A 57,671-nucleotide genomic window follows, 5' to 3' on the forward strand; every position below is an offset into this window, starting at 1 on the left:
AGCAGATCGCCCGCCATATGGCGGCGCAGGTCGCCGTCGGTAATTACGCCGATCAGCGAGCCTCCTTCGTCGACAATACCGACGACGCCAAATCCCTTCGACGACATCTCGATGACGGCTTCGCTCATCGGGCGGCCGACGACGAGCAGCGGCACCTGTTCCGCCACATGCGCCAGTTCATGCACCAGGCGCAGCTGTGCGCCGAGCTTACCGCCGGGGTGGAATGTCTTGAAGTCTTCAGCCGAGAAACCGCGACGCTCCAGAAGCGCGATCGCCAAAGCATCTCCGACCGCAAGCTGCAGCATCGCCGAGGTCGTAGGGGCGAGCCCGTGCGGGCAGGCTTCCGGCACCTTCGGCAGCACCAGGGCAACATCGGAGTTGCGAGCAAGGATGCTGTCGCGATTGGCGCAGATCGAGACAACCGACACCTTGAAGCGCTTGGCATAGGTGAGCATGTTGCCAAGCTCGGCCGTCTCTCCCGACCAGGAAAGCAGAATCAGTACGTCCTGCGACGTGACCATACCAAGGTCGCCATGGCTCGCCTCGGTCGGGTGGACGAAATAGGCGGACGTGCCGGTGGATGCCATGGTCGCTGCGATCTTGCGGCCGATGTGCCCACTCTTGCCGACGCCCGACACGACGACCCGGCCCTCGCTGTCGCCGATCAATTCGACCGCGTCCACAAGGCTGCGCGCAAAGACTTCATCCGTCGTCAGGTGATCGGCAAGAGCCTTGATCCCATTGGTTGCAGTCGTCAGCGTCCTGCCGATCGAATCCAGTATCGCGGAACGGGATTGCCCATCCGCCTTTACTTCTCTCAAGCCCATCGTTGACCCTGGTCCCCCGCGACGAATTTGTCCGTAAGCCCGCTATTTCATCGAGAATTGGAGCATATAGAAGGCAGATAAGCGCTTTTTCTTGGCAAACCAAGTCTATTTGCGACTGTTTGCACTGAAACTGATTGTGTTTGGCCGTCAGCCCGCGCGTTTTTCTTCGATAACCTCGAGCGGCAGTTCACCATCGCCCGCAAATTCCGCGAGCGTCATCGAATCGAGGATGGCGGCGATCGCGTCACGAACCGTCGTCATCGATATCCGTACACGACAGGTCTCGGGGTCGCTGCAATCTTCGCAGACCTCATAGGCCGTGCGGCTGGCGCAACGGATCGGTGCCAGGGGACCGTCAAGTGTCCGGATGACGTGGCCGATGCGAATCTCCGATGCCGGACGGGAAAGCGAATAGCCGCCACCCGGTCCTTTCTTGGAACGGAGCATGCCGGCGTTGCGCAATTCGAGCAGAATCGTGTCGAGGAATTTCTTCGGTATGTTGTTGCGCTGAGCGATTTCATTGATGAACGCCGTCTCGCCAGGTTCGAGGCGCGCCAGATCGACGAGGGCCTTGAGGCCGTATTTTCCCTTCTTCGTCAGCATTCCCAGAAATTCTCCTCCCGGTTCCCTGAAACGCCGGGACCGTTGGCAACAACACACTCCTGTTTTGGCATAGCACAAGAAGCGCGTCGCCAATACACAATTTTGGTCGACAATTCGGGAGGATGAACTTCAAGTTTGATTGGATTTATTGCCTCATTGCGGCGGAGGCTGCAGCGCCGCGTGTCTCATCGGACGCGCAAGGGACGCTGTAGCACTTTGAGTTGCTGAATGTTTTCATCCTTAAATCGAGTACGATTTAAGGAACATGCAGTCGATCACGCCGCCGCAATGCCAACCTGATGGTTTCTGGCACCCTGGCCGGCGAGCAGGCGGCCGATCGCCGCTCGCGCTTCATCGGCCGAGCGGAAACGCTGCGCGTCCAAGTCCCAGACATGATACTTCACGGCCAAGAACTTCAGCCGGTCCTCGTCAGGGACAACAACGCCGACGGCTTCGCCGCCATATTCGATAACTTGCTTGCTCATGTAATAACGCTCCTCCACGCCTCGCGGCGCGGGTCATTCGATTCTCGGCAAAGATGAAATTTGGGAAGTTCAGACGGTCACATTCGGCGAAGTGCGCGAAGGTAACGTTTCACTGTTGCACGACAATAGGAACGCGAGCCGCAGAAAGCGGCGGTCGAGACGATTCCGGACATGTCACTCTCCTTTGGCTGGGGCCCGGCGCATCGCGCCGAGTCGGTTCATGAACAATGTGAGGCGGACTCCGCCCGCGTCACGGTTTCAAACTAGAATAATCTACCAAATTAGTCAATTTCAAAAACCGAGAGGAGAAAAATAATTCTCTACGCTCCCGCTTTGAATCATCATGGCGACAATTCTATTTCAGTCGTCCCCGCTGAGGACTCTGACGCTATCTAGGTAGCGACGAATCGATCTGCAAGGGACGATTGGTATAAAGACAGCACTTTCGGACGAAAAAGGGGCAGCCGCGGCCGCCCCTTTTGCTTTTGTCATTTGTGATCGGATCAGGCCGTCGGCGTTCCCGGCTGTTGCGCCGCGGAGCGGCCCGCCTCGCGATCTTTCCACCAGCGGCTCAGGAACAGCAGTATCGGACCACCGATGTAGATCGAGGAGGTCGTGGCGACGAAAACGCCGAAGATCATCGGCCAAGCGAAGCTGCGCACCGTTTCGCCACCCCAGATCGCCATCGGCACCAGCGAAAGGGCCGTTGCCATCGACGTGAAGATGCATCGTGCAATCACCTGGTTGATGCTCATGTCGATGAGATCGGAGAAGGGCATCGACTTGTACTTGCGCAGGTTTTCACGCATGCGGTCGTAGACAACCACCTTGTCGTTCACCGAATAGCCGATCATCGTCAGCAGCGCGGCAATCGCCGTCAGGTTGAAATCCACGCCGGTCAGGGCAAAGAAGCCCACCGTCTTGGTGATGTCGAGCAAGAGCACCGCGATCGCGCCGACGGCAAAGTGCCATTCGAAGCGGAACCAGATGTAGAGCAGGATCGCCACCATCGCGAGGCCGACGGCGAGGAAGCCGGAGCGCTGCAGCTCGCCGCTGACGGTCGGGCCGACGACTTCGGTCCGCTCCAGGGCCGCCCCCGGAACGGCGGTCGTCACGGCATCCTTGATGCGGTTCAGCGCAGCGGTCTGCTCCTGTTCGCCGCCCGGCTGGCGCTGGACGCGGATCAGCACCGATTGACCGTTGCCGAAGTCCTGCAACGCCACCTCGCCGAGATTGAGCGCTTCGAGCCCGTGACGCAGCGTGGCCAGATCGATCTTGTCCTTCGAGACCGCTTCTACCTGGATACCACCGACGAAATCGATGCCGTAGTTCAGGCCCGGCGTGAAGAACAGGACGACCGAGCTGATCGACAGGAAGGCGGAGAAGCCGATCGCCTGGAAGCGGCGCTTCATGAAGGAGATGGTCGGCAGGTGCGGAACCCCGCCGAAGAGCGACGGGATCTCCAGCTTCTTCATCTTGCGACGGATGACGACCTCGCGCATCAGCAGACGTACCACGGTGACCGAAGTGAACATCGAGATGACGATGCCGAGCATCATGGTGACCGCAAAGCCGCGGACCGGACCGCTGCCGAGCCAGAACAGAAGCACCGTGCCGGAGAGCGTGGTGACGTTCGAGTCAAGGATCGTGGCATAGGCCTTGTTGAAGCCGACATCCAGCGCCTTCATCGCACCGGCGCCCCCTTCCGTCTCTTCCCGGATGCGCGCGTTGATAAGGATGTTGGCGTCGACGGCCATGCCGATGCCGAGGATGATGCCCGCGATGCCGGGCAAGGTGAGCGTCGAACCGATCAGGCCGAGAACACCGATCGTCATGATCGTGTGCAGCACCAGGCCGACATTGGCGATCATGCCCCAGGCGCCGTAGAGCACGACCATGAGCGTCACGACGAGACCGAAGCCGGCAAGGCCGGTGTAGAGGCCCATGCGGATCGAATCGCTACCGAGGTTCGGGCCGACCGATCGCTCTTCGATGATCGTCAGCGGCGCCGGCAGAGCGCCAGAGCGCAGCAGCGCCGAAAGAACCGTCGCCGACTCGGCGGTGAAGTTGCCGCTGATCTGACCGCGGCCGCCGAGAATCGGCTCGTTGATGACCGGGGCCGTCAGCACCTTGCCGTCGAGGACGATCGCAAAAGGCCGCCCGACGTTTTCGCGGGTGATCTCGGCGAACTGACGGGCGCCGAGCGAGTCGAAGCTGAAATCGACCACCGGCTGGTTGGTGCGCTGGTCGAAGCCGACCTTGGCATCGTCAAGGCGCTCCCCGGAGATGGCGACGCGGCTTTCGACCGGATATTTGTTGTTGTCATTGGCGCCGGGAAGGATGTCGACGCCGCGTGGCGGCGGCTGCGTGACATCCACGGCCTGGTCGAGCATGTGGAAGCTCATCTGCGCCGTGGAGCCGAGGAGTTCGCGCAGACGGGTCGGATCCTGCAGTCCGGGCAACTGCACGAGGATGCGGTTCGAACCGATGCGCTGGATCAGCGGTTCGGCAACGCCGACCTGGTCGACGCGGTTGCGGATGATCTCCAGGCTCTGCTCGACCGCCTTGGTCATGCGGTCGGCAAGCCCCGCCTCGGTGATCGCAAGCGTCACCACGTCGGCGTTTGTCGTCACCTCGACCTCAGGAGTCGCGCCACCGAAGCCGATCGTGCTGACGGGGGTCGCCAGTTCCTGCAGCTTCGGCAGCACCTTTTCCCGATCGGCCGCGTCCGCGATGCTGACCGTCACGGCGTTGCCGCTGATGCGCGCCGACGAGGCGGAAACGCGTTCGCCGCGAAGAACCCGGCGGGTATCATCAAGAAGCGTATTGAGCCGCGCCTTCTGCAGGCCGGCCCCGTCGACCTCGAGAACGAGGTGCGAGCCACCCCTCAAATCAAGGCCGAGAGTCACCGGCTTGAAGGGCAGGATCGATGTGAATTGCTCTCTCATGGCCTGCGGCAGAACGCTCGGCACCGCCGCGAGGCATCCGAATATTATGATCGCGACATAGGCGAGGACCGCCCATCTGGATGTACGCATGTGGAAATTCCATGAATGCCAGAACGCGCTCAACCAGCGGCGTCCGGGCCAGGTTTTCATCAAAACTCAAGCGAAGCTGGAGATTGCCGGCTCCGCCAGACACTGAAGGATACTTTATGCCTGCGGTGGAGCGCGAATGCGTTCGCCGAAAAGCGCCACTCCTGCCGTGACGTCCGCCCGCGCAGACGACGACGGTCGAGCGCTTTCGAGGGCAGGCAAGCTGGCGAGGGCAAGGGGAAGAACCGGCGGGAGATCGCCTCCGGCCGTCGATTTTCCATCCGCCCGCTCGCCGACGAAACGGAGATCGGGCAAGGTAACGGCCCTGGAGCCCTGCCGCACTGTCGGGCGGTCGGAAGAACCGGTGTCCGGCCCAGCGACGTTGCCGGTCGACGCGCCTGCGGCGCGGCTGGAAACACTCTGCCCGACGGCAATGACCTGCATGGCAAAGGAGGCACAGAACAACCACAGCACGGCGAAGAGCCGGCTGGCCTGCATGCTCTTGCTGCCACCACCCAACAGGTCCATCGAGGACACTATCCCTTTTTCTCGACCGGGACACCGGCGAGACGAAATTCAGCCCGACTGCTTCAGCCTAGCGAAAGAACATGGCCGGATTCGAGCGTGCGCGCCCTTAACACCATTCCGGGGCGGAAAAGTCAAATCCGGCTCGGTTCGTCGCCTTGTCAGGCGGTGACGCCGACGGTCTTTGACTGGTGGATTTCAATCAGCGAAGGACCTGACCGCGCAGCGGCCTCAGAGAGCGCGCGCGGCAGATCGCGGACATCGGCCAGCCGCTCCGCCGGGACGCCATAGGCCCCGGCGGTCATGAGAAAGTCCGGAGCAGAGGGCTTCACGCCTTCCGGGGTGATACCGGAGCCGACCATGTAGGACTCGATTTCCTGATAGCCGTCATTGTTCCAGACGAGGAAGATCACCCTCGCCGCGGCATCGACCGCCGAGCCGATCTCGGCCAGCGAAAACTGGAAGCCGCCGTCGCCGACGAGGCAGACGACAGGCTTGCCGCGATCCGCCACGGCCGCGCCGACCGCCGCCGGTGGTGCATAACCCAGCGCCCCGTAACCGGTCGCCGAATTGAACCAACTCCGTTGCCGCGGCGCATCGCAATAGAGGTTGCCGGCGTAGACGGCCTGCGTGGAATCCCCGACGATCGTGCAATCCGAAAGCACCCGATAGATCATGTCGATCACGGCCACTTCCGCACACATCTTGGCGGACAATTCCTTCAGCGCCGCCTTGCGAGCCATTTCCGCACGCTCCGCGCCGTCCTTTACACCCACATGGCCGGGCAGAAAGCCCAGGATGCCCGCCGTCGCCATCTTCGCGCCCGACAGAATGGAAAGTGCTGCCTGCGGCCCGCGGGCAAGCTGCGCGGCATCGATGTCGGTGCGGATCAGATTGCGGAGTTCTGGAAAGCCGCCATCGGCGTAGAGATCGTAGTCCGTTTGACCCATCTCCGTGCCAAGCGCCAGGACCAGATCCGCCGCGCGCAGCAGGGCGCGCACGGCCTTGAGGCTCGGGCTCGCCGGCACCCGTAAGGGGTGGCCCGCAAGCATGCCGCGCGCGTTGACGGTCGTGACCACCGGCGCGCCGATCTGCTCGGCGAGTTGCCTGACTACCGCTTCCGCCGTCAGCGCACCGCCCCCGCAGAGAATCACCGGACGCGCGGCGTCGGCGCACAGGATCGCTGCCTTCTGCAAGGTTTCACTATCGGAGCGCGGGCGGGTTGCCGCGGCAGGCATCGCCGGCTTGCTCTCGATCCGCAGAGCCATAACGTCGGTCGGAATCTCGATGTGCACCGGCCCGGGCCGGCCGGAAAGCAAAACCGCAAAGGCCCGGTCCACCACAAGCGGCAAATCGGTGGGGTTGAGCAGCGTGTGGGAATAAAGCGCCAGCGTCTTCATCATCCCGTGCTGGTCGGGCAATTCATGCAGCAGGCCGCGGCCGTGGCCGAGCGAATCGCGACGGTTGACGCCGGAAATGACCAGCATCGGGATCGAATCCTGGCGAGCCTGGGCCATCGCCGTAATCGTGTTGGTAAGGCCAGGGCCGGTGATGACCAGCGCCACACCAGGCTTGCCGCTGACGCGGGCATAGCCGTCGGCCATGAAGCCCGCGCCCTGCTCATGCCTCGGCGTGACATGGCGGATCTTCGATGAGGCAAGGCCGCGATAGAGCTCGACCGTGTGTACGCCGGGAATGCCAAAAACGACTTCGACGCCGTTTGCCTCGAGGAGATCGACAAGGACCTCGCCTACGGTTTTCATTTCAGCGGTCATGCGCGGCGCTCCCTGCGGGCGGTCAGGCGCTCCGCCAGGGAGCTGATGCGCTGGCATGCTTCGTCGATATCGACATCGGGCACGGTGAGGCTCACGCGCAGGAAATTCTGCGCTTCCTCGCCGAAGGAAGAGCCCGGCATCACCGCCACGCCTTCCTCTTCGAGCAGCGCCCATGCGAAGGCCTCGCCAGAGAAACCCGTACCAGAGACGTCGATCAGCGTGAACATGCCCGCTTCCGGCGGCAGGACAAAGACGCCCGGCGCATCGGCAAGGCCGTCAACGATGCGCCGGGCGCGCCGCTTGTAGGCTTCACGCATCTTTTTCGCCGTGTCGATCTCGTGCGTCAGCGCATAAGCCGTCATGTCGGCGATGAAGGGCTGCACGCCGAAAAGCATGGTTTCGGAGATCGGCAGCAGACGATTGGTGAATTCGACAGGACCGACCGCCCAGCCGCTTCGGAAGCCGGGTGCGGCATGCGACTTGGAAATCGACGAGACGACCACGGTGCGCTCGGCAAGATCAGGATTGTCGAAGGGCGACGCGAACGCGGCATCGAAGACCAGTTCCTCATAGACTTCGTCGCAGACGATCCAGAGGTCGTGGCGACGGGCGACTTCGCCGATCGCGGCAATCTCGGCGGCGGTCAGCACCGCACCGGTCGGATTGTGCGGTGTGTTGAGGAGCAGCACGCGGCATTCCGGCGTGATGGCCTTTTCCAGGTCCTCCGCCCGCATATGGAAACCGAACTCGGGTTTCAGTGGGACGAGGACATAGTGGGCGCCGGTGGACCGGATGACGCCTTCATAGGTCGCATAGAGCGGATCGCCGACGAGCACGGCGTCGCCGGTCTCGACGAGGCCCAGCATGACGGCAAAGAGCGCCGTCTGCGTGCCCGGAAAGCACAGAACGTTTTCCGCGGTCACATCGGCCCGGCGCCGCCGGTATTTCTCCGCAAGAGCAGCGACGACGGACGGTTCGCCGCGCCCGTTCGAGTAGCGGTACCGCCCTGCATTCATGGCACGCTGGCATTCGTCAAGCAGTGAGCGGTCGGGCGGCAGATCCGGCTCACCGATCGTCAGCTCGATGATATCGGCCCCTTCCGCCTTCAGCTGGCGCGCGCGGATGTGCAGCGTCCATTTGCCGGAACCGAGATCGGCGAGACGTGAGGTGATCGACGCGTAGCGCAAATGTTTGCTCCGTTTTTCGAATTTCGATTTAATTTTCGATCGGCAGGCCGAGCACGGCCTCGACCGACGCCATGGCGATGCTGACCAGCTCGCCGTCGCGAAAGAGGTCGCCGGCCAGGCAGCCTTCGACCCAGAGCCCGTCTACCAGGCCGTTGATCGCAATCGCATAGCGGCGGCACGCTTCCTCGCTTGCGGGCCGACCCTTGGCGGCGAGGAACTCGCTCAGCAGTTCCTGCAAGGTGTTGCGGAAGGCGAGATATCCTTCGCGGTGAATCTCGGCGAGGATCGGATCGACCCGCACCTGGCTGATGAAGGCTGCCCAGAGCGAGACGCTGCGGCTATCGGCAACCGGCTCCGTGAAGTTGACCGCGATAAACTCTCTCAACCGCGTCGCAGGATCGCCTTCGACGTTCTGTGCCTTCTCTGTGAGAGAAGCGATGACGGCACGGTAGGCCTCCGCGACCATCTGGTCCTTGGATTCAAAATAATGGCGGACGAGCCCCGCGGTGACGCCGGCCCGGATCGCGATCTGCCGGACCGTCGCGCCTTTCAAACCGAATTCAGCGATACAATCGAGCGTCGCCTCGATCAGTTCCTGTCGCCGCTCGCCCTCGGGGGCGCGATGAAATGTGCGACGCGTCACTGCAGCCTCCGATACGCAGCGCCGCAAAACCAGATCGTCATTGTCAGCGAACCGGATAGGCTCATGCGTTGCTCCTGCGGTGATGCTCGTTCAGACAGCACGGCCAAAAAAACCGTGATGAAGTTATTATACGCTTGAATAATATCGGCACAAGTGCAACATTCCCCTCAATGAAACAGCGTGACAAGCCGAAGATGCTGCACGAGAGAACGACCAGGGGAACTGTTTTCATGCCTTCACGGAACGCTCTTCGAGCCACGGGAGTGGCGCGTCGATGACGAGTACGGCCCAGGCAATCGCAGTCACTGACCTGCACAAGCGTTTCGGGCCATTGGAAGTGCTGAAAGGTGTGTCGCTTACGGCTCGACAGGGCGACGTCATCGCGATCATCGGCGGCAGCGGCTCGGGCAAGTCCACCCTCCTTCGCTGCATCAACATGCTGGAATTGCCGTCGGCCGGACGCGTCAGCGTTCACGGTGAGGAAATCCGGATGAAGCCCGATGGTCATGGCGGGCTGATGCCCGCCGATCGCAAGCAAGTGCAGCGCATCCGCACCCAGCTCGGCATGGTCTTCCAGAGCTTCAACCTCTGGCAACACATGACCATTCTTCAAAACGTCATCGAAGTGCCGGTGCATGTGCTCGGCAAATCCAAGGCCGAGGCGATCGAGACAGCCGAAACATTGCTGCGCAGGGTCGGACTTTACGAGAAGCGCGACGCCTATCCGGCCTTCCTTTCCGGCGGCCAGCAGCAACGCGCAGCGATCGCCCGTGCGCTGGCGATCCAGCCGCTGGTGATGCTCCTCGACGAACCGACCTCGGCCCTCGATCCGGAGCTTGTCGGCGAAGTCCTCTCCGTCATCGGCGATCTCGCGCACGAGAAGCGCACGATGATCCTCGTCACGCACGAGATGAAGTTCGCCCGCGACGTCGCCAACCACATCGTCTTCCTGCACAACGGCGTCATCGAAGAACAGGGGCCGCCCGAGGCAATCTTCGGCGCGCCGAGATCCGAGAGGCTCAAGAGGTTCATCAGCTCCATTCACTGAATTCCGCAATGCTCAACAACCAAAAAAGGGAACAGCATGAAGAAGACATTGAAACTCCTGGCGGTAGCGGCCGCATTGTCGATCACCGGCGCCGTCGCGGCGCAGGCGGAAACGGTCAAGGTCGGCTTTGCCGCCGAGCCCTACCCGCCCTTTACCTCGCCTGACGCCAACGGCAATTGGGAAGGCTGGGAAGTCGAGTTCATGAAGGCGATCTGCGCCGAGGCGAAACTCGACTGCGTGATCACGCCGGTCGCGTGGGACGGCATCATCCCGGCGCTGACCTCCAAGAAGATCGACATGATCATCGGTTCGATGTCGATCACGGAAGAGCGCCTGAAGACGATCGATTTCTCCGACAAATACTACAACACGCCGACCGGCATCATCGGCACCAAGGGCGAGGACATCAAGCCGACGCCGGAAGGCCTTTCGGGCAAGACGCTCGGCGTGCAGGTTTCGACCGTGCATCAGGCCTATGCGACCAAGCATTTCGCCCCGGCCGGCGTGGAGGTCAAGGAATACCAGACGCAGGACGAGGCAAACCAGGATCTGGCCGCCGGCCGTGTCGACGCGGTGCAGGCGGATGCGATCGCACTCGACGCCTTCCTGAAGAGCGACCAGGGCAATGAATGCTGCGACTACAAGGGTGATGTCGCCCAGGATCTCGCCGTCCTCGGCCCGGGGGTCGGTGTCGGCCTGCGCAAAGGCGAAGCCGAGCTCAAGGAAAAGATCAACGCGGCGATCAAGGCGATCCGCGCGAACGGCACCTACGATACCTTCTCGAAGAAGTATTTCGACTTCGACATCTATGGCGGCTAAGCGTCTCGGCCGGCAGTCCCGCTGCTGCCGGCCGACGCTTTATAGCGCTGCGCACCCATTCGGAGCGCATGGTCGCTGTAACACCTTGATTGGCTGCATCTCTCCGGCTCGGCTCCGAGCTGGGGGCTATGCAGAAGGAGCATGAAGTCGCCATGGCTGCGGATTCCATCATCAACTGGAGCCTGCTTTCGCTCTCGGCGCCCGGCTGGGGCGGCGTATTGCTGCAAGGCTTTCTCCATTCGATTCAGATCGCGGTCGGCGGCTACGCGCTTGGCCTCCTGCTCGGCGTCGGCGGTGCCTTCGGCAAGCTCTATGGCGGGCCGGTAACGCGCGATCTTCTCGAATGCTACACCACCATCGTCCGGGCGGTGCCTGAGCTCGTTCTCATTCTCCTCCTCTACTATGCCGGGACCGACCTCTTGAACCAGCTTCTCGGCGCCGTCGGCTTCGAGGCGGTGGACATCAGCGGCCTGATGGCCGGCATCTTCGTCATTGGCGTCGTTCAGGGGGCGTATTCGACCGAAGTGTTGCGCGGGGCGATCAAGGCCGTACCCGCCGGCCAGATCGAGGCGGCGCGCGCCTATGGCATGTCGCCCGGAAAGGTCCTGCGGCGTGTCACCCTGCCTGCCATGCTGCCCTATGCCATCCCCGGCCTTGCCAATCTCTGGCTGATCGCCACGAAGGACACCGCCCTGCTCGCCGTCGTCGGCTTCAGCGAGCTGACGCTGGCAACCCGCCAGGCGGCCGGCGCAACCAAGGCCTATCTGCTTTTCTTCTGCGCGGCCGGCGCGCTCTATCTCGCGCTGACGCTCGTTTCCAACGTCTTCATCGGCGCGTTGGAAAGGCATGCCAGGCGCGGTTTCGTGGAGCAGCGATGACCAACGAAACAACCCACGCGCTCGATCACGCTGATTTTGGATTGAATCAATCCAAAATCACAAATGTGATCGATTCTAATAAGTTGGAGCGGGATGCGGGCGGAAAACCGCTTCACACTTTTCCTCATCCCGCTCTGGGCTTCACCCCCGAGGACCTGCCGAAGGGCGAGAGCTTCCTCAAACCGCATCGTATCGTGCTCATCCTCTTCGCCGCCGCACTCATAGTCGCCGTCGCAATCCTCATGCGCTGGGATTGGCTGCCGCGCTACCTGCCGAGGCTCGGCTCCGGCATCCTTGTCAGCATGGTGATGCTGTTCGCCACCTCGATTCTCGGTTTCCTGTTTGCCGTGCCGCTGGGTCTCGTCCAGGTCACCGGCCCCTGGTATCTCAAGGGCCTTGCCCGGATCTTCTGTACGGTCATCCGCGGGACGCCGCTGCTCCTGCAACTGTGGCTGCTCTATTACGGGCTCGGCTCGCTGTTTCCGCAATTCCCGGCGATTCGCCACTCGTTTCTCTGGCCGTATCTGCGCGAAGCCTGGCCGTATGGCGTCGCCGCACTCACCATCTCCTTCGCCGCCTACGAGGGCGAAGTGATGCGCGGCGCCTTTGCCGGCGTGCCCGCGGGCGAGCTGGAGGCGGCGCGAGCCTATGGCATGAGCCGCTGGACGATATTCCGGCGGATCTGGCTGCCGCGTGCGATTCACCGCGCGCTTCCGACACTCAACGGCGAAACCGTATTGCAGCTCAAGTCGACGCCGCTGGTCGCGACGATCACCGTCGTCGATGTCTACGCGGTCATCTCGAAGGTACGGCAGGAAACCTATCTCACCTACGAACCGCTGCTGCTGCTTGCTCTGATCTATCTGTGCCTTACGGGCATTCTGGTGATCGCCTTCCGCTATTTCGAAAACCGCATACCGACTCGTGGTGCCTGACATGAAGCTCTCCGCCGCCATCGACAACGCCCTGCCGGAACTGGTGGCGATCCGCCGCGACCTGCATGCGCATCCGGAATTGGGTCTCGAGGAGACGCGGACCTCGGCGTTCATTGCGCGGCACCTCGATGCGCTTGGCTACACGGTAACGACTGGACTTGCGAAGACCGGCGTGGTCGGCACGCTGAGGAACGGCACCGGGGGGCGCTCGATCGGCATCCGCGCGGATATCGATGCCTTGCCGATCCACGAGGAGACCGGTCTCGACTATGCCAGCACGACGCCGGGGTTGATGCACGCCTGCGGGCATGACGGCCATACGGCGATGCTGCTCGGCGCCGCCCGCGCGCTTGCCGAACGGAGGAATTTCGACGGCACGATCCATCTCATCTTCCAGCCGGCCGAGGAGAACTTCGGCGGTGCGAAGATCATGATCGACGAGGGCCTGTTCGAGAAATTCCCCTGCGACGCCGTGTTCGCGCTCCACAACGAACCGAACCTTCCCTTCGGCCAGTTCGCCCTGCGCGAAGGCCCGATCATGGCAGCGGTGGACGAGGCGCGGATCACCGTCCATGGCCGTGGCGGTCACGGCGCCGAACCGCAGGAGACCGCCGATCCGATCGTCTGCGGCGCCAGCATCGTCATGGCGCTGCAGTCCATCGTGTCGCGCAACATCCACCCCATGGACCCGACCGTCGTCACGGTCGGCGCCTTTCACGCCGGCTCCGCGAGCAACATCATTCCGGAGCGGGCCGAGATCGTCGTCGGCATTCGCTCCTTTGACCCCGCCGTTCGCGATGAGCTGGAGCGCCGCATCCGAATGATCACGGAGGCGCAGGCGACAAGCTTCGGCATGCGCGCCACCGTCGACTATCAGCGTAGCTATGACGCGACGATCAACCACAAGAGGGAGACCGATTTCGTCCGCGACCTTGCGATCCGCTTCGCCGGGCCAGACAAGATTGTTGATCTTGCTCGCCCGTTCATGGGCAGCGAGGATTTCGCCTACATGCTGAAGGAGCGGCCCGGCAGCTATTTCTTTCTCGGATCAAGAGTGACCGGCGACGAGAAACCGCTCCACCATCCCGGCTACAACTTCAATGACGACCTGCTGCCGATCGGCGCCGCCTTCTGGACCGAGCTCGCAGAGAGCTATCTTGCCGGATGAGCAACACTAGAAGCAGTTCTCAGCCCGAATCCAGCGTCTCAGCTTATTAGAGCCGATCACGTTTATGATTTTTGGGTCGATTCGGCCTAAAATCAGCGTGACCTAAAATGCATGCATGTAACGGTCAATGCGGGATGCCTTGTTTTGAGTGTTTGACAGCAACCAGACAGGTTCTCCGATCATGTTGTTGAGAGCAGCAACATCAGCGGAATCACACTGCGTGCATATGGCCCTTCCCGCGTGGACCAGGCTCGTTTGGCTCCCCCTCGTCGTTTTCATCCTCTTCCTGGCCGCGATTTCCTTCAGGCCGCTCCTGCCCATCGACGAGACGCGCTACACCAGCGTGGCGTGGGAGATGTATCTCAGCCAGGACTGGCTCAAGCCGCTGACGATGAACTTCGCGCCCTATCACCACAAGCTTCCCCTTCTCTTCTGGCTCATCAATGCCTCATGGGCAATTTTCGGGGTCTCTCGCTGGGCGGCAACGCTTCCGGTCGTGCTTTCGTCTCTGGCATGCGTATACCTTACGGTCGCTCTCGGCCGCGTGCTGTTCCCCGGTTTTCAGAGGCAGGGTGATCGCACGGCCATTATCATGGTCGCCGGCGCGCCCTTTCTCGCCTACAGCACTGTCATTTACTTCGACCTTACGTTGACCGTCTTCGTCTTGCTGTCCCTCATCGGCACGGTCGTCTATACGCGCGCGCGGGGTTGGCGCTCCGTGGTGCTTATAGGCGTGTCCCTGGGACTCGGTGTTCTCGCCAGGGGACCAGTGGCATTCCTCCACTTACTCTTCCCGATCTTGCTGGCACCGCTCTGGGCCAGCAATTTGAGGCAACCGGTGAGATGGTACCTCGGAATTCTTGCGGCCCTGGGTGTAGCGGCCGCAATCGTTCTCTGTTGGCTCATCCCGGTGCTGCAGCAGTCCGACGGCAAGTTTGCCTACGCGCTGCTCTGGATGCAGACCGTCGGGAGGGCGACCGGAAAGCTCGACGCCCACGTGCAACCCTTCTACTTCTATCTGCCCTTCTTGCCCGCGGCGCTTATCCCGTGGGTCTTCCTTCCCCGCTTCTGGAGAGGTGCTGCGGTGCTACGCGAAGGCTTATGGGAGACGGAAGGCATCCGGTTCCTCGTCTGCTGGTTCGTGCCCACATTCTTGTTGTTCTCCCTCATCAGCGAGAAGCAGCCGCATTATCTGCTGCCGCTGTTGCCGGCCGTCGTTCTTGCCATGGCCCTTTGCCTGAAGGAGGTCTCTACCCGGCAAATGGCGCAGGGCCTGGCGATCATGGTCGTCGCCATCGTGGCCGGCCAGGCCATCGCGTCGGTGACGATCCTGAAGCGCTACGATCTGGAGCCGGTGGCCGCCTATATGCGTGCAAATCGCGACAAGGACTGGGCTTTCGTCGAGAACTATCATGCCGAGTTGGGGTTCCTGGCGCGCCTTCAAAAACCGGTTGACGATGTCCCTCGGCATCGGCTTGCGCAATGGTTTGCCGACCATCCCGACGGGCGCGCCATCGTCGTATACCGGAACGCCAAGGACCTCGCCGGCTATCACTCGGTCTTGGACAATCCCTATCGGGCCAAAAGGATGGCTGTGCTCTCTGCTCAATGACAGGGGAGGCGGCGCGCGCCCAAAATGCCGCGGGCGAAACATTGCCGCAGTGTGACAACGTGGCGATCCGCCCGTCATTGACGTTTGGCAATATTGCTTCAGATTCAATCACACGATGAAATGACGGCTCCGGCTGACAGGCGGGCGCCTGGCTTTTCGGTAACGCCCAAGAGGATCACGTCGTGTTTGAATCCTTCGACGCAACCATGCTCGCCCGCATGCAGTTTGCCTTTACCGTCTCCTTCCACATCATCTTTCCGGCCTTCTCCATCGGCCTTGCCAGCTACCTCGCCGTCTTAGAAGCCCTCTGGCTCTGGAAGAAGGACGAGGTCTATCTGGAGCTCTTCAACTTCTGGAAGACGATTTTCGCGGTCACCTTCGGCATGGGCGTCGTTTCCGGAATCGTCATGTCCTATCAGTTCGGTACCAACTGGAGCGTGTTTGCCGACAAGGCCGGCCCGATCATCGGCCCTTTGATGGGCTACGAGGTCCTGACGGCTTTCTTCCTGGAAGCCGGCTTTCTCGGCGTCATGCTCTTCGGCCTGAACCGTGTCGGTCCGAGACTGCATTTCTTCGCAACCACCATGGTGGCGATCGGCACGCTGATTTCGGCGACCTGGATCCTGTCCGCCAATTCCTGGATGCAGACGCCGGCGGGTTTTGCGATGAACGGGGCCGGTCAGTTCATGCCGGTAGACTGGTGGGCGATCATCTTCAACCCGTCCTTCCCATACCGCCTTGTCCACATGGTACTTGCCGCCTATCTGACGACGGCGTTCGTCGTCGGCGCCTGCGGCGCCTGGCATCTTCTGCGCCAGACGGCACCACGCCGGGCCCGCACCATGTTCTCGATGGCGATGTGGATGGCGGCGATCGTTGCGCCGATCCAGATTCTCGCCGGCGACCAGCACGGGCTCAACACGCTCGAGCATCAACCCGCCAAGGTGATGGGAATGGAAGGCCACTTCGAAAGCCATCCCGACGGCGCGCCGCTGGTGCTGTTCGGCATCCCCAATTCAGCCGAGAAGCGCATCGACTACGCGATCGAGGTGCCGAAGCTCGGAAGCCTCATCCTGAAACACGATCTTGATGCGCCGCTTGCCGGACTCGACACGGTCCCCGCCGAATTGCATCCGCCGATCGCCGTGATCTTCTGGTCATTCCGCATCATGGTCGGCATCGGCCTCGCCATGCTCGGCATCGGGCTGTGGTCGCTCTGGTGCCGCTACCGCGGTACGCTCGACAGCGATCTCTGGCTCCACCGCGCCGCCGTACTGATGGGTCCTGCCGGCTTCGTCGCGGTTCTGGCCGGATGGGTAACCACGGAAGTGGGTCGCCAGCCTTACACCGTCTACGGTCATCTGCTGACGGCCAACTCGGTCGCGCCGATAGAAGCTCCTGCCGTTTCCGCTTCGCTTCTGGCCTTCATCATCGTCTACTTCTTCGTCTTCGGCGCGGGGACCTTCTACATCCTCCGGCTGATGGCGCGGCTGCCGCGCGACACCATGCCAGAGCTGGACGAGGGCCCGATCCGCGCGGCCGGTGTCGCACACGGCCCGGCAAGCGCCACATCCCATGGAGCGCATCATGGACTTTGATCTCCCACTGATCTGGGCCGCCATCATTGCCTTTGCCGTTCTGGCCTATGTCGTCCTCGACGGCTTCGATCTCGGTGTCGGCATCCTTTTCCCGCTTTTCCCCGAGAAGCATGATCGCGACGTGATGATGAACTCGGTTGCCCCCGTCTGGGATGGCAACGAAACTTGGCTCGTGCTCGGCGGCGGCGGCCTCATGGCTGTTTTCCCCCTTGCCTATGCGACGGTGCTGCCGGCGCTCTATGCGCCGATCATCGCCATGCTGATCGGCCTGATCTTCCGGGGCGTCGCGTTCGAATATCGCTGGCGCACCAAACGCGCCGAATTTTTGTGGAACTGGGCCTTTGCCGGCGGCTCGATGCTCGCCGCCTTCGCGCAAGGGATCGCACTCGGTGCACTCGTCCAGGGCATACCGGTCGAAAACCGCGCCTATGCCGGCAGCTGGTGGGACTGGCTGACGCCCTTTTCCATCGTGACCGGCATCGCGATCGTCGTCGGCTACGCCTTGCTCGGCGCGACCTGGCTCGTGATGAAGACGCACGGTGATCTCGCCGACCGGGCGCGCACGATTGCGCTCAGGTGCTGCTTTGCGACCGTCGGCGCGATGGGTGTCGTCAGCCTCTGGACGCCATTTCTCGAGCCGGTCTATCTGCAACGCTGGTTCGGCTGGCCGACTGCAATCTTCAGCGTCATCGTTCCCTTGCTCGTCCTTGGTTGCCTCTATCTCCTCATCAAGGGCATTCGTGACCGGTACGACGCGCAGCCGTTCGTCGCGGCCCTCGGCCTTTTCCTCCTTGGCTACATCGGCATCGGCATCAGTTTCTATCCCTATATGGTGCCGCCGTCGCTCACCATCTGGGAAGCGGCCGCGCCGCCGGAAAGCCTTGCCTTCCTGCTTGCCGGGGCGCTCGTGCTCGTACCGATCGTTCTCGCCTATACCGGCTATGCCTATTGGGTTTTTCGCGGCAAAGTCGATCCGGAGGAGGGCTACCATTGATGCGTGCGGACGGCACGGCCCGGAAGCTTCTCTGGTTTGTCGCGCTCTGGCTTGCAGGGGTGGCTGCAGTCAGCATCGTCGGCCTCGCGATCAAACTGGTGCTGGGCACTTAGCCTTTGTGTGCGCCTGATAAGGTGTGCTGCCGTCAGCGATAAAAGCCTCGCTCAAGTTTGAAGGCCTAGCGTCTTCATACACATCGGCGGGCGATCGTCGGCGGAGACAGGACCGCACCCTCCTCCCCGGCGATCACCCGCCGAGGTGACCACTCCGGGAGCCGCAGTGCCCAGCTCATGATGATTCTGGATCGAATCGATCCAGAATCATGGTAATCGTTGTAATAAGTTAGAGCGGGATGCGGGCAGTAAACCGCACACAATTTTCCTCATCCCGCTATGGCATGATTCCTTAAAGCGGAATCGATTTAAGGACAAAATCATGCAGCCATTCAAATTGCTAGAGCGCCCTTAGCGCTTCCGATTGGACGCGTGGCGCTGTAGGTCGCTGCGGTCGTTTTGCCTCTTCTCAGCCACGCTTCGCTTTGCTAGCAGTTCGGCCGCAACGAACCCTACGGCGCCGCGCGTCCTATCAGACGCCCAAAGGGCGCTGTAGCCTTTGAATCTCTGCGTGTTTTGTCCTTGGATCGCTACGATTCAAGGAAACATGCAGTCGGGCGGTTTCCGCCCCGCAGGAGCTGGACAAGCGATGCAGAAGACCCCCGCAGAATGCACGACAATGGCGGATGTGCGTGTCGAGATCGACCGGCTCGACCGCGCCCTGATGAAGCTGCTTGCGGAGCGCTGGGGTTACATCGATCGCGCGGCCGAGATAAAGCGTCCGCTCAAATTGAAAGCCGATATCCCGGCACGCGTGGCCGAAGTGCGGGCAAATGCGCGCAGGCACGCGAGCGAACTCGGCCTCGACCCCGATTTCTACGAGGGCATCTGGGCCCAGCTGATCGATCATGCCATTGCGCACGAACGCCGCCTGCTCGGCGAGGCTGAGGAGTAGCCCGCTACCTGACAATTGCCGCCATCGCAGCCGACACCGCGGTCCCGGCCAATTCTTCAGACCGCCTTGTCGTAGCTGTTCTTGCGGCTGAGATACCGCTCCCAGTCGAAGGCGCTCAGGACGATGTCTTCGAGGCTTGCATGGGTCGGCACCCAGTCGAGCTTCAGCCGCGCAAGCGAGGAGTCCGCGACGACCTGTGCGGCGTCGCCCGGACGCCGCGGTGCATAGTCTATACGGAAATCACGCCCCGACACCCGCCGCACCGCGTCGAGAACCTGCAGCACCGAAAAACCTTTGCCATAACCGCAATTGCTCGTCAGTGGTTCGCCGCCGCCTCTTAGATAGCCGAGCGCGTCCTTGTGTGCCGTAACCAAATCGGCAACGTGGATATAATCCCGAATGCCGGTACCGTCCGCGGTCGGATAATCGGTTCCGTAGACATCGACCTTGCGGCGTATGCCGAGAGCGGCCTCGCAGGCGACCTTGATCAGATGAGTCGCACCCGTAGTCGATTGCCCGGCGCGGCCGAGCGGATCCGCTCCGGCGACGTTGAAATAGCGCAGCACCACGTAGCGGAAATCATGAGCGGCAGCGGCGTCCTGCAGCATGATTTCCGACATCAGCTTCGAACGGCCATAGGGGCTCTCGGGACGCAACGTGGCTGTTTCCTTGACCGGGTCGGCAGTATCCTGAGTGCCGTAGACCGCCGCGGTCGATGAGAACACGAAATGGCGAACGCCGGCCGCGATCGTCGCGGCGACCAGCGTGCGCGTGTTCGCCGTGTTATTTTCATAGTAGGCAAGCGGGTCGGCGACAGATTCCGGAACGACCGCTGATCCCGCGAAATGGATGACCGCATCGATCTCGTTTTCCGCAAAGATCCCGCCAAGCAGCGTCCTGTTGCCGACGTCGCCGAAATAGAACTTTGCTTCCGGCGCGATCGCCCAGCGGAAACCTGTGGACAACCTGTCGACCACCACGACAGACTCGCCCGCATCGAGCAGCGACCACACCATGTGGCTGCCTATGTAACCCGCCCCGCCCGTTACCAATATCGCCATTGCCCGGTTTCCATCCCCTCAAAGATGGGGACAGGAAAGACGAGCTGAGCTTTCTGAATTGGTAAACTCGGGGCGCGCCCAGCGGCCTTCGCCCGATATTCTCGCGGTTGTAGTTAAATACCCATCTGCTGATTATCGAGAATTTTATACATCTGTACCGGACACGTGCCTTCAGCTTCCGCATGACTGGGCGTGAAGGGCGGTCATACATGCTCTTCTCACCTGAAACTCAGAAAATATTAAATTTTATTAAAAAACACACGCACTCACTAACGGATTCTGAAGTGGACATGCATTAGCCTTTCGAAATATTGGCCTTCCAGGGGGAACCACGAATGAGACGTGCGAAGTTCCATGCCCAATTGAGTCGATTGGCTCGCGACAAAAACGGCAATTTCGCCGTCCTCGGAGCAATCGCGATCGTCCCCATCATCGCCGCCGCCGGCCTGACGCTCGACTTCGTCGGTGCCTATCTCGAAGCCGAGAAAATGCAGGCTGCGCTGGACGCCGCCGCGCTTGGTTCCGTGCGAGCCTACGGCGAAGGCGCGGACGAAAGCGAAGCCTCCAAAGCGGCGGAGAAGTTCTTCTGGAGCAACTACGCGCTGCCGCAAGAAAACGTCGTCGACGGAGCCAATCTCGCGGACACACCCACGCAAGGCGCATTGTCCGTCGCGTTCACGCACAGCACGATCGAAGACGTCGCCGCAGCGGAATTCAGCTTCGACTATAAGCCGATGTTCCTGGAGCGCCTGCCGCTCAAAATCCGGCGCCAGGCCGTTGCGGCGCGCGCGGCCAGCGCGGAAGCCTGTATTCTGGCACTGCATAACACGGCCGACCGGGCATTCGAAGTCAGCGGCAGCGCAGCCGTCGATCTGACCGGATGCACCGTCATCTCGGACTCCAACGACGATCAATCGATCTATGTCGGCGGCACAGGCAAGCTCAAGGCGGAGTGTCTTTACGCCGCCGGCGGAATTTACAGTTCGCCGCTATCGGTCGAACTTGCTTGCGCCCAGGCGATGGAAGGCGCGTCACGCGTGGCCGACCCGTTCAAGAACAAGGTCCTGCCAAAAACATCGGCGTGGGTCGATCTTTCCGGTTGCGGACAGGACTTCATCGCCGGCGGCGGCGGCAATGGCGACTGTAACGGCACCGGCAAGACGCCTAAGAACAACAATGAGGGCTACGTCGTCACATTGAAGCCCGGAACCTATCACAGCCTGGACATCAAACGCGCCGTAAAACTCCTTTCCGGCAACTACATCATCGATGGCGGGCGTCTCGAATTCGGCAGCCAGGCCAATGTGACAGGGACCGGCGTCACTTTCTTCCTCATGAACGGCGCCGTGCTCAGCATCAACGGCTCTGCAACGTTCAATATCTCGCCGTCGCTCGTAGGCGATTGGGCCGGGTTCTCCATCGTCGCCGAGCATGGAAATGTGGAGACCGCGATCATCAACGGCAACAGCCGGTCGTCCTTGACCGGTATCGTCTACCTCCCCGACGCTGCTGAACTGCAATATTCGGGCAATGGCGCAACGAGCGGCGAGTGCATCCGGCTGATCGCCCAGGAAATCACCCTGACCGGTAACAGCACATTCAAGATGGATTGCACGACGGAGCTTGCCGACAAGAGCATCTACTACCCGGGCGCTATCCGGCTGGTGCGTTAGTCTCGCAGGGAATGGCCTGAGGACTGCTTCGGTCGAGCCGGGAGAATTCTACCGGCTCAATATGTAGCCGCTGAGGCGCTGGGCCGCCTCCGCTACTTGCGCCGGATCGCGCAGGAAGCAGGCGCGCATGAAGAGTGAACCGCCCTCGCCGAAGGCGGTTCCGGGCGCCAGTCCGACCCCCGTCTTGTCGACGATGTCGAGCGCCGCTTGCCGGGAATCAGTCACACCGTCGATCTTCAGGAATGCATAGAGCGCGCCATCCGGCTTCAGTGTTTCGACGCGATTGGTCGCGATCAGTGCGTCGCAGAGCAGATCGCGGCTCAGCGCGGCCTTGGCAATGTTCTCGTCGACAAAGGCATCTCCCTCATCGAGGGCCACAACCGCGCCGCGTTGCATGAATTGCGCAACGCCCGATGTCGAATACTGGATCAGATTTTCCAGCACCTGCCCCATCGCCGGCGGCGCAACGATCCAGCCGAGGCGCCAGCCGGTCATCGACCAGTTTTTGGAGAAGGAATTGACGAACAGGATCCGGTCGTCATCGTCCATGATGTCCAGGAACGACGGCGCTCGCCCGCCGGCATAGTAGTAGAGTGCATAGATTTCGTCGGCGATGATCCAGAGACCGTGCTTGCGCGCGAGCGTCAGAATGGCTCTGAGATCATCCTTCGTCGCGGTCCAGCCGGTCGGATTGGACGGCGTGTTGATGAACAAGGCCCGCGTTTTCTCGCCGATCGCGGCATCGAGGCTGTCGAGGTCGAGCTGCCATTTGCCATGCTCGAAACGAAGGGGCACGGAAACCGGCCGGGCTCCCGAAATCTCGGCGGCAGCGGCAAAGTTCGGCCAGGCGGGCGTCAGCAGCACAATTTCGTCGCCGGGCGACGTCACCGCCTCGATCGCGAGCTTGATCGCCTGCATCCCCGATCCCGTGACATAAAAATGTTCCGGAGACAGCGTCTTCTGGAACCGGCGCTGATAGTAGTGCACCAGCGCTTCGCGAAGCGGCGGGATGCCACGCTGCCAGGTGTAGAAGGTCTCGCCGGCCACAAGCGCTTCGGCCGCCGCCCGGCTGATGAAGTCCGGCGTGGCAAGGTCCCCCTCGCCCACCCAGAGCGGAATCACGCCTTCCCGACCGCGCGCATAATTCACAACCTCGACGATGCCGCTTTCGGGGGCCGAAAGAGACCGGGGGCTGAGAGTGTTCATGATCGTCATGTGGGGGCTCCTGCTGCATGACAAAATCGTGCAGCAATTCAATGTGCTACAGCCCGCAGCTTCTAGACGCTTTTGCGCGGACGATCACGCGACATTATCTGACTGGTTTATCGATTTTTGTGATGTTTCGCGGCACCTACAGCGCCGTGCGTCTTTTCAGACGCACAAGGGACGCTGTAGCACTTTGAATCCCTGGATGTTTTTACCGGCCAGCGAGATCGAAGCCGCAATCGCCGTGAGGCGATCAGGCGCGCTGTTTCAATAGATCGCGAATCTCGGAAAGAAGCAGGATATCCTGCGGCGGCGGAGCCGCGGGCGCCGCTTCCTTTTTCGTTTCGACCGAAGCACGTATCCGGTTCACGACCTTGATCATCAGGAAGATGATCCAGGCAAGGATCAGGAAATTGATGAGCACGGTGATGAAGTTGCCATAGGCAAAGACGGCGCCCTGCTGACGAGCCGCCGCAAGCGAGGGCGCGGTGACGTTCGCGGAAAGCGGAATGAAATAATTGGAGAAGTCGAAGCCGCCGCCGGTGATGGCGCCGACGATCGGCATTACGAGATCGTTGACGACCGAATCGACGATCTTACTGAAGGCGGCGCCAATGATCACGCCAACCGCAAGATCCATGACGTTGCCGCGGGCAATAAACTCCTTGAATTCGTTCAGCATGCGTCTCTCCGTGTAGTCCCCGTTTAAGAACGGCAACCGCATCTGTCCTAAGCGGCAACCGCTGGTTTGGAATCTAGACCAAAGGTCGCCCGGTGGGAACCGTTCTTTGCATTTGATCAAGTCGGATCAAACCCGGCCAAGAGAACGCCCGCATTCTTGGACTTAAGACGCATAGGCCAGGCAATTCTCAACCCGCTGGACTTGCCCTATGCTGACTTTCGGAGGAGTGAGGCATGCTTTCGGCTTCTGTTATTTTTGCCTCGGCCTTCGCCTATCTGCTGCTGCTCTTCGCAGTCGCAAGTTATGGCGACCGGCGAGCCAGGAGAAACAACGCTGCCAGCAAGGGCAGGCCGCTGGTCTATGCGCTCAGCCTCGCGATCTATTGCACATCCTGGACCTATTTCGGCGGCGTGGGACTGGCGGCCGAACGCGGGCTCGAGTTCACCGGCATCTATATCGGGCCGATCCTGATGTTCACGCTCGGCATGCCGCTAGTCCGCCGCATCATCCAACTCGCCAAGACCGAAAAGCTCACATCCGTCGCCGATTTCATGGCTGCGCGCTACGGCAAGAACCCGGCGGTTGCCGCGATCGTTGCGTTCATTTCACTGGTTGGGGCCATTCCCTATATCGCCCTCCAGCTCAAGGCGGTTTCGAGCTCGGTCGCGGCGATGATCGACACGAGCCATTATGGCATTGGTGCAGGGCAGACCTTCATCGATCTACCGCTGCTCGTCACGCTTTTCCTCGCCTGCTTCGCGATCGTCTTCGGCACGCGCCATACCGATGCGACCGAGCATCAGGACGGTCTCATCCTCGCGATCTCCATGGAATCGGTCGTGAAGCTCGTGGCGATGCTCACGATCGGCGTCTACGTCGTCTTCGTCCTGTTCGATGGCCCCGCGAATCTGTGGGCGCAAGCCCAGCAAAGTCCTGCGGTCCTCGCCGCCCTCGAATACCGCACGCCGCCGGCGCGATGGATCCTGCTGATCGTGCTCTCGGCCTTCGCCATCATCATACTGCCGCGGCAGTTCCACGTCACCGTGGTCGAGAACCGGACCGAAACCGAATTGCGCACCGCGGGCGTTCTCTTTCCGCTTTATCTCATCGCAATCAACCTCTTCGTGCTGCCGATCGCCATCGCAGGCATCCTGACCTTCTCGGGCTCCGGCGACGCGGACCTCTACCTGTTGAAGCTGCCGCTTGCCGGCGAGGTCCCCCTCCTTTCGCTGACGACATTCATCGGCGGCTTTTCCGCGGCAACCGCCATGGTCATCGTCGCTTCGGTGGCGCTGTCGATCATGATTTCCAACGATATCGTCATGCCGGTGTTCCTGCGCCGGCGCCTCGGCTTGCGCGGCGGACTCCAGGAGGACATGGCGGGGACGCTGCTCAACATTCGCCGCACGGCGATCTTCGTCGTCCTTCTGCTCGGCTATGCCTATTATCGCTCGGCCGATATCAGTGCTGGCCTCGCTTCGCTTGGGCTTCTCTCCTTCGTTGCCGTATCGCAGATGGCGCCTGCGCTCCTCGGCGGCCTCGTCTGGCGGCAGGCCAATGCCCGCGGGGCGATCACCGGAATGGTCTGCGGTTTTCTCGTCTGGGCTTATCTCCTGTTCCTGCCAAGCCTTGGCGGACCTGACAATTCCCACGTCGCGGCGACGGTGCTGAGCTTCCTTCTGCCGTTCACCGATCTCTTTTCGGGGCCGGATGCCGACCCCCTGGTCAATGCCACGGCGCTCAGCCTTTTCGTCAACAGCACGGCCTACGTGCTTGCCTCGCTGACCCGGGCGCCAAAGCCCTTGGAGCGCTTCCAGGCCGGCGTGTTCATCACCCGCCGTTCGCGCACGGAAGGAACATTCCGCGGGCGCAAGACCAAGGTGACCGTGCGCGACCTCAAGACGACGATCGCCCGCTACATGGGCGAGGAACGCATGCAGCGCTCCTTCCACACCTATGAGCAGCAGTCCGGCCGTTGGCTCGACGAGAACGCCTCGGCCGACATGGCACTCATTCATTTCTCGGAACAACTGCTCGGCAGCGCCATCGGTTCATCCTCGGCCCGCCTCGTGCTTTCGCTCGTGCTGCAGCGGATGGACGATGCCTCCTCGGATACGGCCTGGCTGCTCGATCAGGCGAGCGAGGCCCTGCAGTATAACCAGGACATGCTGCAAACGGCGCTCTCGCAAATGGATCAGGGCATCGCCGTCTTCGACAATGCCAACAACCTGATCATCTGGAACCGCCGTTTCAGGCAATTGCTCGATTTGCCGGAGGCCGCAGGTCAGGTCGGCTTCCCGCTCTCCGATATCGTCGAGATCCTGACGAGACGCGGCGATATCCGCAAGGATCAGGAAAAGGCGCTGATCGCCAATTTCCTGACGCTCGACAAGCCCTTCCTGCTCGAGCTTGCGAATGGCGAGCGCATCATAGAAGTCAGAACCAACGCTATGCCGGACAAAGGCATCGTCACCACCTATACAGACATCACGCAGCGCGTCGCCGCCGACATGGCTCTGAAACAAGCCAACGAGACGTTGGAACTGCGCGTCACCGAACGGACGGGAGAACTGACACGGGTCAACCGGGAACTCGCCGAAGCGCGGGCGGCAGCCGAGGAAGCCAACATCGGCAAGACCCGTTTCTTCGCTGCCGCCGGACACGACATTCTGCAGCCATTGAACGCTGCGCGGCTCTATTCTTCGTCGCTCGTCGAGCGCCTCGGTGATTCCGACAACAGCACGCTCGTTCAGAACATCGATTCCTCGCTGGAATCGGTAGAAGCCATTCTCGGTGCGGTGCTCGATATTTCCAGGCTCGACACCGGGGCTATGAAGCCGCGCCTGCAATCGGTGCCGCTCAACGAATTGCTGCGGCGCATCGAGACGGATTTTGCTCCGATGGCGCGGGCGAAGGGTCTCGAACTCATCGTCATGCCGACATCCCTTGTCGTGCGCAGCGATCCGAACCTCTTGCGGCGAGTGGTCCAGAACCTGGTCTCGAACGCCGTCAAATACACGCTGAAGGGCAAGGTGCTCGTCGGCGTGCGTCGGCGCGGACGGGCCGCGACGATCGAGGTGCTTGATTCCGGTATCGGCATTCCGCCCTCGAAATTCCGCACCGTGTTCAAGGAGTTCGCACGCCTCGATGAAGGCGCGCGGACGGCGGCCGGTCTCGGGCTCGGCCTCTCGATCGTCGACCGCATCTCGCGCGTCCTCAACCACCCGGTCAGCCTTCAGTCGAAGCATGGCAAAGGCACAGGCTTCAAGGTCACGGTGCCGCTCGAGGCAAGCGTCAGCGAACGCGCCAAACCGCGAGATGCCGCGGCCGCGAAGGCGAATGACGCCCTGACGGCCTTGAGCGTCATCTGCATCGACAATGAGCCGAAGATTCTCGACGGCATGGCAGTGCTGCTCGGCGGCTGGGGCTGCAACGTCACCACGGTGGAATCGCTTGCCGGCTGCTCGGAAATGGGCCCCGGCCACCAAGCGAAGAGACCCGATGCGATCATCGCCGACTATCACCTCGACGATGGCACCGGCATCGAAGCGATTGACCGCATCCGCGCGCTTTGGGAGGAAAACATTCCGGCCCTGCTGGTGACCGCCGACCGCTCACCGGAGGTGCGCGGCGCCGCCGAGCGCGACGGGGTCGCCTTGCAAAACAAGCCTGTCCGTCCGGCAGCCATGCGCGCATGGTTGACCCAGCTCTCCATTGCGGGCAAGGCGGCTGCGGAACAGCGGCGCTATTTGGCCGAACAAACCGTGTGCAATTGCCCCTCACCCTAACACTCTCCCCGCAAGCGAGGAGAGGGGACTTGGAGGTTCGGCGGGTGCCGCGAGTCTCCTTCGCCCCGCGCGGGGGGAGAAAGTGGCCGGCAGCCGGATGAAGGGCGGAGACCCGCTCACATTTTCCGGGACTTTACCGACGAAGCGCCAAATCAGGCAGCTGCCACCGTACCTATCTTCGACAACTGGATGACGGCCTGCGTGCGGCTGTCGACGTTAAGCTTCAGCAGGATCGCTGAAACATGGGCCTTGATCGTCGCCTCGGAGACGCCGAGCTCGTAGGCGATCTGCTTGTTGAGCAGGCCCTCGGCAAGCATGCTGAGCACGCGCGACTGCTGCGGTGTCAGCGTCTGCAGGCGATGCAGGAGATCGGCCACTTCCGGCTCGTATTCCTGATTCTGGTCGTAGCCGGCCGGCACGAAAACTTCACCGGCGATCACCCTGGTGATACCGTCGCGAATTTCCTCAATGCCAGCAGACTTGGAGAGGAAGCCGGCGGCGCCAAGATCGATCGCACGATGAATGGTTGCCGGATCGTCATGGGCCGAGACGATCATCACCGGGAGGCTCGGAAACTCCGCCCGCAACGCGATGAGGCCCGAAAGACCGCTGACGCCGGGCATGGTGAGGTCCAACAGCATCAGGTCGGCATCCGGGTGCTCTGCGGCGGCTTTGCGCGCGGCCGCGAAGTCACCGGCTTCGACGATACCCGGAGCATCGGCCATGCCGCTCAGCGCCTGGCGCATTGCACCACGAAAAAGCGGGTGGTCATCGGCGATGATGATGGTCATATCCGGCATTGGATGCTCCCTCCCAAGAGCCTCAGCCCCGGATCCCGCGCATCCTCCAACGCGCCGGATCGCGTCTCAATGGTTCGTGCCGGCGCCCGTCAGGTCTTTTGCGGCACCCCGGTACCATCGGTGGAACCGTCTCCGCTCCCTTCGAGATCCTTCACGATCTCCATGAACTTGCGCATCATTCTTTCCATGATGCTCATCGTCCGGTCAATCTCTTCGTCGCTCGGAAGAGCCGGTTTCATCGCAGTTTCACCGCTTTTGACTGCCTTTTCCAGCGCCTCGACGCGCTTGGTCAAAAGATCGATCTCCCGCTCTAAGGCTGCCCGCTCATCGGCCGCCATCCTGCAGACGAGCTCGCCGTCCTTTTCCCGGCACAATGTAACCTCGCCCGTCTTAGTGTCGAGCCGCGCAATGCCGGTGTCCGATTTCTGCATGCTGTAGCGCCCCGGGGGTACCTCCTGCGCATAAGCCGGCGCGACCCAGCCGAGCGCCAGCCCCATCGCCAGTGCCGCAACTACCTTCCTCATGACAGCGCCTCCATTGGATGCTGCGGAAATCCGCCTTCCGTGGTGGACAAGCGCCAATATTTGCGGCAAGGCCACGATTGGGTTTCACGACGGACAGCGGGCACATGAACGCCATTATATACAAGATCGTTCCGGCACTTCTATGGCAGGAGGCGCGGCGGGCAGGACAGTTCACGGGGGCTCCCGTCGACCTCGCCGATGGCTTCATCCATTTCTCGACCGGGGACCAGGTCGTCGAAACGGCCGCAAGGCACTTCGAAGGACAGGACGGGCTGCTGCTCATCGCCATCGACGGCGCCGCTCTAGGCGACAAGCTCGTCTACGAACCTTCGCGTGGCGGCGCGCTGTTTCCGCATCTTTACGGGCCGCTCCCGCTCGATGCGGTGATCTGGGAGAAGCCGCTGCCGTTGGGTGCCGACGGTCTCCACGTCTTTCCTGAGCTTCTACCATGATCGATGCGCTGAAATTCCTCTCACGCAGCGGCCTTTTCCTTCTCGATCCGGAGGCGGCGCATGGTCTATCGATCAAGGCGCTCAAGAGCGGGCTCGTGCCGCGTTGCGCAGCGCCGGCCGATCCGCGCCTCAGCCAAGAAATCGCTGGCCTCACGTTCCCTAACCCTATCGGCATGGCGGCCGGGTACGACAAGAATGCGGAAGTGCCGGAGGCGCTCCTGAAGATCGGCTTCGGCTTCACCGAAATCGGCACGGTCACGCCGAGGCCTCAGCGCGGCAACGACAAGCCCCGCATCTTCCGGCTGGTGGACGACCAGGCGGTCATCAACAGGCTCGGCTTCAACAACGAAGGCCATGGAGCCGCGCTCGCGCGCCTTCATGGCTGCTCGCGCCAGGCACTGATCGGCGTCAATATCGGCGCCAACAAGGACAGTGCCGATCGTATCAGCGACTATGTGGCGGGGATCCGGACATTCTATCCGGTCGCGCGCTATTTCACGGCCAACATCTCGTCGCCGAACACGCCCGGCCTGCGCGACCTTCAAGCACGCGAAAGCCTGGCAGCACTGCTTTCGGCTGTCCTCGCGGCCCGCGACGACGAAGCAAGGAAAAGCACAAAACGAATCCCGGTCTTCCTGAAGATCGCCCCCGATCTCACCGAAGAAGGAATGGACGACATCGCGGCAGAAGTGTTGGCGCATGATCTCGACGGCCTGATCGTTTCCAACACCACGCTTGCGCGTGACGGATTGAAGGATCAGCGACAGGCTCAAGAAGCGGGCGGGCTTTCCGGCAGGCCGCTTTTCGAAAAATCGACGGCGGTGCTCGCGCGGATGCGCAAGCGTGTCGGCCCCGCCCTGCCGATCATCGGCGTCGGCGGCGTCCACTCGGCGGAAACCGCAGCGGAGAAAATCCGCGCCGGCGCCGATCTCGTCCAGCTCTATTCCTGCATGATCTATGAGGGGCCGGGGCTGCCTGGCCGCATCGTGCGGGGCCTGTCAGAGCTCTGCGATCGCGAGAAGCTTGCCTCGATCCGTGATATCCGCGGCAGCCGCCTGGACTACTGGGCCGCGCGAAACGCCTGAGCGGCACGGCGCGGCACGAGGATCAGCAGGAACACGCCGCGCATCAGCAGGAACAGGTTGAGCCCTGCCCAGAGCCCGTGATTGCCGAAGGCCGGGATCAGTATAGCAAGCGCGAGAGCATAACCGATAAAGGCTGCCAGCATCATGTTGCGCATGTCACGTGACCAGGTGGCGCCGATGAAAACGCCATCCATCAGGAAGGCGAGCGCGCCGGTCAGCGCCGTCAGCGCCGCCCAGGGCATGTATTCGTAAGCGAGCGCCCGTACATCCGGCGCCGTCGTCAGCACGTCGACCAGGTCGTCCCCGAAGACAAGGAAGCCTAGCGTCGTCAGCGCGGCGAGCCCAAGCGACCAAAGCGCGGTCATCCGCAAGGCGCGATCGAAGGCCGGGCGATATCCGGCGCCGATCGATCGCCCTGTCAACTGCTCGGCCGCATTGGCGAGGCCGTCGAGATAGTATCCGGCGACCAGGAAGATCGTCATCAGCACGGCGTTGGCCGCAAGCGTCACAGGCCCGAAGGCTGTGCCGATCCGCGTCATGAGCGTGAAGGCTGCAAGCAGAACGAAGGAGCGGATCATGATGTCGCGGTTAAGACCGAACAGCGGCTTCAGCCGCTCGCGGGCGAAGATCGCGGCCCAGTCCGGTGCGTCGCGCCGGTCAAATCGCCCATAGACGATCGCGAAGCCCGCGAGCGCGCCGATGACTTCGCCCGTCACGGTCGCCAGCGCCACGCCCGTCACGCCCCAGCCGAGGACGAGGCCGAGCAGGATGGCGAGCACGATGTTGATGCCGTTGATGAGCGTCTGCAGCAGGAGGCCGATGGAGCCCTCGCCCCGCCCGAGGACGAAACCGAGGATCGCGTAGTTGGCGAGCGCCGCCGGCCCGGACAGGATCCGATAAAAGAAATAGGTGCGCGTGACCGCTTCGACCTCGGCACCGGGGGCCATCAGCCAGATACCGGCAGAAAAGAGCAGAGGCGAGAGCAGGACGATGGCGACGCCCGAGACAAGCGCGATCACCAGCGACCGCCAGAAGACCGCCTGCTGCTCCCGGCGGTCGCCCCGGCCATAGGCCTGCGCCACGAGACCGGTGGTAGCAGCGCGGAGGAAGTTGAACGTGGTGAAAATCAGGTCGAACATCACGGCGCCAATCGCGAGCCCGGCGAGCAGATCCGCCCGACCGAGGCGGCCGACCACCGCGGTGTCGACAAGACCAAGCAGTGGCGTCGTCAGGAACCCCAGCGTCATCGGCAGGGCGATCGAGAAGATCAGCCTATTGGTGACGTGAAACGGGCCGCCTTCGTTAGCGTGGGCGTCGCGTTCGAGGGTTTCCGTGGCAGCCATGTCAGGTTCCTTGCGGGCGGCTTCCGAACCGACCACTACAGCGGCATCCAATCAGACGCGCAAAGAACGCTGTAGCACTTTGAAGTGCTGCATGTTTTTATCCTTAAATCGGCTACGATTTAAGGAAACATGCAGTAGGGAATCAGGTCAGCCGGAGAGCACCATGGCCCAAAAAGGGCGGTTTCCGGAAGCGGAATTCTGCGCCACAGCAACACCTAGGCCACGGTAGTTGCCGAGCATGTTTTCGAGGTGCTTAGGAGAATGGAACCAGGCGTTATAGGCACTTTCGGCATCGTCTTGGCCCATGGCGATGTTTTCCGCAGCGGGAAGCGTGACGCCCTGCGATTTCATCCGGTCGTAGAAATTGTCGCGCCAGCCGATGTTGTGCTGCATCTTGCCGACGCGCGCCATGCGCGCCGCCTGGCTCAATGCCGCGACCGACGCGACCGGGTCGTGAACAAGCGACGTCATTCCGCGATCCTTCCGCAGCGCGTTGACGTAACCAAGCGTCGCGGTCGTCTGGTCACTCCCGCTGCCTTCGCCGGTAGAGAGGAGGTTTGACGTCGTGCAGCCGGCAAGCACACCGAGTGAAAGGAAACCGCCAGCCCGCAACAGGGCGCGCCTGCGGATGAAAAACTGCCGATGCTGCATGCTTACCGTCGATAGCTCAAAACACGAAGAATGAGGAAGGCGGGTATGACGATTGCTGCCCCGAGCAACAGATAGTCGCCGACCCTTCCGAGGGCCGCGAAACCTGTGCGCCAGAGGTCGAGCAGGAAATTGCGAATGCCAAAATAAATGTCGACAGGATACCAGTCGAACACGGTCATGACGAAACCGACCAGGATCGACACCACGACGAGCTTGACCAGCACGCGCAGCGGCGAATCCCCCAGAAACCTGTTAAGCCCGTCCGACATCGGCGAATATTCTCCTGTTACCCTTCAAATAAGCCGCCTTCACCGAGGTCGCAAGGCGCAAGAGAAAGCGAGTTGCGTAGTCTTTCAGATTCCGCTTGTATTTTGCCGTGGCCAGCGCCAGAAGCGTCCATCGCAATCATACCGTCATGTCGATGACCCTCAATCAGCTCTCCTCCGGCGATCTGATCGCCGACCGCCGCGCCGACTACGCAAAAATGCTCGCCGAAGCCGGTGAACCGCAAAGTGCGGCGGAACTGATGGCCCAGGCTCTCGAACGCGCGCCCGACTGGGCCGCCGGCTGGTTTCGGCTGGCGGACTATGAGGAAAAATCTGGCCGAAAAGAGGCAGCAATCGAGGCGCTCCGCAACACGTTAAGGCTCAATCCCGAGGACATTTTCGGCGCTGGCCTGAAACTCGCCCTTCTCGGCGCGGCCGAGACACCCGTACAGCCGCCGAGCGTCTATGTCGAACGCCTTTTCGACGACTATGCGGAACGATTCGACAAGGCCCTCGTCGAGAAGCTCGAATACAGCGTGCCCGAAAAGCTCGCAGCGCTGATCGATCGAACGACCGGCGGCCGCCGATTTCATCACGTTACCGACCTCGGCTGCGGCACCGGCCTTTTCGGCGAGCGCATCCGCCACCGCTGCGCTTATCTCGAGGGCTTCGACCTTTCCGCCAACATGCTGGCCAAGGCGGAAGCAAAAACGATCTACGATCGTCTGGCACAGGCGGACCTGTCGCTTGCGCCGGAAGACTCAGGCGCGTTCGGCGATTTCCCCGCCGCAAGAGCCGATCTCGTCAGTGCGGCGGATGTCTTGATGTATCTCGGCAATCTCGAAAGTGTCTTCGTGATCGCCGACCGACTGCTCGCACCCGGTGGCCTCTTCGCGTTTTCCGTCGAGGATGCTGCAACGGACGAGGATTTCATCCTGCGGCCGTCGCTGCGTTACGCGCATTCCGAACCCTATATCGCCGATCTCTGCGCCGAACGCGGATTTTCGCTGGTCGCAACGGAACGCACGGTCATTCGCATGGATGCCGGAAAGCCGATCGCGGGAATTCTCTTTCTCGCGCGGAAACCTGCATAGAACGCAAGGCTGTCACGCGAAAATAGGTCAGCATTGCTTACATATTTTTCTTGAATGTTTTTGTGCATTGCAGCAATGCTGATGACCGCAGCGCCGCGCGTCCAGCCGGACGCGCCAAGCTCGCTGCAGCACTTTGAAATGCTGCATGATTTTGTCCTTCGGAGTCATGCAGCAGCAATCGGGGATTCGTCATGGCACAAGGCAGCAGCGTTTTCGGTCTCTGGAACACCAGCCCCACCCGCCACACGCCCGTCGAGGACGTGCAGGGTATCTTTTCCGGCAGCCTCGTCGCCGCGCTCGGGCTCTATTTCCTCGCGAGCGCCGGGCTTCTGACCGGCAGCACCGCCGGCGTCGCTTTCTTGCTGCATTACGCGACCGGCGTGAACTTCGGCCTTGCCTTCTTTCTCCTCAACTTGCCCTTCTTCTATCTCTCGCTGAAGCGGCTCGGGCCGGCCTTCACGATCAAGACGTTCATCGCCATCGCGTTGACGTCGTTCCTGACCGACACGCAATCGCGCCTGTTCCAGGTCGGCGGAATTCACCCCGCCTGGGCCGCCCTTCTCGGCGGGCTGCTGCTCGGATACGGGCTTCTGGCGCTCTACCGCCACCGCGCCAGCCTCGGCGGCGTCGGCATATTGGGCATCTACCTGCAGGAGCGCTTCGGCATTCGCGCCGGGCTCGTGCAGCTCGCGATCGACATGGTCGTCCTCGCCACCGCCTTTGCTGTGACGACGCCGTCGGTCGTCGTCTGGTCGGTCCTCGGCGCGGTCGTCCTCAACCTGTTCGTTGCCATCAATCACCGCGCCGATCGCTATATCGCGCTTTAACACCGCGGCCATTGCCGCGCGGACGCCGTCGCAGAGTCAAGTTGTCTCCGGCAACACCGCGCTCGGGCTTCTCTTTTCCCGAACATGATCTACTTTTGTTCCCCGTGAACAGGATCGATTCTCCATTGCCCGAAAGCGACGCGCTGACGTTGCCGGCGCCGTTTCTCCAGTGGTTCGCGGAGAAAGGCTGGCGACCCCGCGCCCACCAGCTCGAACTCCTGTCACGCGCAGAGGCTGGAGAAAGTACGCTTCTGATCGCGCCGACCGGGGCGGGCAAGACGCTCGCCGGATTTCTGCCGTCGTTGGTCGCGCTTACCCGGCGCGGCAAGGTCCCGCCCGGCTCACCATTCACCGGCATCCACACGCTCTACATATCGCCGCTGAAGGCGCTCGCGGTCGACATCGAGCGCAACCTGATGAAGCCGGTGGCGGAGATGGGTCTGCCGGTCAGGATCGAGAACCGGACGGGCGACACGCCGCCGGGCAAGCGACAGCGCCAGAAGCTCTATCCGCCCGATATCCTCCTGACCACGCCGGAACAGCTCGCCCTCCTCATCGCCGATGGCGAGGCGGAGCGCTTCTTCAAGGATCTGCGCTATGTCGTGCTCGACGAGTTGCACTCGCTGGTGACCTCGAAGCGCGGGCATCTGCTCTCGCTCGGTCTGGCACGACTGCGCCGGCTGGCGCCCGACCTCCAGACGATCGGCCTTTCGGCAACCGTTGCCGAGCCGATGGACTTGCAGCGCTGGCTCGTGGCCCAGAGCGAAGAACAGGAGAATCACGCCGGTCTGATCACCGTTGCCGGCGGCGCGAAGCCGGAAATTTCGATCCTGCGCACCGACGAGCACGTGCCTTGGGCAGGACATTCGGCGCGCTATGCGATCGCCGACGTCTATACCGCGATCAAGGATCACGGCACGACACTGCTTTTCGTCAACACCCGCAGCCAGGCGGAAATGCTGTTTCAGGAACTCTGGACGATCAACGACGATAACCTGCCGATCGCGCTGCATCACGGTTCGCTCGATGTCGCGCAACGCCGCAAGGTCGAGGCCGCCATGTCCGAAAACCGGCTACGCGCCGTCGTCGCCACCTCGACGCTCGATCTTGGCATCGACTGGGGCGATGTCGATCTCGTGGTCCATGTCGGCGCCCCCAAAGGGGCGAGCCGTCTTGCCCAACGCATCGGCCGCGCCAACCATCGGATGGACGAGCCGAGCCGGGCGATCCTCGTGCCCGCCAACCGCTTCGAAGTGATGGAATGCCAGGCGGCGCTCGACGCCAATTATATCGGCGCACAGGATACGCCGCCGGTCGGCAGAGGCGCGCTCGACGTGCTCGCCCAACATGTCTTGGGAATTGCCTGCGCGAAGCCCTTCGACGCTGTCGAGCTTCATCGGGAGATCACCAGCGCTGCGCCCTACATGGATCTTTCCTGGGAGACTTTCGAGCGCATCGTCGATTTCGTCGCCACCGGCGGCTACGCACTTCGCACCTATGAACGCTATGCCCGAATCCGCAAGACGAAGGACGGGCTCTGGCGGGTGTCGAACCCGATGGTCGCTCAGCAATACCGCCTCAATGTCGGGACTATCGTCGAATCCCCGATGCTGAACGTGCGCATGGTCAAGCGCAATGCGCGCGGCTCGCTTGGCCGGGGCGGCATGACGCTTGGCAAGGTGGAGGAATATTTCCTCGAGATGCTGTCGCCGGGCGACACATTTCTCTTTTCCGGCAAGGTCGTGCGTTTCGAGGGCATCCGCGAAAACGAATGCCTCGTCTCCCAGGCCTTCTCCTTCGACCCGAAGGTGCCGAGCTATGCCGGCGGAAAATTCCCGCTCTCCACCTATCTCGCGGCGCAGGTCCGCAAGATGCTAGCCGATCCGACCGGCCGCGCCTCATTGCCGGACCAGGTGCGCGACTGGCTGGCGTTGCAGAAGGACGTCTCCATGCTGCCGCGCGAGGACGAGCTGCTGATCGAGACTTTTCCGCGCGGGAGCCGCCACTACATGGTAATCTACGCCTTCGAGGGGCGGCTTGCGCACCAGACGCTCGGCATGCTCTTGACCCGCCGCCTCGACCGCGCCGGCCTGAAACCGCTCGGCTTCGTCGCCACCGACTATTCGCTCGCCGTCTGGGGTCTCGACGATCTCAGCAGCGCCTTCCGGGCGCGTCAGCCCTCGCTCGCGCAACTCTTCGACGAAGACATGCTCGGCGACGACCTCGAGGCTTGGCTCAACGAATCCTTCCTCTTGAAGCGCACCTTCCGCAACTGCGCGGTCATCGCCGGATTGATCGACCAGCGCCATCCGGGCAAGGAGAAAACCGGACGACAGATTACCGTTTCGGCCGATCTCATTTACGACGTATTGCGAGCGCACGAGCCGGACCACATCCTGCTGGAGGCAACACGCAACGACGCCGCGACGGGACTTTTGGACATCGGCCGGCTCGGATCTATGCTGAAGCGAATCAAGGGGCACATCACCCACCGCCGACTCGATCATATCTCGCCGCTCGCCATCCCCGTGATGCTGGAGATTGGCAAGGAAGTGATCCACGGAGAGGCCCACGACTTCCTGCTGTCGGAGGCGGCCGATGACCTGATGAACGAGGCAATGGGCGCCGGCCACGATGGATAGGGGAGCGATATGAGAGAGATTGCGGGCGTTCCGGGCAAGGTCTGCCGATCAGCTCGAAGGGAAGAACAGGGCCCCTCCCCAACCACTCCCCACAATGGGGAGGGGCTCCGCGGGGCCACCGTCTTGCCTCCTTTGCCAGTTCCACATGTGGCTGGAGCACGGGCAGTGTACGGAGGGCGCGGCAACGTAGCGCCTCCCCCTTGTGGGGAGGGGTTGGGGAGGCCTTGGCGCCGACCATGCCTCCGGCGGGACGGAGGTTCAGGCCCGCGCGGGGCACTCCCGAGAATATCGGGGTGACCATGCATCGGCTCGTTCACGCGGTAGCAACTCCGGTCGCAAACGCCTCCTTCCAGGCGCGCACGACGATCAACGGCATCGCCGCGATCTGCGACCCGCTCGGCGGTCTCTATCTCACGGAAAGCGGCACGCTCGTCGTCTCCGACCTGCATCTTGAAAAAGGCTCGGCCTTCGCCCGCCGTGGCATGATGCTGCCGCCTTACGATACGCTTGCGACGCTGCGCATTCTGGAGGCGGTGATCGCTCGCCACGATCCGCGCACGGTCATCAGCCTTGGCGACAATTTCCATGACCGGACCGGTTCGGCGGCAATGCCGGACACGTTTCGACAGATGATCGCGGCCATGGCCCGCGGCCGCGACTGGATCTGGATCAACGGCAATCACGATCCCGATGGCGCGTGGGGGCTACCGGGCGCCTCCATGGATGAACTCCGCCATGCCGGGCTCGTCTTCCGGCATGAACCGTCGAGGATCGACGCCGAGGGCGAGATCGCCGGGCACCTGCATCCGTCGGCGACCGTGCGGCGCCGCGAAAGGTCGGTCCGGCGCGCCTGCTTCGCAACCGACGGCAAGCGGCTCCTGATGCCGGCCTTCGGCGTCACGACCGGCGGGCTCGATCTGCGCCACCGGGCGATGAGCGGACTCTTCGATCGCGGCAAGCTGGTCGCCCATATGCTTGGCCGCGATCGAATCTACTCGGTGCGTTATGACAATCTCATGGGCTAAGGCTACTGCATGATTGCTTAAATCGGACAGCGAGCTTGGCGCGTCCAATTGGACGCGCGGCGCTGTAGTCCGTCGGCAAGCGGTTCAGGCGGCTTCCGGGGCGTAGCGCAGAATAACGCTGCCGTTGGAAAGCGGTCGTGCCTCGAGCAAGCTGAACGGCTTCGCGGCCGCGGCCTTCTTGAAGAACGGTGTCCCCTCACCGAGCTGCACGGGAACGAGGCACAGCATGATCTCGTCGATGACGTTCTCCGGCAACAGCGAGGCAACAAGGTCGGCGCTTCCGAAGATATAGAGGTTCTTCTCGCTCTCCCCCTTCAGCCGTCGCAATTCGGCGGCGACGTCCCGCACGACGCGGCTGTTGTTCCAATCCGCCTTTTCCATCGTGCGTGAGGCGACAATCTTCGGAAGGGCGTTCATATAGGTCTTCACCCGGCCCTCCCCTTCCGCCGTCGGCCAGTAGGCCGCCATGCCCTCATAGGTGACCCGACCGAAGACCAGCGCCTGCGCCTTGTCTCCGAACTCCAGGCTGATCGCTTCCAGTTCCGGCCCCCAGGCACGGTTGTGAAAGTCGAGATCCCATTTCTTCGTGCCTTCGAAGCACCCGTCGAGCGTGACCAAATTCCAGACAACGACCTTGCCCATGATTCCATCCTCCGCGAAACCGCTTGCATAATTGAAGCAGTTTCATAATAGCGAACCGCTTTCAATTTGCAATCGGTAATTCGAGGAGCACCTCGGGTCCCATCCGACGTCGTTGCGGGCGCGCCGGGCGCGAGATTGGCAATGTAATTGCTGAAAATAGTCGGCGACCTTTGCGCGTCTGACAGACGCGCAGCGCTGAGGACGAAACGAGCCGCTCCGGGAGCGACCTCAGAAGGCGTTGAAGGTCAAGGTCGTCAGCGACCGGGAAATGCCCGGAACCGATGCAATGTTGTCGTTGATGAACTTGCCGATATCGTCGCCCTCCTGAATATAGATCTTCAGAAGCAGATCGTAGTCGCCGCTCGTCGAATACATCTCCGAGACGATCTCCTTGCGGTAGATCTCGTCGGCCACCTCGTAGGTCCTGCCGGGAGCGCATTGCAACTGGACAAAAATCGGTTTCATGGGGTTTCCTCTGCTGCCCGGAGCGCCGCGGCCGTCGTCAACGCTCCGATGTCAAAATACCTTTCCCCCTCCTTAGAGCATTTTCCCGTCTTAGCGAAACGGGGAAATGCTCCAACTCTTTGACGGCGCAATTTCGGACGGAAAACCGTGGCACACTTTTCCTGGAATTGCCTCTACAGCGCCGGGCGTCCAATCGGACGCGCCAAGGCCGCTGTAGCACTTTGATTTGCTGCATGATTTTATCCTTAAATCGATTCCGATTTAAGGAATCATGCAGTAGACCACCGCCGCACAAAAGGGAACGCGAAGAGGACGCATGTCGATAAGAATAGCTACTCCTTGCGAAATAGCAGGCTGGCGCCCCAGCCGGTGATGACCGCCAGAAGCACGGCAAAGAGACCGTAGATCATCGGCTGCTCGTGCGCTGCGCGCGTGATCGCTTGTTCGAGGCCGGTCTTGACGACCGTGAGCGGCAGGGCTTTCGCGGCGACGAAAAGACCATCCCGGAAAAGATAGGCACGCACGACATGGACGCCATTCGGGACGTTGGCGGGGAGGCGCACGGACGCCCTGAACAGGCTGGAACTGATGAACCGCACGCCGCCCGGGTCGCGCTGGAAAACACCGCTCTCCTCCCTGATCCGGCGGAACGCGCTGCGGAACTCGCCGAGATTGCTGCCGTCGCCGACGAAGCCCAGCGGCACCAGACGCATATGGTCGACGCCGATGCCCATGTTACCCAACTCACCCGGCGGCGCGATCGTCTCGATGTCACGCGTGCTCGACAGCGAATAGGATTCCGGCACCAGCTCGAAGGTCATCGAACGGGTGTTCACCCAGATGCCGAAGACGCGCTCCTTCCTTCGTACCGTCGCGTTTTCCTTGGGCCCCTCGAGCGTGACGATGATGCTGTACTTGCCCTGCGCGAGGAGCTTCTCGTCAAAGCCGTCTATGGCACCGAAGATCGTGAGGTCCGCGCCGCGAAAGTCGGACGTGATGGAGATTTCTTCCGTCGAGATGCCGATCTCGAGCTTCTCCGCGAATTCCGACACGTCGTCTTGCCGAATCTGGGCAGCCGCCGGCGCCGCCAGAGCGAGGACCAGAGAGACAAGACATAGGCGCGCGAGATCGAACATCAGAAGCCGAACCCCGCTGATACAACCGAATAGACATTCTTCGGCGGAATGATGAGCTCGATCGCCAGCCGGATGCCGACGGCAAGGACGAGCAAGGCAAGCAGCGCCCGCAACTGTTCGCCGCGCAGCCGCTGGCCGACGCGAACGCCGTATTGCGCCCCGATGACGCCGGCGATCATCAACACGAAAGCGAGCACGATATCGACGGTGTAGTTTGTCGATGCCTGGACGATCACCGTGTAAGCCGAGACGAAGACGATCTGGAAGAGCGAGGTTCCGACGACGACGCTCGTCGGAATGCGCAAGAGATAGATCATCGCCGGCACCATGATGAAGCCGCCGCCGACGCCCATGACCGAGGTCAGGATGCCGATGGCGAAACCGAGGGTGGCGACCGGAATGACGCTCAGATAGATCTTCGATTTCTTGAACCGCATCTTGAGCGGCAAGCCGTGAATCCAGTTGTGCTGCCCGGGCCTGCGGCGTGGCGTCGACTGGTTCTTCGCGGCCTTGCGCATGGCGCCGATACTCTCCCAGAGCATCAGGCCGCCGACCGAGCCCAGCAGCACGACGTAAAGCAGCGAAATCACCAGATCGAGCTGCCCCACCTGGCGCAACAGCGAGAAAAGCCAGACGCCCAGCGTTGCGCCGACGAGACCGCCGCAAAGCAGCACCGTGCCCAGCTTGATATCGATTGTGCCCCGGCGGAAATGCGTGATGGCACCGGAGATCGACGAGGCAACCACCTGATTTGCGCCCGTCGCCACCGCCACCACGGGCGGAATGTTGTAGAAGATCAGCAGCGGCGTGATCAGGAAACCGCCGCCGACGCCAAACATGCCGGACAGAAATCCGACGGCCGCACCCATGCCGAGAATGATGAGTATGTTCACCGACAACTCTGCAATGGGCAGATAGACCGTCACGGCCGGACCTCAATACGACAAAGGCCCGCGACGCGGGCGGAATTGCTGCTCCACAATCCCTAACCGGAATCGATTGAGGAATTGTGCAATGCCTACTGCATGTTTCCTTAAATCGGAACCGATTTAAGGACAAAAAACATGCAGCAATTCAAAGCGCTACAGCGACCTTTGTGCGTCTGAAAAGACGCACGATGCTGTAGGGTTGTTCGCATCCTGCACGCATCCGGAGAGACGCACGGCGCGACGTTTCAAAGTGGCAAGTGATTTACCACGAGCAGGAATGTATGGCGGCGGACCGCCCCCTCGGCGACGAGGGACAAGCGGCAATTCCTCATGCGCCCCATGGTCCGAGCTGTCAACCTTTTCAGGCACATGGCCTCCAGACTTCGCCCCTGAACCCTGTCGCGCCGATCTGCGGCTTTATTGCGGCGGCTAAAACCACAGCATGCGCGCGCCGCTGGAAGATCATTTCGTTGTTTTATTGAAACAGTGAAATGACCCAGCTCCTTGCTGCGACGCGATTCCGGACGGAAAACCGCTGCGCACTTTTTCCTGGAATTGCTCTTTGAAGCGACGCAATTCCGGACGGAGAACCGCTGCGCACTTTTCCTGGAATTGCTCTTTGAAGCGACGCAATTCCGGACGGAAAACCGCTGCGCACTTTTCCTGGAATTGCTTAGGAATTCCGCTTCAAGAGTTCCCTGACGAGTGCGTCGGTGATCTCTCCGGTCGGCTCCTGGCCAATGGATTTCTGGAAGGCCTTGATGGCGGCAATCGTTTTCTTGCCCAGGTATCCATCCGGCGTCCCGGCGTCAAAACCATTGTTGTTGAGAATCGCCTGAATATTGCGCACGGCCTTGCTCATATCGACCGTGGCTGTCTTGGTCGGCGGACCGACCCAGGCGTCGGGGATATCGACGCTGTTCGCCTTGGCGTCGGCCGGCTGGACTTTCCATGCGTCGGCCTTGGCCATGGCGCTCGCCAGTTGTTCGGGATTCATCGCCTTGGCAATCTCGTCGCGCTTTTCGCCGGCATCCTTGTCGCCGTCGCGAGCCGCAATCGAGAACCATTTGTAGGATTCTTCCAGATCCTGCTTGACGCCATTGCCGCGGGCATAAAGCACTGCGAGGTTGAACTGGCTGTCGCGGACGCCGAGGCTCGCCGCCTTCTCGAACCATTTGGCGGCCTCGGCGAAGTCCGGTGCCCCGTCGCGGCCGCTGGCGAGCATGACCGCGAGATTGTGGGTCGCGCTGGCGTTGCCCGCGGCCGCCGCCTTGAGATAGAGCGCCTTCGCCTTCACGGTGTCGCGCGCGACGCCTGCCCCTTTTTCATAGAGATTGGCAAGCCGGTACTCGGCGGGGATCACGCCGGCATCCGCCGCGCGCTGATACCATTTTGCCGCTTCCGCGGGATCTTCCTTGACGCCGCGGCCTTCGGTGAAGCGTGTGCCGATCTCATAGAAAGCGAGAGGATCGCCACCCTTGGCGGCCGTGACAAGAGCGGGAGGACCAAAGCCTTCGGGAAGGACTACGTTGCCGGCCTTGGCGATCGGCTCGAATGTGCCCGCCTTGGCGGTGACGGCGGGAGCGACCTCAAACGTCGATGCGCTCGCCTGCGCCGGTTCGCTTGCCGGATGCAGCAAGGGTGCGTGGCTGCCGGCGGTAACGGGCGCTGTCTCGGCCGCCTTCGCGGCGGGCACCGAATTCGCGGCCGGGGCGGCATTCGCTGTCGCAGCGGCCCCTGGCGCGGGCGCTGCTTTTGCCACCGGCGCCTCTGCCTGTGTCTTTGCAACAGGGGCGGCGGCCGTTTCGGTCAGACGGTCGTCCACCGCCTTCGCTTCTGCAACTTGCGGAACAGCCTTCTGCTCGATCACTGCTGCCGGCTGGATTTCGGGCGTGTCCTTGCCCTTGAGGACGGTGCTGACGAGGGGATAGGACATGATCGCCAGCAGCACCGCACCGACCGCCATCAGGATCGGACGGCGATGACGGGCAAAGGCACCGGCAACGGACCAACCGCTGCTGTCCTTCACGCTGAGCGTATCCGCCTCCTCGACCGCCAATTGCGCCGCGCGGCGTGCAGCCGCAATGAAATCGGCCTTGTCGCCCTCGAAGGCCGGCTGGCTGCCGCGGCTCATCTGACCGGCGCGGACGCGCTCGAGAATCTTCTTGACGTCCGGCGCGCCGGAGCCGGGCTCGAGCAGCTGGTTGGCATCCTCGGGGGCGAGCATCTCGGACGGGTCGATCGATGGAGCGGGTTCGACCACCTGCCGCACACGCTCAGGCAACGCGGCAGTTCGTTTTCCGCTGAAGCGACGGGTGAGCCCTGCGAGCAATCCCGTCTTGGCAGAGGGAGCCGGCTCCCGAACCTCGTCCTTTTCGACCGTCGAAACCGCCTCGGCAACCACCACATCATCGACTGCGGCGGAAGCCGGCTCGATGACCGTCGCCTCGTCTTCCGCCTGCAGCACCTGAACATTGCGCTCGGTATCGTCGTCGCGATCGTCGAGACCGGCTCTACCGAAAGTGTTGCCGAATTCCGGCTGCGCGGCCCTCGGCATTGCGGGAATGCCGCGCGTTATCGCGGCCTCGGAGCGCCCAACGGCTGCGACAGGCCCGCGGTCTTCGAGCAGTTCCAGCTTCTCGGCAATCTGAACCAGCGTTTCATGAAGGGCTTCGAACGTGCGTGCCGTGCGTTCGTTGCTCGAACGGCTGAGATCCTCGAGCGTCCTCAGATCCTCGGCAAGCGCCGAGATTGCCGCCATGTCGCCGCTGGCATGCATCGGCCCATTCTTGGTAAAGGCCTCCATGACGGCTTCGGCCGCCTGGCGCGCTGCCTCGATGATGTACTCGTCGCTCGTTGCCAGATAGTCTTCAAGCGCGCTCATCCGGCTTTCGAAATCCACCGGAGCCGCACCGACCTCGACGCGCGGCTGGCCGATCAGGGTCGACAGATTGGCGATCTGAGTCTCGAGGTTGCGCAGCGCCTCACGGTCGTCGAATGGAGCGGCATGCGTTTCCTCCAGCCGTTGCGCGATATCCGCAAGGCGGTCTTCCAGACGCTCGAAGCGCTGATCCGCCACGGGTGGCGCGGCGTGCATGTTCAAGTCGTCGATCCGGCGCGCGAGATAGTCGAGGCGTTCGGCCAGAGCCGAGTTGACGCTTCCCTGGTCCAGAGCCTCGATTCGCTGAGAAATATCGGCGAGATAGTCAGCCAATTCCGCTTGCGCGTTTTTCTGGTTGCTCTCAAGCAGCATCGAGAGTTCGTCGAGGCGCTCCTCGAGACGGGTCGCGGCCTTTTCGCCCGACAGCTCTTCGATGCGCGCGGTCAGCGCTTCGATCCGTGCCCCGAGCCCGGCCTCGACGGGTCGAGAGACTTCGTCGATCTGCCGCGAGAGATCGCCGAGCCGACTTTCGAGACGGCTGACGAGAGCGTTGTCAAAATCGGCCGCATTGCGGCCATTGACCGCGATTGCCCGGCTGATTTCATCGAACCGTGCGTCGAAATCGGCAAGCTGCGAGACGAGGCGGCCGTCCTCCGGCTGCATTTGGCGCCCCAGGAGCTCGATCGCATCGGCAATCGCGAGCAGCTTTTCCTGCAATCCGTCGAAGGCCGCTCCGTTATCCAACGCGCCGATTTGCGACTTGATGTCATCGAGCCTGTAGGCGAGAGCCACGAGCTCGTCGTCGCGATTCCGGTCGAAGGCGTTCAAGCGCTCCTCGACATCCTTCCAGCGGTTTTCCAGTCGGCGGATGCCGTCCTCGTTGGCCAGGCCGTCGATCAGCGCCCTGAGGCCATCGAATTCGGCGCGCAGCGCGTCCGCCTGAGCTGGCGACGCCTGCCGGCCGAGCTGATGAATGCCATCCGCCAGGCGCTGCATATCTGCCCGAATGTCCTCAGCGAAAAGATGATCCTGCGCCTCGGCCTTGATGCCGCGGATTTCCGATCTGAGAGCACTCAGTTCGCGAACAAGCCCGTCACTGATATCGCGCTTCAACTCCTGCCGCAGGCCGACCAGAGCTTCGGCTATATCGGCCGCAGCCGACGCGGATCGCGCGGGTGCGGCGGGCGTTCGCGGCGCCTCCTGGACGCGGCTGGAAACAAAACGATCGGCCTCCCGCGCGGCGATACGTTCGCGCAGCGACGTCCGCTCGCGGCTTGCGTTCAGGGCGCGCTGGCGCTCTAGGATTTCTGAGACAGCGTCGCTGGTCGTCGCCGAGCGCTCGGCCTGTCGCTCCTGGGCGTCACGCCCCGCGCCGCTCATCAAGCCTTCGATACGCGCCTCCAGGCCCTCTATCGTTCGGTTCAGGGCATCAAGCGACGGCCTGTCGCTGTAGGACGGGATGCTTGCGCGCTGAGGATTGGATCGCGATCCGTTCATTGTCTCTTCGCCCCTGTCGTTGACCATCACCGAAAGCCGCGACGGGAAGAGCCAGGCTCCGAGTGGCGGTGCGATCGATGTTGCCAAAGCAACAACAGCGCGTGGACGGGACCGGTTGCAGCTTTGACTATCTCACCACCCACAATTCCTTAAACGTGGTAAATAAGCAGTTAATCAGTCTCAATTATTTAACGTTTTGTCAGGATCACGGCCGTTGCGCGCGCTCGGGCACGGGGATTTCCCTTCATGACGGCGCGATCGCAAAACTTTTCAAAACATCCACATTTTGACGTTTACGCAAACGTCAAAATTTCGTAGCATCCAGCCGGCGATGCGAGACCGCGCCCGGCGGTGTACGCTCGAAGCATTGAGAATCGGGCAGACCGCACTCTGGCGCGTGCCCGAAGGGAGATAAGGCGAGGAACGAATGCCCATCTACAAGGCCCCGGTTGACGATACCCTGTTCATCCTCAACGACGTGCTCGGCATCGAGCGGTACAACAACCTGCCGGGCTTTGCCGATGCAACCCCCGACACGGTGGCGGCGATCGTCGGCGAGGCTGCCAAACTCGCGGAAGAGGCGCTTCTCCCGATCAACCTCTCGGGCGACCAGGAGGGTTGCAGACGCCACGACGACGGCTCGGTCACCGTGCCGAAGGGCTTCAAGCAGGCCTTTGATCTCTATCGCGAAGGCGGCTGGCTCGGCCTTGCGGCACCGGAAGAATTCGGCGGCCAGGCCCTGCCCTACACACTGCACACCGCCGTCGGCGAATTCATGTCCGCTGCCAACATGTCGCTGATGATGTATCCGGGCCTGACGCAGGGGGCGATCGCCGCCATTCTCGTTCACGGCTCCGAGGAGCAGAAGCGAACGTACCTGCCGAAGATGGTGGACGGCACCTGGACCGGTACGATGAATCTGACGGAGCCCCATTGCGGCACCGACCTCGGGCTCCTGCGCACCAAGGCCGTGCCGAATGGCGACGGCTCCTACAGGATTTCAGGCCAGAAGATCTTTATCTCCGCCGGCGAGCACGACATGGCCGAGAACATCATCCATTTGGTGCTCGCTCGCATCGAGGGGGCACCGGAAGGCGTCAAGGGAATCTCGCTCTTTATCGTGCCGAAGTTCAGGCTCAACGATAGTGGCGAACCCGGCGAGCGCAATGGCGTCTCCTGCGGTGCGATCGAAGAGAAGATGGGCATTCACGGCAACGCCACCTGCGTCATGAACTACGACGAGGCGACCGGCTACCTGATCGGTGCGGAGAACAAAGGCCTCAGCGCCATGTTCGTGATGATGAACGAGGCCCGTCTTGCCGTCGGCATGCAGGGGCTCGCGATCGCCGAGATCGCCTATCAGAATGCCGCCAACTACGCGCGCGAACGCCTCCAGGGCCGCTCGCTTTCCGGCCCGAAGTCACCGGACAAGAACGCCGATCCGATCATCGTCCACCCGGACGTCCGCCGTGCACTGATGACGATCAAGGCGTTCAACGAAGGCGGCCGCGCCTTCACGCTCTGGACAGCGCTGAAATCCGATATCGCCCACCGCTCCGACAGCGAAGAGGATCGCCAGGCCGCCGACGATATTCTCGGCCTGATGACCCCGATCCTCAAGGGCGTCCTGACCGATCGGGGCTTCGACCACACGGTCATGGCACAGCAGGTCTTTGGCGGTCACGGCTATATCGAAGAGCACGGCATGAGCCAGTACGTGCGCGATGCCCGCATCGCCATGATCTACGAGGGTGCCAACGGCATCCAGGCGCTCGACCTCGTCGGCCGCAAGCTGGCGATGAACGGCGGCCGCGCCGTCATGGCGCTCTTCAAGGAAATCGGCGATTTCTGCGAGGAAAACCGCAGCGACGAGAAGCTGTCGGGCTACACCAAGGCACTGAAGAAAGGACTGAACGATCTGCAGGCGGCAACCATGTGGTTCATGCAGAACGCCATGGCAAAACCCGACAATGCCGGCGCCGGCTCCACGGATTACATGCATCTCTTCGGCCTCGTCGTGCTCGGCTACATGTGGGCCAGGATCGCCAAGACGGCTGAGGACAAGCTCGCCGGTGGCGAAACCGAACGCGCGGACTATCTCAAGAACAAGCTCATCACGGCCCGGTTCTACATGGAGCGCATCATGCCCGAAACGGCACTGCGGAAAGCCCGTATCGAAACCGGCGCCGACACGCTGATGGCGCTGGACGCCGCCGCGTTCTGATTTCACACTCGGAGCAGGATGGGGAAAGCGCGGGGCGGCTTCGGCAAGCATCCCGCTCCAATGCATCAAGCGCGGCTCGAAGCGATGCCGCCCAAAGGGAGATCAAGAGATGACGAAAGTCTTCGTTTACGACCACGTGCGCACGCCGCGCGGCCGCGGCAGGAAGGACGGATCGCTGCACGAGGTGCCTTCCGTCCGCCTCGCGGCCAAGATGCTGGAAGCGGTGCGCGACCGGAACGGCCTCGACACGTCGACCGTCGACGACATCATCATGGGTTGTGTCGATCCGGTCATGGACGCGGGCTCGGTCATCCCCAAGGCAGCCGCCTTCGAGGCCGGCTACTCTACCCGCGCTCCCGGCATGCAGATCTCGCGCTTCTGCGCCTCCGGCCTCGATGCCGTCAATTTCGGCGCCGCGAAAATCGCCCAGGGGGCGGACGACATCGTGATCGCCGGCGGCGTCGAATCCATGTCGCGTGTCGGCCTTGGCATGTCGGGCGGCTCTTGGTTCATGGACCCCTCCGTCAACCTGCCGGCCTATTTCATGCCCCAGGGCGTCTCTGCCGACCTCATCGCCACTAAGTACGGCTTTTCACGTGACGACGTCGACGCCTATGCAGTGGAAAGCCAGAAGCGCGCCGCGAATGCCTGGGAAAAGGGCTACTTCAAGAACTCGGTCGTGCCGGTCAAGGATCAGAATGGCCTGACCATTCTCGACCGCGACGAGCACATGCGCCCGACCACCGACATGCAGGCGCTCGCCTCGCTCAATCCCTCCTTCCAGATGCCCGGCGAGATGGGCGGCTTCGAGGCCGTCGCCATTCAGGCGCATCCGGAAATCGAGCGGATCAACTATGTCCACCACGCCGGCAACTCCTCCGGCATCGTCGACGGCGCGGCTGCCGTGCTGCTCGGCTCCAAGGCCGGCGGCGAATCCATGGGGCTGAAACCGCGGGCGCGCATCCGCGCCTTCGCCAACATCGGCTCCGACCCGGCGCTGATGCTGACCGGTCCGGTCGACGTGACCGAAAAGCTCCTGGAGCGCGCCGACATGAAGCTTTCCGACATCGACCTCTTCGAGCTCAACGAGGCTTTTGCCGCGGTCGTCCTCCGCTACATGCAGGCTTTCGACATTCCGCACGACCAGATCAACGTCAACGGCGGCGCGATCGCCATGGGTCATCCGCTCGGAGCGACCGGCGCGATGATCCTCGGCACCGTGCTCGACGAACTGGAGCGTCGCGACCTCAACACCGCGCTCGTCACGCTCTGCATCGGCGCCGGCATGGGCACCGCCACCATCATCGAACGCGTCTGATCCGATCCCCGGGGAGAGAGAATATGTCTTACACGAACTTCAAGATCGAAACCGACGCCGATGGCATCGCGCTCGTCACCTGGGACATGCCCGAAAAGTCGATGAACGTCTTCACCCAGGAGGTGATGGAGGAGTTGAACGCGATCGTCGACCAGACGACCGCCGACGCGGCCGTCAAGGGGGTCGTCTTCACGTCGGGCAAGTCGTCGTTCTCCGGCGGCGCCGACCTCTCGATGATCAAGTCGATGTTCACCTTTCAGGCCGAGGAAAAGAAGAAAGACCCGGCCAATGCCGCGCAAAAGCTCTTCGACCTTGTCGGCCGCATGACGGGCCTCTTCCGCAAGCTCGAAACGTCGGGCAAGCCCTGGGTTTCGGCGATCAACGGCACTTGCATGGGCGGTGCTTTCGAGCTGTCGCTCGCCTGCCACGGCCGTGTCGCGTCCAACTCCAAGGCGGTGAAGATCGCGCTGCCGGAAGTCAAGGTCGGCATCTTCCCCGGCGCCGGCGGCACCCAGCGCGTGCCGCGACTCACCAATGCGCAGGACGCGCTGCAGATGATGACGACCGGCTCGTCGCTGACCGCGGCACGCGCCAAGGCAATGGGGCTCGTGCACGAGGTGGTCGATCCGGACAAGCTGGTCGACGCCGCCAAGGCAATGATCAAGAATGGTCTGAAGCCGGTTCAGCCCTGGGACGAAAAGGGCTTCAAGGTGCCGGGCGGCGGCATCTGGACGCCGGCTTCGGCCCAGCTCTGGCCCGCCGCCTCGGGCATTCTTCGCCGCGAGACCTATGGCAACTATCCGGGCGCGATCGCCATCCTCAAATGCGTCTATGAGGGCCTGCAAGTGCCGTTCGACACCGGTCTCAAGATCGAGCAGCGCTACTTCACCGAGATCCTGCAGACGACCGAAGCCTTCTCGATGATCCGCTCGCTGTTCATCTCGATGCAGGAGCTCGGCAAGGGCGCGCGGCGCCCCGGAGGCGTGCCGAAGGCCGAAGTCAAAAAGGTTGGCGTCGTCGGCGCCGGCTTCATGGGTGCCTCGATCGCCTACGTCACCGCTGCTGCCGGCATTCCGGTAAGCCTCATCGACCGCGACATGGAAACGGCCGGGAAGGGGAAGACGCACTCGGAAGGGCTGGTGAGGGATTCGATCGGCAAGGGCCGGCTGACCAAGGAAGAAGGTGAAGCCCTGCTTGCCCGCATCACGCCGTCGGCCGACTATGACGACCTCAAGGACGCCGGCCTCGTCGTCGAGGCGGTCTTCGAGGACCGGCAGGTCAAGAAGGAGGTGATCGAGAAGATCGAAGCGGTGATCGCCGAGGACGCGATCTTTGCCTCCAACACGTCGACCCTGCCGATCACCGGCCTTGCCAAGAACTCGAAGCGGCCGGAACAATTCATCGGCATCCATTTCTTCTCGCCGGTCGAGAAGATGATGCTGACGGAAGTGATCCTCGGCAAGGAGACTGGCGACCGCGCGCTCGCGACCGCTCTCGACTATGTCGCCGCGATCAAGAAGACGCCGATCGTCGTCAACGACACCCGCGGCTTCTACGTCAACCGCTGCGTCTTCCGCTATATCCATGAAGCCTACGACATGCTGATCGAAGGCGTTCCGCCGGCAATGATCGAGAACGCCGCCAAGATGGCCGGCATGCCGGTCGGCCCGCTGTCGCTCAACGATGAGGTGGCGATCGACCTCAGCCAGAAAATCCTGAAGGCGACCGTCGCCGATCTCGGCGAAAAGGCCGTCGATCCGCGGCACATGGCACTGATCAACAAGATGGTCGACGAACTCGATCGCCGCGGACGCAAGAACGGCAAGGGCTTTTACGAATATCCGGCGAAGCCCGCCAGGAAATATCTCTGGCCGGAACTGAAGACGCTCTATCCGCAACAGAATGCCGAAAAGATCGACGTCGAGGTGCTGAAGCAACGGTTCCTCGCAACCATCGCTCTGGAAGCTGCCCGCACGATCGAGGAAGGCATCGTCACCGATCCGCGCGAGGCCGACGTCGGCTCCATCCTCGGCTTCGGCTTCGCCCCCTATACCGGCGGCACGCTTTCCTACATCGACGGCATGGGTGCAAAGGCTTTCGTCAAGCTCTGCGAGAAGCTCGCCAAGAATTATGGCGACCACTTCAAGCCGACGCCGCTGCTGAAGGAGATGGCGGATAAAGGCGAGACCTTCTACGGGCGCTTCGATCCTTATGGGGAGGCGAAGAGGGCGGCGTAAGGTCACCTGCCCTTCGCAAGCAAGAATCCAGGGCCGTGCCGATGGGTGCGGCCCCTTCTTCATCCTTCGCCGAGGCGAGTGCCCTAAGTGCTCGGGCTTGACACACGGAGAGGGCAGCTCGACCAGCTCCACGAAATCCCCGCTGCGGGCGATTGACCAAGGTCAAGTCGGCGGGTTAGCGGGTGCGCTAAGAGCATGTGGAGAGATCAACCAGAACACCGTCCATGCAGCCGCTCCAGTTCGCCCTCGCCATCCTCCTGCTCCTGGCAACGCCCGGGCCGACCAACACGCTGCTGTGGCTTTCGGGTGCCGCGGCCGGTTTGCGGCGTTCGGCTCCGCTGCTTCTTGGCGAGCTCGGCGGTTATCTGACGGTGGTCGTACCGGTCGCCGCCCTCACCGCGCCGTTTATCTCCGCCCATCCGGAGATCGGGCTTATCGTCAAGCTCGCCGCCGCTAGCTGGATCCTTTTGATGGCACATGCTCTCTGGACCGCGAAGGCGCACGATGGCGCAGAGCGGCCGATCACGCTTGATCAGGTCTTCATCACCACAGTCGTCAATCCAAAGGGGCTGATCATTGCGCTCGCGATCATGCCTCAGGCGGGGCTGGTAGCGATGCTGCCCTGGCTTGCAGGTTTCGCAGTGCTGGTGGTGAGTGCCGGCTCGCTCTGGATCATCGCCGGTACTTTTCTTGCGCGACTGCCGAGGCGGCCGATCGGCCAGCGGCTGCCCCGCCGCGTCACCGCCGCCTGCCTCGTCGTGTTCTCCTTCGGTATGGCCGGCAGCGCGCTGGCATCAATGCTGTAAGGTGGCCGCCAAGCAGCAACTGGCACCATTGCCTCAGGCCGCGGCCGCCGTTTCGCCGAGTTCGGCGGCAAGAAGGCCTATCAACTGCTCCCAGCCTTCCCGACGACATTCGACCTTGTCCAGTCCGTCGAGGAAGGCGGCCTGTTCGGTGAAGACGAGGCGGGTGCCCTTACCCTCGGGCAGCAGGTCCAGGGTGGCGATGGAGGCAGAAATCCGTCGGTCATCCTTCGCCATGGTGTAGGCCGAGACGATCCGCCTGTTCTCGACGATGTCGAGATAGACGGTCTCGTTGAAATGGAACGTCTTGCCGTCCTGGCTGAAACGACCGCTTTCACGCCCGCCAACGCGGAAGTCGTGCCGGTATTCCGCGACCGGCCAATTGTCTGCCCTGACGAACCATCGGTCATTCGTCGCAGGATCAGCAAAGGCGTGAAAAACCCGCTCAGGCGACGCGTTGAAGACCCGTTCTATGGTGAAGCTTGCGTGCTCTACGGATGGACTTGTCATGGTCTTCTCCTCTTTGGTGGCCGAACCCCCGCGCTCCTCCGCCGGGGATCCTTTCGGAACTGACGTCATCGCCGACAATCCCGCGACTGCGTCACCCGGCGGAATACTGCTCTTGAATTAAAAGCAGTTGCACATTAGCTCCACTGATGCGATAATGCAAGCAGTTAGTCCGATGTGGAAAGGTGCAGGCGGTTCGGCCGGCATCTCGCATCTCAACTTGCCAGAATCGTTCACGTTCATGATCTTGGGTTCAGCCGCAAAATCATCGTGATCAACAGGGACCAGAATGACAGACGACCATCGCTCCGGTTGCCCGATCAATCTTTCGCTCGAAGTCTTCGGCGACAAATGGAGCCTGCTGATCGTCCGGGACATGATTTTTGGCGGCAAACGGCATTTCCGCGAACTCCTGCGCTCGCAGGAAGGCATCTCCTCCAACATTCTCGCCGATCGGCTGAAGACACTGGTGGAAATGGGCATGCTGACGAAGAGAGATGACCCCAGCCACAAGCAGAAGGCGATTTACAGCCTCACCGAGAAGACGATCGCATTGGTGCCGATCATGGCGCATCTCGGGGCCTGGGGCCGCCGCTATCTGCCGGTCACTGAAGAGCTGAGCATCCGTGCGCAACTGATGGAGGAAGGCGGGCCGGAACTGTGGGACCGGTTCATGGACGAACTCAGGGTCGAACATCTTGGCGCAACGCCTGCGGCTTCGGATGGACCCACGGTGCGTCAGACGCTGCAGGCGGCCTATGAGCAGGTCATGGCAAGGAAGGCGAAGGCGCGCGAGCCCGCCTGACCGCAGCTACCACATCTATTCTTAAATTGTCGGCGCTGTAGCCGGCAAAGGACTATTTTCCTTCGCATTCTTTACGCCCCTTACCTGCTTCGCTAATCTAAGGTGAGAGGCAGAAGGAATGGCGTCACTCGCCCTTCCGGAGTTGAATCGAATGCTTTCACACGACAGCATCTGGCGCGCCATCGACGCGCTGGCCGAGCGCCATCGGCTGTCGCCGTCCGGGCTGGCGCGTCGTGCTGGCCTCGATCCCACATCCTTCAACAAGTCGAAGCGCCAATCCGCCGATGGTCGCGATCGCTGGCCCTCGACGGAATCGATTTCAAAAATCCTCGAGGCGACCGGTTCGTCCCTCGACCAGTTCATGACCCTGATGGGCCCCGCAGCGGAAAAGAGCGTGCCGGCGGGCCAGCGGGAGCAATCGGCTGACATCCCGCTCATTGGCTTCGCCCAGGCCGGCGCCGGCGGCTTCTTCGATGACGGCGGCTTTCCGGCCGGTCAAGGCTGGGATGTGGTCGACTTTCCGGCAGCGCTCGAGCGCCGTTCCGGCGTGTACGCCCTGGAGATCCAGGGCGACAGCATGCTGCCGCTTTATCGCGACGGCGATATTCTGATTGTCGATCCAACGGCACAGGTGCGGCGTGGCGACCGTGTCGTGGTCAAGACCCGCGAGGGCGAGGTGATGGCGAAGGTGTTGTCCCGGCAAACGCCACGCGGCATCGAGCTCCTGTCGCTCAACCCGGATCACCCGAACCGCAATTTCGAAATGCCAGAGGTGGAGTGGATCGCCCGGATCATCTGGGCCAGCCAGTAGGATATCGTTCCTGATGCGGCAACAATCGTTCACAATCGCTGGCGGGTTTTTCGCCCTCCTGCTTTATGCAGGCATCCTCTGGGGCGGTGTCGCCGTGATCCGCGATCAGGAAGGTGCCGGACCGGATTTCCCCCTCGAAACGCCGGATGCAGCAGCGGTCGAATCCCCGAACCCGCCGGCAGAGGTGCCTGCCGCCCCACCGCCGCAGACAATATCCAAGTCGCAAGCAGTACACGAGCAGAAGGCGGGTGCTGGAAAGGTCGACCGCCTGCCGGCACGGACAATCGAACCGCAGCTTTTCGCCGTGCCACAGGACGGCATTGCGCAGCCGCTCGAGCGCATTGCACCGCGGCCACCGCTCTCCGAACCGAAGGAAAAGCCGGCAGCGACCACGATTGTCTACCAGCGTCCGGTCGCGCTCGCTGCCGGATTGATCCGCTCGGGCGAGACGACCGTCCAGCTCAAGGATATCGGACCGGAAAACGCCGAGAAGACCTGCGAGCGCAACGGCCGCAGTTGGCCCTGCGGCATGGTCGCGCGCACCGCCTTTCGAAACTTCCTGAGGGCGCGCGCGCTCGTCTGCGATCAGCCCGAAGAGAGTTCCAAGAAAACCGTCACGACGGCCTGCAAGGTCGGAAACGAAAACCCGGCGGAATGGCTGGTCAGTAACGGTTGGGCGACACCGCTGCCTGGCAGCCCGCTTGAGGCCAAGGCGGAAGCTGCCCGAAGCGCCAAGCTCGGCTTCTATGGCGATGACCCGCGCGATCTGAGCCGTGCGCCGCTCGTCATCGACGAACCGCCGGTGGCGACAGTACCGGACGACGCGGCACCGGACTTGTAAGCCCGACGTGAAATTCCTAACTGCCGTCCGTGATAGGAGTCCGGCAAATGCCCACGAGCCTCAGCCAACACGAAGCGTTCATCTATGTCATGGTGATGATGTCCGCTGTCGATCGACACATGGCCGACGACGAGTTTGCCGGCATCGGCAGACTCGTCCAGTTTCTGCCCGCCTTCGACGGTTTTGACGAGGATCGGCTGATCGACATTGGGCGCGAGTGTTCGGCCCAGCTTGCCGCGCCGGAGGGCCTCGACGTCGTTCTCGAAATGATCCGCGAAGCCTTGCCGCAACGGCTTTATGACACGGCCTATGCACTCGCCGTGGAGATTGCGGCCGCCGATCAGCGTATTCGCAATGAGGAAATCCGGCTCCTGCAATTGCTGCGCGACCGGCTGGCGCTCGACAAACTGACCTGCGCGGCCATCGAACGCGGCGCGATCGCCCGCTTCCGGAAGTAGATCCTCTTGCGCCGGAACCCCTGGGAGCGCAGGCGGCAGGCCGAGCATCGTTCCGTGCAGCAATTCAACGTGCTACAGCGTCCCTTGCGCGACTGATAAGACATGCGGCGCTGTCAGCGCATCGACGAGGTCTAAACGGATGCTGTTTTACGGTGTTGCGGAACCGCTCTGGCGCCTCATCGCCTTTGGCGCTGCCTTTGCCCTCCTCGCGCTACTCGAACTCTCTCATCCGCGTCTGGAACGACCGGAGCTCGTGAAAGCCTTGAAGGCGCGTCGTTGGGCGACGAACCTTTCGATCCTCCTTCTCTCCTCGCTGTTCCTGCGCATCGTCTTTCCGGCCGCCGCCACAGGCGTCGCGCTCTGGGCCGGCATACACGGATATGGGGCGCTGCCCGCACTCGGCTTCCCACCGCTTCTCTCCGGCCTCATCGCATTCGTCGTCTTGGATTTCGCCGTCTGGCTGGAACATGTCGCGTCCCATAAGCTGCCGATCCTCTGGCGCATCCACCGCGTCCACCATACCGACCCCGGCGTCGACCTGACGACCGCGCTCCGCTTCCATCCGCTGGAAATTCTTCTGTCGATGGTGTGGAAGGCGGCGATCATTGTCACGCTTGGCGCTCCAGCCCTATCCGTCCTGCTTTTCGAAATCGTTCTCAACGCCGGCGCCATGTTCAACCACGCCAATCTGCGACTGCCGTCCAAGGCCGAGAAGAGGCTGCGGCGTCTCATCGTCACGCCGGACATGCATCGCATCCATCACTCCGTCGAGAGAAACGAGACGGATTCCAACTACGGGTTCAATCTTTCCATCTGGGACCGGCTGTTCGCGACCTATGTGGCACAGCCGGCAAATGGCGACGATGCGATCGAAACGGGCCTCCGGGCTTATGGGCGCGACAAGCCGACCAGGCTCGTCTGGTCGCTGATGCTGCCCTTCCGGCGCGGCTAGAGCATCCTGCTTTCAAGTGGAATCACTGAAAGCGGATAAGATGCTCTAGAATCAAAGTGCTATAGCGTCCTTTGTGCGTTCATTTGAACGCACGGCGCTCTACTGCATAATTCCTTAAATCGGAATCGATTTAAGGATAAAATCATGCAGCAAATCAAAGTGCTACAGCGGCCTTGGCGCGTCCGATTGGACGCGCGGCGCTGTAGGAGTCAGTAGATACCGTTCGGGAAATAGCGCAGATAAATCTCCTCGAGCCTGCCGCTGCGCGACAGCGCCAGCAAGGCGTGATCGATCGCCTGGGTCAATGCCGGCTCGGCCTTGCGGTTCATGATCGTCAAGCCTTCGCCGAGAAAGCGCTCAGAGAAATAGGCGCCATCGAGCAGAGCGCAGCATCCTCCGGCGGCGCTGGCCGAAACCCAGAAGGAGAGCTGCATGCCGTCGGAGAAGACGGCCGCAACCGAACCCTGCCGCAGTGCGGAGAGCATTGCATCCCGGTTCGGAAAGGCCTTGGCATCGACCTTCGGAAAGAAGGCCTTCAGCATGGCCTCGTGCGTCGTGCCGGAAACGACGCCGACGGGCTTGCCGTCAAGCGCGGCCGTGCTTGTCACGAGATCTTCGGCCTTGGTGTTGACCGCAAAACGAGCCGGCAACTGCATGAAGGGCCTGGAGAAGGCGAAGCGCTGGCGCAGCTCCGGGCGAACTGCGATGCCCGCGGCGACGGCCTCCCCCTGGCCTTGTTCCAACGCCGGGATGAGTTCCGCATAGGTCACCGCCTGAATCTGGCATTTGTCCTCGATCTCGAGCTCGCGGCAGATTTCGCGGGCGAGATCGACATGGAAGCCGGAAAGCTTGCCCGATTGGTCGATGAAATTGAACGGCGGGAAATCGACTGTCGTCAGAAAACGA

At 62.1% G+C, this 57,671-nt stretch carries 49 protein-coding genes (2 of these 49 only partly in view); 26 read left to right on the top strand and 23 right to left on the bottom strand.

Annotated elements, in window-relative coordinates:
• The 8 genes from GHK62_RS09990 to GHK62_RS10030 form a co-directional block, all read right to left on the bottom strand.
• A protein-coding gene (locus GHK62_RS09990) for a KpsF/GutQ family sugar-phosphate isomerase (protein ID WP_153438565.1) crosses the window boundary here: on the bottom strand, positions 1 to 827 show its 5' portion. Its footprint begins 184 nt before the window's first position; the window shows 827 of its 1,011 coding nt (coding positions 1-827); the start codon lies at positions 825 to 827; the stop codon falls past the left edge of the window.
• 147 nt (positions 828 to 974) lie between these two features.
• Positions 975 to 1,430 (bottom strand): RrF2 family transcriptional regulator, encoded by a 456-nt coding sequence (locus GHK62_RS09995; RefSeq protein ID WP_153438566.1) that lies wholly within the window; start codon positions 1,428 to 1,430, stop codon positions 975 to 977.
• A gap of 275 nt (positions 1,431 to 1,705) precedes the next feature.
• A complete protein-coding gene (locus tag GHK62_RS10000) occupies positions 1,706 to 1,915 on the bottom strand; it encodes a hypothetical protein (RefSeq protein ID WP_153438568.1) in 210 nt (69 codons plus the stop codon).
• A gap of 503 nt (positions 1,916 to 2,418) precedes the next feature.
• Positions 2,419 to 4,953, bottom strand: coding sequence for a protein translocase subunit SecD (secD, locus tag GHK62_RS10010; RefSeq protein ID WP_153438569.1), 2,535 nt, complete (start codon positions 4,951 to 4,953; stop codon positions 2,419 to 2,421).
• Between the two features lie 114 nt (positions 4,954 to 5,067).
• Positions 5,068 to 5,478: a hypothetical protein gene (locus tag GHK62_RS10015; RefSeq protein WP_234886839.1), complete on the bottom strand. Its 411-nt coding sequence runs from the start codon at positions 5,476 to 5,478 to the stop codon at positions 5,068 to 5,070.
• A 158-nt stretch (positions 5,479 to 5,636) separates the two neighbouring features.
• Positions 5,637 to 7,250 carry a 5-guanidino-2-oxopentanoate decarboxylase gene (locus tag GHK62_RS10020; RefSeq protein ID WP_153438571.1) on the bottom strand — a complete coding sequence of 538 codons (1,614 nt, stop codon included), beginning with the start codon at positions 7,248 to 7,250 and terminating at the stop codon, positions 5,637 to 5,639.
• On the bottom strand, positions 7,247 to 8,437 hold the full coding sequence (locus tag GHK62_RS10025; protein ID WP_153438573.1) for a pyridoxal phosphate-dependent aminotransferase: 1,191 nt from the start codon (positions 8,435 to 8,437) through the stop codon (positions 7,247 to 7,249). Before GHK62_RS10025 ends, GHK62_RS10020 begins: the two co-directional genes overlap by 4 nt.
• 28 nt (positions 8,438 to 8,465) lie before the next feature.
• Positions 8,466 to 9,080, bottom strand: coding sequence for a TetR family transcriptional regulator C-terminal domain-containing protein (locus tag GHK62_RS10030; protein ID WP_184108421.1), 615 nt, complete (start codon positions 9,078 to 9,080; stop codon positions 8,466 to 8,468).
• Positions 9,081 to 9,354: 274 nt separating this feature from the next.
• On the opposite strand from GHK62_RS10030, the gene GHK62_RS10035 reads away from it, so the two are divergent.
• From GHK62_RS10035 to GHK62_RS10075, 9 genes are all read left to right on the top strand, one after another.
• Positions 9,355 to 10,128 (top strand): ABC transporter ATP-binding protein, encoded by a 774-nt coding sequence (locus tag GHK62_RS10035; RefSeq protein ID WP_153438577.1) that lies wholly within the window; start codon positions 9,355 to 9,357, stop codon positions 10,126 to 10,128.
• 36 nt (positions 10,129 to 10,164) lie between these two features.
• A complete protein-coding gene (locus GHK62_RS10040) occupies positions 10,165 to 10,947 on the top strand; it encodes a transporter substrate-binding domain-containing protein (RefSeq protein ID WP_153438579.1) in 783 nt (260 codons plus the stop codon).
• 152 nt (positions 10,948 to 11,099) lie between these two features.
• Positions 11,100 to 11,825: an ABC transporter permease gene (locus tag GHK62_RS10045; RefSeq protein WP_153438581.1), complete on the top strand. Its 726-nt coding sequence runs from the start codon at positions 11,100 to 11,102 to the stop codon at positions 11,823 to 11,825.
• A gap of 56 nt (positions 11,826 to 11,881) precedes the next feature.
• On the top strand, positions 11,882 to 12,760 hold the full coding sequence (locus GHK62_RS10050) for an ABC transporter permease (protein ID WP_412766023.1): 879 nt from the start codon (positions 11,882 to 11,884) through the stop codon (positions 12,758 to 12,760).
• Position 12,761: 1 nt separating this feature from the next.
• A complete protein-coding gene (locus GHK62_RS10055) occupies positions 12,762 to 13,928 on the top strand; it encodes a M20 aminoacylase family protein (RefSeq protein ID WP_153438583.1) in 1,167 nt (388 codons plus the stop codon).
• A 226-nt stretch (positions 13,929 to 14,154) separates the two neighbouring features.
• Positions 14,155 to 15,540 carry an ArnT family glycosyltransferase gene (locus tag GHK62_RS10060; protein ID WP_234886851.1) on the top strand — a complete coding sequence of 462 codons (1,386 nt, stop codon included), beginning with the start codon at positions 14,155 to 14,157 and terminating at the stop codon, positions 15,538 to 15,540.
• Between the two features lie 182 nt (positions 15,541 to 15,722).
• On the top strand, positions 15,723 to 17,138 hold the full coding sequence (locus GHK62_RS10065; RefSeq protein WP_184108420.1) for a cytochrome ubiquinol oxidase subunit I: 1,416 nt from the start codon (positions 15,723 to 15,725) through the stop codon (positions 17,136 to 17,138).
• The gene (gene cydB, locus GHK62_RS10070; protein WP_153438588.1) at positions 17,128 to 18,132 is read left to right on the top strand and encodes a cytochrome d ubiquinol oxidase subunit II; all 1,005 of its coding nucleotides are present in this window, start codon (positions 17,128 to 17,130) and stop codon (positions 18,130 to 18,132) included. The genes GHK62_RS10065 and cydB overlap by 11 nt, the downstream gene beginning before the upstream one ends.
• Before the next feature lie 702 nt (positions 18,133 to 18,834).
• Positions 18,835 to 19,140: a chorismate mutase family protein gene (locus GHK62_RS10075; protein ID WP_153438589.1), complete on the top strand. Its 306-nt coding sequence runs from the start codon at positions 18,835 to 18,837 to the stop codon at positions 19,138 to 19,140.
• A gap of 56 nt (positions 19,141 to 19,196) precedes the next feature.
• Here the strand turns inward: GHK62_RS10075 and galE are convergent, their stop codons facing one another.
• Positions 19,197 to 20,201, bottom strand: coding sequence for a UDP-glucose 4-epimerase GalE (gene galE / locus GHK62_RS10080; RefSeq protein WP_153438591.1), 1,005 nt, complete (start codon positions 20,199 to 20,201; stop codon positions 19,197 to 19,199).
• 335 nt (positions 20,202 to 20,536) lie between these two features.
• Between galE and GHK62_RS10085 the strand changes: the two genes are divergently transcribed.
• Complete coding sequence (locus GHK62_RS10085; protein WP_153438593.1) at positions 20,537 to 21,874, top strand: pilus assembly protein TadG-related protein; 1,338 nt, start codon at positions 20,537 to 20,539, stop codon at positions 21,872 to 21,874.
• A 48-nt stretch (positions 21,875 to 21,922) separates the two neighbouring features.
• Here the strand turns inward: GHK62_RS10085 and GHK62_RS10090 are convergent, their stop codons facing one another.
• Together GHK62_RS10090 and mscL are read right to left on the bottom strand one after the other, a co-directional pair.
• Positions 21,923 to 23,089, bottom strand: a complete 1,167-nt coding sequence (locus GHK62_RS10090) for a pyridoxal phosphate-dependent aminotransferase (RefSeq protein ID WP_153438595.1) — start codon at positions 23,087 to 23,089, stop codon at positions 21,923 to 21,925.
• Between the two features lie 244 nt (positions 23,090 to 23,333).
• The gene (mscL, locus tag GHK62_RS10095; protein ID WP_153438597.1) at positions 23,334 to 23,762 is read right to left on the bottom strand and encodes a large conductance mechanosensitive channel protein MscL; all 429 of its coding nucleotides are present in this window, start codon (positions 23,760 to 23,762) and stop codon (positions 23,334 to 23,336) included.
• 233 nt (positions 23,763 to 23,995) lie between these two features.
• On the opposite strand from mscL, the gene GHK62_RS10100 reads away from it, so the two are divergent.
• Entirely contained in the window at positions 23,996 to 27,550 is a 3,555-nt protein-coding gene (locus GHK62_RS10100) for a PAS domain-containing hybrid sensor histidine kinase/response regulator (protein WP_153438599.1), read from the top strand.
• A 152-nt stretch (positions 27,551 to 27,702) separates the two neighbouring features.
• Here the strand turns inward: GHK62_RS10100 and GHK62_RS10105 are convergent, their stop codons facing one another.
• Both GHK62_RS10105 and GHK62_RS10110 read right to left on the bottom strand, forming a co-directional pair.
• The gene (locus tag GHK62_RS10105; RefSeq protein WP_153438601.1) at positions 27,703 to 28,350 is read right to left on the bottom strand and encodes a response regulator; all 648 of its coding nucleotides are present in this window, start codon (positions 28,348 to 28,350) and stop codon (positions 27,703 to 27,705) included.
• A gap of 89 nt (positions 28,351 to 28,439) precedes the next feature.
• On the bottom strand, positions 28,440 to 28,874 hold the full coding sequence (locus GHK62_RS10110; RefSeq protein ID WP_153438603.1) for a hypothetical protein: 435 nt from the start codon (positions 28,872 to 28,874) through the stop codon (positions 28,440 to 28,442).
• Positions 28,875 to 28,978: 104 nt separating this feature from the next.
• Between GHK62_RS10110 and GHK62_RS10115 the strand changes: the two genes are divergently transcribed.
• On the top strand, positions 28,979 to 29,326 hold the full coding sequence (locus GHK62_RS10115; RefSeq protein WP_153438605.1) for a DUF952 domain-containing protein: 348 nt from the start codon (positions 28,979 to 28,981) through the stop codon (positions 29,324 to 29,326).
• Complete coding sequence (locus GHK62_RS10120; RefSeq protein ID WP_153438606.1) at positions 29,323 to 30,411, top strand: quinone-dependent dihydroorotate dehydrogenase; 1,089 nt, start codon at positions 29,323 to 29,325, stop codon at positions 30,409 to 30,411. Before GHK62_RS10115 ends, GHK62_RS10120 begins: the two co-directional genes overlap by 4 nt.
• Here the strand turns inward: GHK62_RS10120 and GHK62_RS10125 are convergent.
• The 3 genes from GHK62_RS10125 to GHK62_RS10135 all read right to left on the bottom strand — a co-directional run bounded on the left by GHK62_RS10125 (position 30,387) and on the right by GHK62_RS10135 (position 32,674).
• Positions 30,387 to 31,754, bottom strand: coding sequence for an MATE family efflux transporter (locus tag GHK62_RS10125; RefSeq protein WP_153438608.1), 1,368 nt, complete (start codon positions 31,752 to 31,754; stop codon positions 30,387 to 30,389). The genes GHK62_RS10120 and GHK62_RS10125 overlap by 25 nt on opposite strands.
• A gap of 147 nt (positions 31,755 to 31,901) precedes the next feature.
• Entirely contained in the window at positions 31,902 to 32,405 is a 504-nt protein-coding gene (locus GHK62_RS10130) for a CAP domain-containing protein (protein ID WP_153438610.1), read from the bottom strand.
• A gap of 2 nt (positions 32,406 to 32,407) precedes the next feature.
• Positions 32,408 to 32,674: a DUF6460 domain-containing protein gene (locus GHK62_RS10135; RefSeq protein ID WP_153438612.1), complete on the bottom strand. Its 267-nt coding sequence runs from the start codon at positions 32,672 to 32,674 to the stop codon at positions 32,408 to 32,410.
• Between the two features lie 152 nt (positions 32,675 to 32,826).
• On the opposite strand from GHK62_RS10135, the gene GHK62_RS10140 reads away from it, so the two are divergent.
• The 4 genes from GHK62_RS10140 to pdeM all read left to right on the top strand — a co-directional run bounded on the left by GHK62_RS10140 (position 32,827) and on the right by pdeM (position 38,259).
• Positions 32,827 to 33,765: a class I SAM-dependent methyltransferase gene (locus tag GHK62_RS10140; RefSeq protein WP_153438925.1), complete on the top strand. Its 939-nt coding sequence runs from the start codon at positions 32,827 to 32,829 to the stop codon at positions 33,763 to 33,765.
• Between the two features lie 191 nt (positions 33,766 to 33,956).
• Positions 33,957 to 34,592: a YitT family protein gene (locus GHK62_RS10145; protein ID WP_153438614.1), complete on the top strand. Its 636-nt coding sequence runs from the start codon at positions 33,957 to 33,959 to the stop codon at positions 34,590 to 34,592.
• 95 nt (positions 34,593 to 34,687) lie between these two features.
• Positions 34,688 to 37,234, top strand: a complete 2,547-nt coding sequence (locus GHK62_RS10150; protein ID WP_153438616.1) for a ligase-associated DNA damage response DEXH box helicase — start codon at positions 34,688 to 34,690, stop codon at positions 37,232 to 37,234.
• Positions 37,235 to 37,533: 299 nt separating this feature from the next.
• Positions 37,534 to 38,259, top strand: a complete 726-nt coding sequence (pdeM, locus tag GHK62_RS10155) for a ligase-associated DNA damage response endonuclease PdeM (protein WP_153438926.1) — start codon at positions 37,534 to 37,536, stop codon at positions 38,257 to 38,259.
• Between the two features lie 84 nt (positions 38,260 to 38,343).
• Here the strand turns inward: pdeM and GHK62_RS10160 are convergent, their stop codons facing one another.
• The 5 genes from GHK62_RS10160 to GHK62_RS10190 form a co-directional block, all read right to left on the bottom strand.
• Positions 38,344 to 38,901 (bottom strand): dihydrofolate reductase family protein, encoded by a 558-nt coding sequence (locus GHK62_RS10160; RefSeq protein WP_153438617.1) that lies wholly within the window; start codon positions 38,899 to 38,901, stop codon positions 38,344 to 38,346.
• A 228-nt stretch (positions 38,902 to 39,129) separates the two neighbouring features.
• A complete protein-coding gene (locus GHK62_RS10165) occupies positions 39,130 to 39,366 on the bottom strand; it encodes an Lrp/AsnC ligand binding domain-containing protein (protein WP_153438619.1) in 237 nt (78 codons plus the stop codon).
• A 332-nt stretch (positions 39,367 to 39,698) separates the two neighbouring features.
• Positions 39,699 to 40,502 (bottom strand): TIGR02186 family protein, encoded by an 804-nt coding sequence (locus tag GHK62_RS10175; RefSeq protein ID WP_153438622.1) that lies wholly within the window; start codon positions 40,500 to 40,502, stop codon positions 39,699 to 39,701.
• Entirely contained in the window at positions 40,502 to 41,428 is a 927-nt protein-coding gene (locus GHK62_RS10180) for a sulfite exporter TauE/SafE family protein (protein ID WP_184108419.1), read from the bottom strand. The genes GHK62_RS10175 and GHK62_RS10180 overlap by 1 nt, the downstream gene beginning before the upstream one ends.
• Before the next feature lie 676 nt (positions 41,429 to 42,104).
• Positions 42,105 to 45,809, bottom strand: a complete 3,705-nt coding sequence (locus tag GHK62_RS10190) for a peptidoglycan-binding protein (protein ID WP_153438625.1) — start codon at positions 45,807 to 45,809, stop codon at positions 42,105 to 42,107.
• 427 nt (positions 45,810 to 46,236) lie between these two features.
• Here GHK62_RS10190 and GHK62_RS10195 point away from each other — a divergent pair, with 427 nt between their 5' ends.
• The 4 genes from GHK62_RS10195 to GHK62_RS10210 all read left to right on the top strand — a co-directional run bounded on the left by GHK62_RS10195 (position 46,237) and on the right by GHK62_RS10210 (position 52,394).
• A complete protein-coding gene (locus GHK62_RS10195) occupies positions 46,237 to 48,033 on the top strand; it encodes an acyl-CoA dehydrogenase C-terminal domain-containing protein (RefSeq protein ID WP_153438627.1) in 1,797 nt (598 codons plus the stop codon).
• Positions 48,034 to 48,142: 109 nt separating this feature from the next.
• Complete coding sequence (locus GHK62_RS10200; protein WP_153438629.1) at positions 48,143 to 49,351, top strand: acetyl-CoA C-acetyltransferase; 1,209 nt, start codon at positions 48,143 to 48,145, stop codon at positions 49,349 to 49,351.
• Between the two features lie 23 nt (positions 49,352 to 49,374).
• Positions 49,375 to 51,588 (top strand): 3-hydroxyacyl-CoA dehydrogenase NAD-binding domain-containing protein, encoded by a 2,214-nt coding sequence (locus GHK62_RS10205; protein WP_153438631.1) that lies wholly within the window; start codon positions 49,375 to 49,377, stop codon positions 51,586 to 51,588.
• 224 nt (positions 51,589 to 51,812) lie between these two features.
• Entirely contained in the window at positions 51,813 to 52,394 is a 582-nt protein-coding gene (locus tag GHK62_RS10210; protein ID WP_153438633.1) for a LysE family translocator, read from the top strand.
• A gap of 33 nt (positions 52,395 to 52,427) precedes the next feature.
• On the opposite strand, the gene GHK62_RS10215 is transcribed toward GHK62_RS10210, so the two are convergent.
• A complete protein-coding gene (locus GHK62_RS10215; protein WP_153438635.1) occupies positions 52,428 to 52,901 on the bottom strand; it encodes an SRPBCC family protein in 474 nt (157 codons plus the stop codon).
• A 286-nt stretch (positions 52,902 to 53,187) separates the two neighbouring features.
• Here GHK62_RS10215 and GHK62_RS10220 point away from each other — a divergent pair, with 286 nt between their 5' ends.
• The 5 genes from GHK62_RS10220 (at position 53,188) to GHK62_RS10240 (ending at position 56,765) form a co-directional block, all read left to right on the top strand.
• Positions 53,188 to 53,703 carry a winged helix-turn-helix transcriptional regulator gene (locus tag GHK62_RS10220; RefSeq protein ID WP_153438637.1) on the top strand — a complete coding sequence of 172 codons (516 nt, stop codon included), beginning with the start codon at positions 53,188 to 53,190 and terminating at the stop codon, positions 53,701 to 53,703.
• A 151-nt stretch (positions 53,704 to 53,854) separates the two neighbouring features.
• Positions 53,855 to 54,514, top strand: a complete 660-nt coding sequence (locus GHK62_RS10225) for a S24 family peptidase (RefSeq protein ID WP_153438639.1) — start codon at positions 53,855 to 53,857, stop codon at positions 54,512 to 54,514.
• 13 nt (positions 54,515 to 54,527) lie between these two features.
• Positions 54,528 to 55,355 carry a thermonuclease family protein gene (locus GHK62_RS10230; RefSeq protein ID WP_153438641.1) on the top strand — a complete coding sequence of 276 codons (828 nt, stop codon included), beginning with the start codon at positions 54,528 to 54,530 and terminating at the stop codon, positions 55,353 to 55,355.
• A 47-nt stretch (positions 55,356 to 55,402) separates the two neighbouring features.
• Positions 55,403 to 55,813 carry a tellurite resistance TerB family protein gene (locus tag GHK62_RS10235; RefSeq protein ID WP_153438643.1) on the top strand — a complete coding sequence of 137 codons (411 nt, stop codon included), beginning with the start codon at positions 55,403 to 55,405 and terminating at the stop codon, positions 55,811 to 55,813.
• A gap of 139 nt (positions 55,814 to 55,952) precedes the next feature.
• Complete coding sequence (locus GHK62_RS10240; protein WP_153438645.1) at positions 55,953 to 56,765, top strand: sterol desaturase family protein; 813 nt, start codon at positions 55,953 to 55,955, stop codon at positions 56,763 to 56,765.
• A 209-nt stretch (positions 56,766 to 56,974) separates the two neighbouring features.
• Here the strand turns inward: GHK62_RS10240 and GHK62_RS10245 are convergent, their stop codons facing one another.
• Positions 56,975 to 57,671, bottom strand: the 3' portion of a protein-coding gene (locus tag GHK62_RS10245; RefSeq protein WP_153438647.1) for a transporter substrate-binding domain-containing protein. 155 nt of this gene lie beyond the right edge of the window; the window shows 697 of its 852 coding nt (coding positions 156-852); the start codon falls outside the window, past its right edge; the stop codon is at positions 56,975 to 56,977.

It is taken from the genome of Sinorhizobium terangae (assembly GCF_009601505.1).
GTDB lineage: Bacteria > Pseudomonadota > Alphaproteobacteria > Rhizobiales > Rhizobiaceae > Sinorhizobium > Sinorhizobium terangae.

Coding starts and splice junctions, on each gene's coding strand:
- GHK62_RS10125 (WP_153438608.1), bottom strand. CDS start 31,754: ATGGCTGCCACGGAAACCCTCGAACGCGACGCCCACGCTAACGAAGGC.
- GHK62_RS10195 (WP_153438627.1), top strand. CDS start 46,237: ATGCCCATCTACAAGGCCCCGGTTGACGATACCCTGTTCATCCTCAAC.
- GHK62_RS10000 (WP_153438568.1), bottom strand. CDS start 1,915: ATGAGCAAGCAAGTTATCGAATATGGCGGCGAAGCCGTCGGCGTTGTT.
- GHK62_RS10110 (WP_153438603.1), bottom strand. CDS start 28,874: ATGAGGAAGGTAGTTGCGGCACTGGCGATGGGGCTGGCGCTCGGCTGG.
- GHK62_RS10120 (WP_153438606.1), top strand. CDS start 29,323: ATGATCGATGCGCTGAAATTCCTCTCACGCAGCGGCCTTTTCCTTCTC.
- GHK62_RS10205 (WP_153438631.1), top strand. CDS start 49,375: ATGTCTTACACGAACTTCAAGATCGAAACCGACGCCGATGGCATCGCG.
- GHK62_RS10190 (WP_153438625.1), bottom strand. CDS start 45,809: ATGAACGGATCGCGATCCAATCCTCAGCGCGCAAGCATCCCGTCCTAC.
- GHK62_RS10015 (WP_234886839.1), bottom strand. CDS start 5,478: ATGGACCTGTTGGGTGGTGGCAGCAAGAGCATGCAGGCCAGCCGGCTC.
- GHK62_RS10165 (WP_153438619.1), bottom strand. CDS start 39,366: ATGAAACCGATTTTTGTCCAGTTGCAATGCGCTCCCGGCAGGACCTAC.
- GHK62_RS10240 (WP_153438645.1), top strand. CDS start 55,953: ATGCTGTTTTACGGTGTTGCGGAACCGCTCTGGCGCCTCATCGCCTTT.
- GHK62_RS10020 (WP_153438571.1), bottom strand. CDS start 7,250: ATGACCGCTGAAATGAAAACCGTAGGCGAGGTCCTTGTCGATCTCCTC.
- GHK62_RS10105 (WP_153438601.1), bottom strand. CDS start 28,350: ATGCCGGATATGACCATCATCATCGCCGATGACCACCCGCTTTTTCGT.
- GHK62_RS10040 (WP_153438579.1), top strand. CDS start 10,165: ATGAAGAAGACATTGAAACTCCTGGCGGTAGCGGCCGCATTGTCGATC.
- secD (WP_153438569.1), bottom strand. CDS start 4,953: ATGCGTACATCCAGATGGGCGGTCCTCGCCTATGTCGCGATCATAATA.
- GHK62_RS10200 (WP_153438629.1), top strand. CDS start 48,143: ATGACGAAAGTCTTCGTTTACGACCACGTGCGCACGCCGCGCGGCCGC.
- GHK62_RS10175 (WP_153438622.1), bottom strand. CDS start 40,502: ATGTTCGATCTCGCGCGCCTATGTCTTGTCTCTCTGGTCCTCGCTCTG.
- GHK62_RS10060 (WP_234886851.1), top strand. CDS start 14,155: ATGGCCCTTCCCGCGTGGACCAGGCTCGTTTGGCTCCCCCTCGTCGTT.
- GHK62_RS10225 (WP_153438639.1), top strand. CDS start 53,855: ATGCTTTCACACGACAGCATCTGGCGCGCCATCGACGCGCTGGCCGAG.
- GHK62_RS10160 (WP_153438617.1), bottom strand. CDS start 38,901: ATGGGCAAGGTCGTTGTCTGGAATTTGGTCACGCTCGACGGGTGCTTC.
- GHK62_RS09995 (WP_153438566.1), bottom strand. CDS start 1,430: ATGCTGACGAAGAAGGGAAAATACGGCCTCAAGGCCCTCGTCGATCTG.
- cydB (WP_153438588.1), top strand. CDS start 17,128: ATGGACTTTGATCTCCCACTGATCTGGGCCGCCATCATTGCCTTTGCC.
- GHK62_RS10115 (WP_153438605.1), top strand. CDS start 28,979: ATGAACGCCATTATATACAAGATCGTTCCGGCACTTCTATGGCAGGAG.
- mscL (WP_153438597.1), bottom strand. CDS start 23,762: ATGCTGAACGAATTCAAGGAGTTTATTGCCCGCGGCAACGTCATGGAT.
- GHK62_RS10045 (WP_153438581.1), top strand. CDS start 11,100: ATGGCTGCGGATTCCATCATCAACTGGAGCCTGCTTTCGCTCTCGGCG.
- pdeM (WP_153438926.1), top strand. CDS start 37,534: ATGCATCGGCTCGTTCACGCGGTAGCAACTCCGGTCGCAAACGCCTCC.
- GHK62_RS10100 (WP_153438599.1), top strand. CDS start 23,996: ATGCTTTCGGCTTCTGTTATTTTTGCCTCGGCCTTCGCCTATCTGCTG.
- GHK62_RS10220 (WP_153438637.1), top strand. CDS start 53,188: ATGACAGACGACCATCGCTCCGGTTGCCCGATCAATCTTTCGCTCGAA.
- GHK62_RS10055 (WP_153438583.1), top strand. CDS start 12,762: ATGAAGCTCTCCGCCGCCATCGACAACGCCCTGCCGGAACTGGTGGCG.
- GHK62_RS10230 (WP_153438641.1), top strand. CDS start 54,528: ATGCGGCAACAATCGTTCACAATCGCTGGCGGGTTTTTCGCCCTCCTG.
- galE (WP_153438591.1), bottom strand. CDS start 20,201: ATGGCGATATTGGTAACGGGCGGGGCGGGTTACATAGGCAGCCACATG.
- GHK62_RS10215 (WP_153438635.1), bottom strand. CDS start 52,901: ATGACAAGTCCATCCGTAGAGCACGCAAGCTTCACCATAGAACGGGTC.
- GHK62_RS10085 (WP_153438593.1), top strand. CDS start 20,537: ATGAGACGTGCGAAGTTCCATGCCCAATTGAGTCGATTGGCTCGCGAC.
- GHK62_RS10135 (WP_153438612.1), bottom strand. CDS start 32,674: ATGTCGGACGGGCTTAACAGGTTTCTGGGGGATTCGCCGCTGCGCGTG.
- GHK62_RS10210 (WP_153438633.1), top strand. CDS start 51,813: ATGCAGCCGCTCCAGTTCGCCCTCGCCATCCTCCTGCTCCTGGCAACG.
- GHK62_RS10130 (WP_153438610.1), bottom strand. CDS start 32,405: ATGCAGCATCGGCAGTTTTTCATCCGCAGGCGCGCCCTGTTGCGGGCT.
- GHK62_RS10145 (WP_153438614.1), top strand. CDS start 33,957: ATGGCACAAGGCAGCAGCGTTTTCGGTCTCTGGAACACCAGCCCCACC.
- GHK62_RS10075 (WP_153438589.1), top strand. CDS start 18,835: ATGCAGAAGACCCCCGCAGAATGCACGACAATGGCGGATGTGCGTGTC.
- GHK62_RS10090 (WP_153438595.1), bottom strand. CDS start 23,089: ATGACGATCATGAACACTCTCAGCCCCCGGTCTCTTTCGGCCCCCGAA.
- GHK62_RS10140 (WP_153438925.1), top strand. CDS start 32,827: ATGACCCTCAATCAGCTCTCCTCCGGCGATCTGATCGCCGACCGCCGC.
- GHK62_RS10035 (WP_153438577.1), top strand. CDS start 9,355: ATGACGAGTACGGCCCAGGCAATCGCAGTCACTGACCTGCACAAGCGT.
- GHK62_RS10235 (WP_153438643.1), top strand. CDS start 55,403: ATGCCCACGAGCCTCAGCCAACACGAAGCGTTCATCTATGTCATGGTG.